The organism is Paenarthrobacter sp. YIM B13468 (assembly GCF_042788025.1).
GTDB classification, from domain to species: Bacteria; Actinomycetota; Actinomycetes; order Actinomycetales; family Micrococcaceae; genus Arthrobacter; species Arthrobacter aromaticivorans.
Window position 1 is genome coordinate 114460 of record NZ_JBHZPI010000008.1, and the last position, 56691, is coordinate 171150.

Sequence of the window (56691 nt, forward strand, 5' to 3'; positions counted from 1 at the left end):
GGGTTTGTCGGATGCAGGAGCGGAACACGCCGCGGTGAGGCCAAGCATGCCCACAGCGGCCACGAAGGCTAGTGACTTTTGGATGGTTCGAAGAGATTTACGCGCCATTGGGTAAGCTTCTTTCATTGTCAGAAAACGGTTCCTGAAACGTATCAAGTGGGTCTATGCTCGTCAATAGTTATGAGCATGAACTATTTCAGTGGACGTGAGACACCCCCAGAAAGGCGCGGAGTGCAGAGCCAAAACGCAATCCCACCAGAGCCGGCATCCCCAAACCCGGCGACAATGACCAACACCGAAAGAATTGACCGTAAAGCCCTCGCTCAGCGGCACAACGTGCATCAGAGCCGCCTTGACCCCAGGAGTCCAGTGACCGTGGGCAACGGCGAGTTCGCCTTCACCATGGACCTCACTGGCCTTCAAACCATGCCGGAGGCCTACCCCGTGGGAGCCCGGGACGATCTGCCCCCCGGAACACTCCTCGGTACCCAGGCCCAGTGGGGGTGGCACTCCACACCCCCCGCCCAACCCTTCGACCTCGCAGGCTCTACAGTCCTCTACGATTCACCCCGAGGGCCTGTGCCCTACGTGGACATGGTGGGTGACATCGTCAACGACCGCGAAACTGACACGTCCTTGGCCGAAACGTGGTTGCGGGCAAACCCGCATCGCCTGGACTTGGGGCGCATCGGCTTCCGCTGGCTGGAGCATGGCACGGCGCGCTCCATCCTTGAGGCTGAGATCACCGACACCGAACAAACACTCGATTTGTGGTCGGGAGTAGTTACCAGCCGCTTCACCTTGGCCGGACACCCCGTCAAGGTCACGACGGCGTGCCATCCCGACCGCGACGAGCTCGGCTTCCGCGTCGAGTCGCCAGCATTAGGGGCCGGCCTGATTGTCGGCATCGGCTTCCCCTACGGCTCCGAGGCGTGGCATGACGCGGCTGACTGGAATAGTCCGGACGCCCACACCACCTCGCTCGGACAACCAACGCCATCCCATCAGCACAGGGGTTCCACCCAGTGGACCGCACTCCGGGAACTGGACGACTCCCGCTATCAGGTGGTGGTTACGGGGCATGACCTTGACGTGGAGCAAACCGGAACACACGACCTCCGCATTGCGCCCCGCCGCGGACAGGCAAACCCCCTCGTTCTCGACTTCTCCGTTGCCTTCGTTTCCGCAGGAGATGGCGGCTGTATCCCGCGAGGCGCCTCCATTCGAGGCCAGGCGGCAACGGCGGTGGGCAGCGCTCCAGAACCAGGCCCCGGCGTCGAGCTTTCACCTGCCCGTAGCGTGGCCGCAGCTTCCGAGGCCTATTGGCCCGAATTCTGGTCCTCCGGAGGGGCGATCGAGCTCGACGCGACCGATGATCCCCGGGCCAAGGAGCTGGAACGCCGTATTGTCCTCTCGCAATACCTGACCGCGGTCAACTGCTCGGGCTCGTTACCGCCCCAGGAAACGGGTCTTGTCTGCAACTCCTGGCGAGGCCGCTTCCATTTGGAAATGCACTGGTGGCACGCCGCCCACTTCGCGCACTGGAACCGTGCGGATCTGCTCCTGCCATCGCTACGGTGGTACTCCACAGCGCTGGAAACCTCCCGTCAAACCGCAAAGGCGCAGAGATTCGACGGCGTCCGCTGGCCCAAGCAGGTCGGACCGGACGGCCGGGAAAGCCCAAGTCCCATCGGGACATTCCTCATATGGCAGCAGCCACACCCCATTCACTTGGCCGAGCTTGTGTACCGGGCAAATCCCAGCCATGAAGTGCTGAAAGAATTTTCGGAGATCGTTTTTGAGTCAGCGGCATTCATGGCCGACTTCGCACATCCCACTTCCCGAGGGTTCGAACTGGGGCCTCCATTGATTCCGGCACAGGAAAGCTACGGCTCCATCCGGGCCAAGGTCACCAATCCCACGTTTGAGTTGGCCTACTGGCAGTGGGCTCTTCGTACGGCGGCTGCGTGGCGGGAACGTCTCGGTCTGGAACCCGTGGAAGCGTGGACTGACGTTGCGGACGCTTTGGTGAAGCCACGTGTGGTAAATGGCGTCTACGCCGCCATCGACGTGGAGCCCTTCACCATCCGCACGGACCACCCTTCGATGCTGTGCGCGCTTGGCGTCCTGCCTCTGACGGACTTGATTGATGCGGACATCATGCGCGCTACCCTGTCGGATGTCCTGACGGACTGGGATTGGGGCAGTACCTGGGGTTGGGACTATCCCGTAATGGCAATGACCGCCGCCCGGCTCGAGGATCCTGAGGCCGCAGTCGATGCCCTGCTGCTGGACGCCGGGAAAAACACCGTCCTGCCTAATGGACACAACCGCCAAACGGACTCGTTGCCGCTCTACTTGCCTGGGAATGGTGGGCTCCTGGCCGCCGTGGCGCTCATGGCAGCTGGCTGGGACAACGGACCGGCCCGCCACGCACCAGGTTTCCCAGCTGACTGGACCGTTGCGTGGGAAGGTCTCGTCCGGGCACCCTAGCCAGACTGATAGCAACCCGGGGTCACTTACGGCCCATAATCCGCAACAGGATGGGCCGTAAGTGACCCCGCGTTGCTTATTCGCGGCGGGGTCCTAGGGCCGCTCCAACCAAGGCGCCCAAGCCGAGGCCAACCAGGATTCCCACAAAGGGAGAGTTGAAGACAAGCTGGCCAACCACCAGCCCTGCAGCGGTTCCCAGGAGGCAAGCGATCCACAGCTGGTTGTTCATGAAACCTCCTGGAAGAAAACAACTCTTACGTCTGGGGCGTCGTGCGGCGTGAACCGAGGATCTTCTTGTGCGGGGTCTCCCCTGCCTGCAGGTCAGCCTCGCGGATAGCGGCCCACGAAGCCGAAACAAGATACACCTGGCTTACCAGGTTGAACCAAATCAGAAGGCCGATGATGATGGCGAACGAGGCGAGGACAGGGTTCTGTCCTGCCCGGGCGAGGAGTTCGGTACTGAATAGCTGAAGCACGGTGGTCCCGGTACCGGCCAGCGCAACACCTTCGATGAATGCCCGGCGCCCCAGCTTGAGGCCACCGGCGATATGGAACAACACGGCCGCCGTCGCGCAGTTCAGCAGGAGGGGGACGACGACCTTGACCACGGCCGCCACAGGCCCCGCAACTGCTTCGTCCAATCGAAGGAGGTCGAAGATCCAGGCAGCGGCCGTGCCAAAGATCAGAGATGCGCCAGCACTGACCACGAGGATCACGCCAAGGAGCAGGAGGGTGCCGGCGTCAACAAGTTTCTGCAGGATGGGGCTGCGCTTGAGCGGATCAGCATCCATCACGCCCCGCAGGCCTTCCCTGACACTGGCAATCCACCCAAGGGACGTGAAGATGGTTACCGCAGCCGCGATGACCGCTGTCCATCCAAGCCCTGAGGGATTGAGCAGCGTTTGCGGATCAACCAGTCCCTCGCCGCCATTTACCTGGAGGAGTCCCGGAGCTGCAGAGGCCACGCTGCGAATGACGGCGTCTTCGAGAACCGGGTTGCCTCCCAGGACGATTCCGGCGATGGCGAAACCCGTGGTGAGGAGACCTGTGACGGAGAAGAACATATTGAAGCCGATGCCGGCACTTAGGAGAGGCCCATGCTGCCGGGTGTAGTTCTGGAAGGAGCGCATGGCCCGGTTAGTGTTCAGCCTTGCGAGCAGGACGGCGAGAAGGGCTCCGGCCCTCTTCGGCAGGCCTTCTCCGGCACGCTTGACATGGCCCCAGTCCTGCCGCTTGTGAAGAAGTTGAAGTTTTAGCTTTGCCAGCTCAGTTGGCAGCGGAGGACTTCCCGCCGGTGGATGTTGATTCCGCCTGCTGCGTTTCGTCAGTGTCGCCGCCAAAGTCGAGCTCTTCCCGTAGCTGCCAAATTCCATTGGTGTCGTGCTCGTAAAGTCCCATGCTAACCACTGGGAAGGTTGCCCGGTAATCTCTCAGGACCGTTTCGGCCTCGTCCAGATTTTCCTTGGCGACATCATGGGCCACTGTGACATGCGGGTGGTACGGGAAGGGAAGCAAACGCTCAAGCGGACCCGTCTGGAGCTTTTCGTGCAGTTGCACGCACTCTTCAAAGCCTTCTTCGACGTTGACGAAAACCACGGGCGAAACGGGTCTGAACGAACCGGTCCCGGAGATGGTGATGGTGAATGGTTCCTGTGAGCGGGCAACCTCGCGCACGTGGTCCCTTGTGGCTTCCCAGTCCTGCGTTGGCGTTGTGGTGATGAGCGTGATGTGGGCAGGGATGACCTCGGCCATGGGATCGCCAAAGGATGCCCGCCAGGCCTGCAGTTCCCGCGCAACCTCCGGCGGGAAGCCGAGGATCACGCCAACGCACATGGTGTCACCGGCACCGCAGTCGGTGCCGGTGACAGCGGGCTGGCGCGATTCGTCCCGACCGACGCCTTGAAGGGTATCGGTCTTGACGTTGAGCTGGCCAGCTGCGCACATGAACTTAGCGGACTCCTTGCTCGCTGCGGTAGGCATCCCCGCGGTACGGCAGGAAGCCTACCTTGGAGTAGACATCGGCGAGCGTCGCCGAGGCGATCTCACGCGCTTTATCCGCACCGTGAGCCAGCAACCGGTCGAGTTCGGCAGGGTCTGCCAGGAGTTCGTTGGCGCGCTCACGAATGGGTGCGAGGTGTCCGGAGACGAGCTCGGCGAGGTCTACCTTCAGGTGCCCATACATCTTGCCTTGGTAATCGGCCACGATCTTCTCCACCGGAGTGCCGCTGATAGCCGAGTAGATGGTGAGCAAGTTGGAGACCCCGGGCTTGGTCTCGCGGTCGTAGCGGATCTCGGTCTCAGTGTCTGTGACGGCGGATTTGATGCGCTTTGCCACCGTCTTGGGGTCGTCCAGCAAGTTGATGAGGCCCGCGGGCGATTCAGCAGACTTGGACATCTTGGCCGTGGGGTTCTGGAGATCGTAGATCTTTGCCGATTCCTTCTGGATGAAGGGCTCGGGCACCTGGAAGGTCTCGCCGAAACGGCTGTTGAAGCGGTTGGCGAGGTCCCGGCTGAGCTCCACGTGCTGGCGCTGGTCTTCGCCCACGGGTACGCCGTGCGGCTGATAGAGCAGGATGTCTGCAGCCTGCAGGATGGGGTAGGTGAACAGGCCGACGCTGGCGTGGTCCGAGCCTTGCTTCTGTGCCTTGTCTTTGAACTGCGTCATGCGGCCGGCTTCACCCATGCCCGTGATGCAGTTCAGTACCCAAGCAAGCTGGGCGTGCTCGGGGACCTGAGATTGCACGAACAGTGTGCACTTCTGCACGTCCACGCCACCGGCAATGTACTGGGCGGCAGTGACCCTGGTGCGGCGGGCGAGCTCGGCAGGATCCTGCGGAACGGTGATGGCGTGCAAATCCGGAATGAAGAAGACAGCATCGTACTCGTCCTGCATACGAACCCAGTTGACCAAAGCGCCAAGATAGTTGCCAAGGTGCAGGGAGTCAGCCGAGGGCTGCATGCCTGAAAGGACGCGCTGCTTGGCGCCAACGGCAAGCTTGGTGGAGGTCACGGAACTCCCGCTGGGCAGTGTGGCGGCTGGGGTGCCGGTTTCAGTCGTGATGGAGCTAGTCATGAGCAATACTTTCGTGAAGCTTAGAGCCGGTAGTCCACTACCAGCGGTGCATGGTCGGAGAAGCGGGTGTCCCACGAAGGCGCCCGGTCCACGACAGCCGAGAACGCGGCTGCTGCAAGTCCGGGAGTAGCCAGGTGGTAGTCGATGCGCCAGCCTGTGTCAGTGTCAAAGGCCTTTCCGCGCTGGGACCACCAGGTGTAGGGGCCGGCGACATTTCCTGCCAGGCCCCTGTGGACATCCCTCCATCCGATTTCTTCACCCAGGAAGCGGTCAAAATAAGCGCGCTCCTCTGGCAGGAAGCCGGCACGCTTGACGTTGCCCTTCCAGTTCTTGATGTCCAGTTCGGTGTGCCCGACGTTGAGGTCGCCAACTACCAGCGCGTGATCGCTGTGCTTGGCGAGCTCGGGGAGACGGGTGGTCATGGCGTCCAGGAAGCGGTACTTGTCCTCCTGCTTGGGCGTGACTGCCTCACCCGAGTGAACGTAAGCGCTGACCACGGACAACGTGGAGTATTCGCCTGCGATGTTCCTGACGGAGAAATCCGCTTCAACCCAGCGGCCCGCGGTGGCGAAGTAGTCATCGCCGATCCCGATCCGGGTGGCCGTGGGCTCCTCGCGGGAAGCAATGGCAACCCCTGCGCGGCCCTTTGCCTCAGCCTCAGCGTGGAGGATGTACCAGCCTTCGCCGATCAGCGTGTTGACGATGGCATCAGGAGCGCGCACTTCCTGCAGGCAGAGGATGTCCACTTCGCGTGGCTCCAGCCATTCCGCCATGCCGTTCTTGTAGGCAGCCCGAAGGCCATTGACGTTGACCGATGCGATGCGAAGGAAGTCCTTCTTCAATGCCGTACTCACCCGGTCTACTCTAGTCGATGATGGTGCCGGCCACGGGCTCGTCCGAGCCACCTGAGGACTTGATCATGTCCCGGGCATTGGTTGCGGTGATCGCGATGGTTTCCAGCGCGCGGTTGATGGTGTCCTGGTTTGCCGCTGCACCCTTGGCACGTTCCTCATCCACAACGCGCACCTGCACCTGGACAATCTTGAAGGAGTGGTCCAGCTTGAGGTCCCGTACCTCATCGGCCTGGCTTCGTTCCGCGACAACGCGGGTGCCGCCGCTGTCAGCCGAGGACGACGACGGCGCGCGGCCGGTTGCCGAGTTGAATGCGGCTTGCGCTTCGCTCAATTTAGCTCCGGCGCGCTTCGCGGCCCTTCGAATGCTGAACACCACGAAGGCGGCGAGCGCGAGCCAACCGAAGGCGACCACCGCAACTACCCAACCCACAAAGTCGTTCTGGTTGGCCGCGAAAATAACGGCCACCACGAAAGCGATGATGACTACGGTCATCCCCAGGCCGCCGATGCGGAAGCCTTTGAAAAGGCTTCTACCGGACGAGGACGTGGACGGGTGCGGGTCGCCGAGAGATTGCATGAGTCAATTGTCGCAAACCCCCGAAGGTGCCTGCGCAGCTTCCACGGACGGCGAACATTTCATCACTTCAGGAACAGCTGTCGCAGCCGTCCGGTGGTCAGCATAATGCCAAGCGCGATCATCACCAGGTAGTAGCCAACGTGGATGGCTGTTGCCGGGCTGAAGGAGCCCACGCTGATCTGCCGCAGCAGTTCAACCCCGTGCCATAGGGGCATGGCTTGGATGAACCACTGGATGACCTGGGGATAGACGCTGAGCGGGTAGAACGTGGCACTGAACAGGAACATGGGCAAGAGGATGAAGTTGATCCAGTCCATTTGCTGGAACGTCTTCATGAAGCTGGTGATGCCCATGCCGAAGCTCGCGAAGCCGAAGGCAATCAGCACTGACGCGGGGATGACCAGGATGGCCCACCAGGTATTGAGAAGGCCCATAACCCCCATCACCGCGGTGAATCCCGTGGCGTAGAGAAGACCCCGCAACAGTGCCAGGAAAATCTCCCCCATGGCCACGTCCAGCGGCCCGAGGGATGTGTAGAGCATGCCTTGGTACAGCTTGGCGAAATTCATCTTGAAGAAGACGTTCCAGGTGGAATCGTAGATTGCACCGTTCATGGCTGAGACTGCCAGGAGTGCGGGCGCTATGTAGGCCGCATAGCTGATGTCTTCGCCGCCAGGTCCCTGGACTGTGCCCACGATCGAGCCCATCCCAACGCCCATGGCCAACAGGAAGAGAACGGGCTCGAAGAACCCTGACAGCAACACCAGCCAGGTGCTGGACTTCGCAGCCATGAGGCCACGGGCTACCACGGCCTTGGCGTTGCGCGAATAGAGCGGACCGAACTTTCGCTCGCGGGCGATATCCGTGGCGCTGTGGCCGCCGGTCAGGATACTCATGAGCCCATCCTCTTCACGAACTGGCGCCGGACCAGTAGCCAGCCAGCCGTAGCGGTCGCCAGGAGGTACACCACATGCGTAATGGTCAGCAAGGGGTTCTCGTCCATGCCATAGGTGACGACCCGCCCCAGCTCAGTTCCGTGCCACACAGGCGATATCCAGCCGATCCAGCGGACAGCCCACGGCAGCGTGTCCAAGGGAAAGAACGTGCCCGAGAACAGAAACAGTGGCATGACGATGAACCGCTGCACCAAAGCAAACTGTCCCTTGTCCTGGGTGATGCTGGCGGCATAGGCCATGAGTGGCAGGCCGAAGGACAACGCCGCCACGGTCGCGACCACTGCGGCCACCCATCCCCACGGACTCGGCGAAGCCCCGAACATGGCCACCACCGCTAAGTAGACCACCGACTGCAGCAGGAACCTGAGCGTGCTTGCCATGATGTGGCCGCTCGCTATTTGCTGCGGTACCAGGGGCGAGGCATGCGGCCCATAGAACACCCGCCGCCATTTGAAGCCGTCCATGATGGGGTAGGAGAATTCGCCGGAAGCCGTCATGACTGCCGCTGACACCAGCAGCGCAGGTGCCACGAATTCGAGGTAGCTGACGCCACCAAACACGGATTCGCTGTTCGCATCAACAAGGCTTGCCAGCCCCACTCCCATGGCGAACAAGTAGGCCACGGGCTGCCCCACGCTGTAGAGCACCACGGACCAGCCGTAATTGCGCATGACCCGGAGCACTTGTTCCGCATAGAAAAAGGAACCCCAACGCCGCGCCCTGGCCGCCGAGACGGCGGGCGGGTGTGCCCGCAACGGCTGCTCCGCCGTCGTGATTGGTTTGGCGGCTCCATCTCCGGGAGGGCCGCTGGTCAACGGATCCCTAGTCAACGAGGCTCCTGCCGGTGAGCCGCAGGAACACGTCCTCCAGGGAGGAACGGCGCACCAGGGACGTGATCGGGCGCAGCCCGCGCGCCGAAACCTGCTCCAGGGCGGCCTCGCCGTCGTGCGCGTAGATGAGCACCCTGTCAGGAAGTGTCTCGAGCCGCTCGCCGATGCCCTGAAGTTCGACGCCGATACGCGAGTTCCGCTCGGACCCGAACCTGAGTTCAAGTACTTCGCGGGAGGAGTGCTCGCGGATCAAGCTGGCCGGCGAACCCTCGGCCATGATCTTGCCCTTGTCCACCACGATCAGGCGGTCGCAGAGCTGCTCTGCCTCGTCCATGTAGTGGGTGGTCAGGATCAGTGTGACGCCGTTTTCCTTGAGCCGGAAAAGGCGGTCCCAGAGGATGTGCCGGGCTTGCGGGTCAAGGCCGGTGGTGGGCTCATCGAGCAGGAGGATGCGGGGTTCGTTGATGAGCGACCGCGCGATGGTGAGCCGCCGTTTCATGCCGCCGGACAGCGCATCCACTTTGGAGTTGGCCTTGTCCGTGAGCTGCGCGAATTCCAGGAGCTCGTCCGCTTTGGGCCGCAAGTAGCTCAGCGGCAGGCCGAAGTAACGGCCATAGACGATCAGGTTCTCGCGGACCTTCAGTTCTTCGTCAAGGTTGTCCTGCTGCGGAACGACCCCCAGGTGTGCCCTGACTTCGGGACCATGTGATTCCGGGTCCAGGCCCATGATGTTCAGCGTTCCTGAAGTGCGCTGCGAGACGCCGCCGATCATTTTCATGGTGGTGGATTTGCCCGCGCCGTTGGGGCCGAGCAGACCAAAGGACTCCCCCGCCGGAACATCGAAGGAGATGTTGTCCACGGCTGTGAGCTCGCCATAGGTCTTGGTGAGGTTCCGCGCGCTGATGACGGTGGGTGGGTTCATGTCGAAGCTGGTTTGCCACGATTCGGAGTGTGTTGCAGAGCCGGTTGCTTCATTGTGCACCCTCAGCAGACTAGTAGCGCCAACGAATATGTGAAAGGGCTCTTGCAGATATTTTTGCAAGAGCCCTCTCGTTTTCGCTTCCGTCCAGGTCAGGACGGTGGCTGCGAGCGCAATACCTCCAACCGCTGCCGGAACTCCGTCTCATCAATTTCGCCCCGTGCATACCGTTCGCGCAGCACGCCCTCAGCACCCTGGGTTGCTGCCCAGTGATGGTTGCGGCGCCAAGCCCGCCGGCCGACGAAAATGAATAGGAAAATCACGAGGATCCAGAACAGCGGGAATAGGAGGAAGAACGGCCAAAACGTACCGTCACCCCAGGGACCGTGCGCGGCGACGGTGGCCGGCAGCTGTGCCAGCGCTCCCCCGCGCGTGGTGGTCTCCCCGACGATTGAAGTCAATGCGGTGAACATGTCAGTGATCCAAACTCTCTCCGCCGTTTCCCGGCGTGAACCGTCTTTCGGCTCTGGTTCGAGTCTGCCCGCGGACGGTCGGCGGGACGTCCGCCGTCGGGAGTCACCTGAAGGCGCTGCCATACTCCCTTGGGAGGCGGTGGTAGCCCGTCAGCTGCTCCAGCCTGGCCTCACCAGCCCTGATTCATACGCGAGCACCACCAGTTGGGAGCGGTCGCGGACCATCAGCTTGGTCATGATGCGCGATACGTGGGTCTTCGCAGTCAGCGGGGTGATGAACAGGCGTTCGGCGATCTCTGCATTGTTTAGGCCCTCGCCCACCAAGGCCAAGACTTCGCGTTCGCGTTCCGTCACCTGTTCGAGGGGAATCACTTTTCCTGCCGCCCGGCTCTGGGACGCCATTTGTGCCATGATCCGCCGGGTGACCGAGGGCGAGAGCAACGCATCGCCGTCGTGGACCACCCGGACGGCGCGGATGAGCTCCGTAGGTTCGGTGTCCTTGACCAGGAAACCAGCTGCGCCCGCGCGGACGGCCTCGGCGATGTACTCGTCGAGCTCGAAGGTTGTCAGGATGATGATGCGTGTGCCGGACAGGGTTGGGTCGGCAAGAATCCTGCGGGTGGCGGTGAGGCCGTCGTCGTCGGGCATCCGGATGTCCATGAGGATGACGTCCGGTTTGTCGCGCGCCGCCAGCCTCACTGCCTCCCTGCCCGTGCCGGCCTCGGACACCACTTCCATGTCCGGTTCAGCGTCCAGGAGGGCACGGAAGCCCGCCCGGATGAGGGTCTGGTCATCGGCGAGGAGGATGCGGATCATGGGTGGTTTCCTTCCGCCTGGTCTGTTGTGGGCAGCAGCGCCTCTACGCGGAGCCCGGGCTGGAGTTCGTGCAGCGTGAGCGTCCCGCCCAAGGCGACCGCCCTCTCGCGCATCCCCGTGAGGCCGTTGCCCGGGAGCGCCCCGCCCATGCCCGCGCCGTCGTCGTCTATCCGGACAGTCAGGGCCTCCTCCGCATGGGAAAGATGTACGACGGCGGATTGGGCACCTGAGTGCCTGCCGACGTTGGTCAGGGCTTCCTGGATGATCCGGTACGCCGCTTCCTGCTGGGCCAGGCCGACGAGATCATGGTTCGACTGGTCCTCGAAGCGCACCTGCAGGCCCCCCAGCTCCGCGATCTTCACAAGTTCGGGGATCCTGGCAAGCGTAGGGCGGGCCGCCGGGGCAAGCGGGACGTCCTCCCGCAACACGCCCAGGAGTTGCCGGACTTCCGTGAGGGATTCCTTGCTGGCTGCCTTGATGGCCTCCAGAGCAGGCCTGAGTTTCGCGGGATCGTCCGAGCCCACGTGCAAGGCTACAGATGCCTGCACGTTGATCATGGACAAGGAATGAGCCACCACATCGTGGATATCGCGGGCGAGCGTGAGCCGGTATTCATCGCGTTCGGCCTTCCGGGCGGCCTCCCGGCGGCGTCGGTATTCCGCGAACCGCTCGCTCCGGCGTCGGAATCCCTGTCCTATCAGCACCAAAATGGCAGCCCATCCCACCCCGGCTGAAGCGCGGAGGGGCCAGTTGGGATCGCCGCTGAGTGCGGCCGCGAACACCACTGCGGCAGCGGCGATTCCGGCCCCCACCCACGCCTGCCAGCGCAAACCCGCCGACGACGTGAGAACTATGGCCACCGCCAGGGAGAGCGGAATGGGACCCCAGGGGTAGCCCAGGCCAACATAGGCCCCCGTGGCCACGAGGGCGACGGGAAGCATAACCGCAGGCGCCCGCCTCCGGAACGCCAGTCCCGCAGGCCCGGCCAGCAGCAACAGGATCGCAAGCGCGTCCAACGGGCGTGGGGCGTCCTGATGGCCCGCGGAGAAAAGCGTCCCCGCCACCTGGATGAGGGCCACCGTGATGACGATGAAGCTCGTGGGTGGGCCTGCAAAACGGCGGCCACCAGGGAAACGGGGTTGCATACACCGAGCCTAGCTTTGGTCCCGGGTGTTCGTCGTCGGGTTAACGGAGCAGGGCGACTACTCCCGAAGGAGTAGACGCCCTGCGTTTTCGACTGCTGGTACGCCTCAGGCGATGCCCGCTGCGCGCTCGGCGCTCTCCACAACGTTGGCGAGCAGCATGGCGCGGGTCATCGGACCCACGCCGCCCGGGTTCGGGGACAGCCAGGCGGCGACGTCGGCAGCTGCCGGGTCCACGTCTCCGGTGACCACAGCCTTGCCGTTACTGTCCTCCACGCGGCTGACACCGACGTCGAGCACTACTGCGCCCGGCTTCAGGTCTCCAGCCTTGATCATGTGCGGCACGCCTGCAGCGGCAATCACGACGTCGGCCTGCTTGAGTTCCGCGGGCAGGTCAACGGTGCCCGTGTGCGCCAGGATGACCGTGGCGTTGACTTCCCTGCGGGTGAGCAGGAGGCCGATCGGGCGGCCAATGGTGACGCCGCGGCCCACTACCAGGACGCGCTTGCCGTTGAGCTCGATGCCGTGCCGGCGCATCAGTTCCACACAGCCCTTGGGTGTGCAGGGAAGCGGGGACTTCATTTCGCCACTGACGTTGGCCACCAGGCGGCCAAGGTTCATGGGGTGCAGGCCATCGGCGTCCTTGTTCGGATCCATGGCTTCCAGGATGACGTCCTGGTCAATGTGCTTGGGCAGCGGCAACTGGACGATGTAGCCCGTGCATTCCGGGTTCTCGTTGAGTTCGCGGACAACCTTCAGGAGGTCTTCCTGGGTGATGTCCTCGGGCAGGTCCCGGCGGATGGACTGGATGCCCACCTCGGCGCAGTCCTTGTGCTTGCCGCCGACGTACCAGGTGCTGCCGGGGTCCGAACCCACCAGGATGGTGCCCAGGCCTGGGACGATGCCCTTTGCTGCGAGGACGGAAACGCGTTCGGTCAGTTCTGCCTTGATGGCTGCGGCGGTGGCCTTGCCGTCAAGGATCTGTGCGGTGGACTGTGTCATTCCATCTGCTCTTTCTGGTGGTGACCTATTCAAAGGTTCATGCAACGGGACCCGCCGCCGATGGTGTGGCGGCGGATCCCGTTGTTTCCGGGCCATGCCCGGGTGGTGCTTATGTGCGCTTTTTGCCGAGGGAGCGGCGGGTTACCACTGCTCGTGCTGCGGGTACAGCGGGAAGTCCGCGGCGAGCTTGTCCACTCGGGCCTGGAGGGACTCGACGTCGGTGGCGGAGCCTGCCTTCAGCGCGGTGGCGATGATCTCGGCAACCTCGGTGAACTCGGTGGCACCGAATCCGCGGGTAGCCAGTGCAGGCGTACCGATGCGGAGGCCGGAGGTGACCATCGGCGGGCGGGGGTCGAACGGAACGGCGTTGCGGTTCACGGTGATGCCCACCGAGTGCAGGAGGTCTTCAGCCTGCTGGCCGTCCAGCTGCGAGTTACGCAGGTCCACGAGGACCAGGTGGACGTCGGTGCCGCCGGTGAGGACCGAAACGCCTGCCTCGGCAACGTCGGACTGGTTGAGACGGTCTGCAATGATCTTGGCGCCCTCAAGCACGCGCTCCTGGCGTTCCTTGAATTCCTCGCTGCCGGCGATCTTGAAGGCAACAGCCTTGGCCGCGATGACGTGCATGAGCGGACCGCCCTGCTGGCCGGGGAAGACGTTGGAGTTGATCTTCTTGCCGTACTGTTCCTTGGCCAGGATCACGCCGGAACGCGGTCCTGCGAGGGTCTTGTGCACGGTGGAGGTGACGACGTCGGAGTGCGGCACGGGGCTCGGGTGCAGGCCTGCTGCAACCAGGCCGGCGAAGTGTGCCATGTCCGTCCAGAGGAGCGCGCCAACCTCGTCCGCGATGGAGCGGAAGGCCGCGAAGTCCAGGTGGCGGGGGTACGCGGACCAGCCGGCGATGATGACCTGCGGCTTCTCCGCGATGGCCTGCTCGCGCAGCTTGTCCATGTCCACGCGGAAGGTGTCTTCTTCCACCTGGTAGGCAGCAACCTGGTAGAGCTTGCCGGAGAAGTTCAGCTTCATGCCGTGGGTCAGGTGGCCACCGTGCGCCAGGGAGAGGCCGAGGATCTTGTCGCCCGGAGTGATCATGGCGGACAGTGCTGCGGCGTTCGCCTGGGCACCGGAGTGCGGCTGTACGTTGGCGTACTCGGCACCGAAGAGTTCCTTGACGCGGTCGATCGCCAGCTGCTCCGCGACGTCGACGTATTCACAGCCGCCGTAGTAGCGGCGGCCCGGGTAACCCTCGGCGTACTTGTTGGTCAGGACGGAGCCCTGTGCTTCCATCACGGCGCGCGGGGCGAAGTTTTCGGAGGCGATCATTTCCAGGGTGCCGCGCTGGCGGCCGAGTTCCTGGTCGAGGACTGCTGCGATCTCGGGATCGAGCTCAGCGAGCGACTGGTTGCTGACAGTCGCGGAAGTGGTGGTAGGCACGGAGATCTCCTGGCTAGGCAACGGGTGGTGCTACAGGTCAGGCTACCGGCAGCAGCATTCCCGCGTCCCCTTGATTACGGAGGCATTGGTCACGTGCGTGCAGCGGTAAGACATGACCCTCGGCCCAGGCGTACGATCCGTGGTCTTCGTGATTGCCGCTCCCTGGTGGTAGTCCACCCAACGCCAGTTGCGACCCGTTAACAGTACAACATGGCGGCACAGGTAGGCTTATCCGTGTGACTGATTCCGCCGCTTTCGTAGTAACACTGTCCTGCCCAGACCGCCCCGGCATCGTCCACGCCGTTGCCGGCGCCTTGCTCGAAGCCGGTTGCAACATCGCCGATTCCCAGCAGTACGGAAGCCCCAGCACAGGCAACTTCTTCATGCGGGTGGAGGCAACCACGACGTCCCCTCAGGACGAACTGGCCGCCGCCTTGCGGCCGGTAGCTGAGTCCTTTGGCATGACGTGGCAGATCAACCCGGTGGGCCAGAAAGTCCGCACCATCATTCTCTGTTCCAAGGATGCGCACTGCCTCAACGACCTCCTGTTCCAGCAGCGCACGGGTACGCTGCCAATCGAGGTTCCGGCGATTGTTTCAAACCACCGCGACCTTGAGGAGCTGGCCCGGTTCTACGGGATCCCGTTCCACCACATTCCCGTGACACCGGAGACCAAGCCGCAGGCCGAGGCCGAGCTGCTCAAGCTCATTGCTGACCACGACGTCGAGCTCACGGTCCTGGCGCGTTACATGCAGGTCCTCTCCAACGAGCTCTGCACGGAGTTGAACGGCAAGGCCATCAACATCCACCACTCGTTCCTGCCGTCCTTTAAGGGTGCCAAGCCGTACCACCAGGCCCACGCCCGCGGTGTGAAGATCATCGGCGCCACGGCCCACTATGTGACCGCCGACCTCGATGAGGGCCCGATCATCGAGCAGGAAGTCATCCGCGTTGACCACGCACGCACGGCTGCCCAGTTCGTGCAGATGGGCCGGGACGTGGAGGGACGCACCCTGGCCCAGGCCGTTCAGTGGCACGCCGAACACCGCGTACTCCTGGACGGCACCCGCACCGTTGTATTCAACTGACTCCCGTCCCAACTGACTGGCAATAGTGGTTGTTCGAAGGGCTCATAGCAACCACTACTGCCAGTCAGTTCGGCGATCTACGCTGGGGGTATGCAAGACCACGAGGCTGACCTCGCCGTTTTCTACGACCGCCAAGCCCCGGTCCCGAACACCCGTGCGCTGACACCGCATCGTGTTGAGTGCCGGGAATGGTTCGTCCGGCTCTTGAAGGACGAGCACCGACACTCCGTGTTCGAGCTGGGCTGCGGGACCGGCGTCGAGGGCCTGGAATTTGTCCGCGCAGGACTGCATTACACCGGCGTGGACCTCTCAGAGGAGAGCATTCACCTGGCGCGGGCGCATGGGCTGGATTGTTCAGTGGCCAGCGGACGCAGCCTGCCTTTTGTTGATGGCGCGTTTGCGGCCGTTTGGACCATGAGCACCCTGCTGCATGTCCCCAACAGCAGGATTCACGACGTCGTCAGCGAACTTGTGCGGGTCAGCGCGGCTGGTGCGCTAATCGCCGTCGGGCTTTGGTCAGGTGAGGACGTGGAAGTTCTAAACCCCGAGGACGTCGAAGAGCCGCGGCGCTTCTTCAGCCGCCGCAGCGACGACACCGTGCGGCGGATCTTCGGAGAGCACGGCGTGATCGAGCATTTCCGGACCTGGCCGGAAGGTACGGGTGTGGAGTCCGGACCCGGCGCCGGGAACTGGACTCAGCACTACCAATTCCTGGTCCTGCGCACCCCCTCGCCCAACTAGGTCGCATTTGTGCGCGTTTTGAGCGCTCATAACGCGCACTGCTGCGACCCAGTTGGGAACTAAGCTGGCTCCATGGCTCCCTCTTACACCTTTGCCGGGGACACTCCGGCCATCCATGAATCTGCGTTCGTTGCGCCCACCGCATCCATCATTGGCAAGGCGACTCTGGCCGAGGACTCCAGCGCCTTCTATGGAGTTTCGGTCCGCGCCGATACGGCTGCCATCAGCGTCGGTTCCGGCTCCAACCTTCAGGACAACGTAGTCCTGCACGCCGACCCGGGATTCCCCTGCACCGTTGGCGAGCGCGTCTCCATTGGGCACAGCGCAGTGGTCCACGGCTGCACTGTGGAGGACGACTGCCTCATCGGAATGAGCGCCACCATCCTCAACGGCGCGGTGATCGGCACGGGCTCGCTCATTGCCGCTGGCGCCGTGGTCCTGGAAGGCACGGTGATTCCGCCACGCTCACTGGTGGCGGGTGTGCCGGCCAAGGTTCGCCGGGAATTGACCGACGACGAATTCGAAGGCGTCAAGCACAACGCCGCCCACTACAAGGACCTCGCGGCCGCGCATAGGGAAATGCACAGGGAGATGCACGGGGCCTAATCAACGAATGCGGGGCCTGGTCTGCATCCCCACCGCCTCCCTCACTTCGCAAGCTCAGCCAGGGAACCCGGGCTGCGTGGGCCCTGCGAATGGTTGGGACGCAGGGCAGGCCCCGCAACGTTGAAAATTAGTCCAGGCTGATCGGGCCGAATTCGTCCAGCAGATCACCCGGACCGGGGTTTTCGGCAGCAGAGGATCCGCCCAAGTGGTTCACCACGCCCCACACGGCGTTCAGGCCCGTGGTCACTGCGCCTTCGGCCCATCCGGCGGTGAAGGACACGTCGTCCCCGGCCAGGAAGATGCCGCGTTGGCTTTCCGGCAACTGATCCTGCTTGAAGTGGGTGAAGAGCCGCTGCTGGTACCGGTAATGGCCCGGCAGGTTGGCTTTGAAGGCACCCATGAAGTTGGGGTCCGCTTCCCAGGACACAGTGATCGGCTGCCCCACAATGTGGCTGGCAATGTCTACGCCCGGATAGATCTGTTCCAGCGAGTGCAACATGAGTTTGACGCGCTCTTCGGCAGTAAGCGCAAGCCACTTCAGCGCGTCGTCGTTCCATGTGTAGGACAAGAGGATCACAGCGGGCTTGTCAGGGCCGTCGTCGAGCAAGTATGTGGCCCGGTTGAGGCGGTCGGTGAGCGTCATGGACAAGACTTCGCGGCCGGTTTCCGGATCGATATCCTTCCAGAACGGCCGGTCCACCATCACGAACGTCTTCGAGGACTGCATGTAGTGCGAGCGCTCGATCGCCGTCCACAGCTCGGCCGGGAACAGCGCTTCCTCGGTGTGGATACGCGTGGACAGCAGCCACGACTGGCAAGTGGTCACCACCGCTTGGTACGTGGCTTCGCGTCCCCAGTTTTCGCGCACTACCAAATCACCGTTCTCGGCGCGGCGGATGTTGTCCACGGCTCCGCGCGGCGAGCCGGAGTGCAGCGACGACAGTGACGTGCCGGCGGGCCAGTGCTTAAGGTCCGACGGCGCGTGGTTCCACAGTGCCTCGGGGAGCCTTTGCGCTCCTCCCGAGATGAGCCGGTGCTGGTCGTCTGCGTCCGTGTAGACGACCCTGAGAATCTCCAGGATGGAGTTGGGGAAATCGGTGTCCCAACCGCCAGTGCCAAAGCCGACCTGGCCGAACGCTTCGCGGTGGGCGAAGCCGGCTTCCTTGAAGGACTTGCTGGCTGCGATGAATCCGTAGAAGGTCAGCTCGTCCAATTCGGGCAGGAGTGCGTTCCAGAGTTCCTTGATCCGCTTGGTATCGCGGGCTTTGATAGCTTCCTGCATTTCGGCGAACGCAGCGCCATCGTTGATTGCGGCTTTCCAGGCATCGGCTACTTCCTGGAAAAATACCGGTAGCTCAGCTGCTGTTGTGGCGTAGTGCTTCTTACCCGCAAGTTCGATCACTGTGCTGGACGTCGCCGGGGCCATCGGGTTGGGGAAGTCCTGCGTTTCCAAGCCAAGAAGGTCCACGTAGTGGTAGAAGGCTTTGCCGGAAACCGGGAAACGCATGCCACCAAGATCGGCTACGACGCCTGGCGCCGACGGGAAGCTCGCCGTGCGAAGACGGCCTCCGATCTGGTCGGCCTCGTAGATGACGGGCTTGAGGCCGAGCTTCATCAGCTCATAGGCGGTGACCAGTCCTGACAGGCCGGCGCCGATGACGGCCACTTCCGTGCCGTAGCGCTCTTCCGGAATGCTTCCGAGTCCGTCCGGGTGCGCCAGGTAATGGTCATAACTGAAGGGGAAGTCCGGGTTCAGCATGGTGATGGGGGCTTCGCCTGCCTTCGCCTCGGAGGCGGCGACGTCGGCTGTGGGAAGTTCGGTAGCGATGGTCATCAGTTTGCGGCTTTCACAGTTTCCGGGCTCACGGCCCTGGTGGTCAGTTCACGGTAGTCCTCATCGCTGAGCGCGGCTACCTTGGAATTCCGGCGTCCGTAGCCGAAGTAGATGGCGATGCCCACCAGCATCCAAACACCGAACGTGATCCAGGTGTCGGCGCCGAGGTTGAGCATCAGGAAGGCACACATGAGGGTGCCCAGGATCGGGGTGATCGGGTACAGCGGAACCCGGAAACTGCGGTCAAGATCCGGGCGGTTGCGCCGGAGATAAATCACGGCGACGTTGACCAGCGCGAAGGCGAAGAGCGTACCGATGCTCGTTGCGTCAGCCAAGGCGCCCAGCGGGACCAAGCCAGCGGTGAGGGCGACGGCGGTTCCGACTATCAGGGTCCCGGCCACTGGCGTTCCGGTGCGGCGGGAGACGCGGCCGAAGACCTTGGGCACCATGCCATCACGGGACATCGAGAGCAGGATGCGGGTCTGGCCGTAAAGGACGGTCAGCACGATACTGGCGATGGCAAGCACCGCACCGGCAGAGAAGACGAGGGCGATCCACGGCTGCCCGGTGATCTCATGCAGGATCTGGACCAGGGCAGCTTCCGTGCCATCGAACCAGCCCCACGGACGGGCACCGATCGCGGCAACGGAGACCAGGACGTAGATGCTGGTGACAATCACCATGGAGAGCAGGATGGCGCGTGGCAGGTCCCGCTTGGGGTTCCTGGCTTCCTCGCCGGCGGTGGAGGCGGCATCGAATCCGATGTAGGAGAAGAACACACTCGAGGCGGCGGCGGAGACGCCTGCTGCACCCATCGGCATGAGGGGCTCGAAGTTCCCGGCGTTGAAAGCGGTGAAAGCGACCGCGCAGAAGAAGATCAGGATGCCCACTTTGATGATGACGATCGCGGTGTTGATCCATGCACTTTCACGGGCGCCCCGGACCAGCAGGATCATGGCAAGAACCACGATCACCATGGCGGGAACATTCACCACCCCGCCATCGCCTGGTGGCTGGCTCATGGCGTCGGGCAGGACCTGTCCAAACGCGGCCAGAGTCTCGTTTACGTACTGGCCGGCGCCCACTGCAACAGCGGCCACGGACACGGCATATTCCAGTACCAGGCACCAACCGCAGATCCACGCCATGCCCTCACCCATGGTGGCGTAAGAGTAGGAGTAGCTGGAACCTGCCACCGGGACGAGCCCGGCCATCTCCGCGTAGGACACTGCCGAGAAGAGGGCAGCCAAACCAGCGATCACGAAGGAGATCCAGATCGCCGGGCCTGCCAGCGGCACGGACTCACCAAGGATCACCAGGATGCCGGTACCCAGCGTTGCGCCGACGCTGATCATGGTCAGCTGAAGGACACCGAAGCTGCGTACCAGCGGCGTGCCGCCTTCGCCGGTTCCGGCCTCGTCGGCCATCTGCCCGATCGGCTTGCGGCGCAGGAGTTGGGCACCGAGGCTCGGCCTGGCCATGCTCGCCGCCGTTGAGTTTTGAGTGTTCACAGGCACAGTCACCCTTGACGTCCCTTCAAAGTAGTTTCGATTTCCCCTCCACAAGACTGGCATATGAGCCACCTCTCACAATGGTGCAAAATGACCTATAGTGTTCAACCATGAGACGTATTGCACAGTACCAAGAGGGCGGCTCGCTCGCCCTCTCCGGTCAGGTCAGAGTGGACCTGTCCGCTATTTCAGACAACATCAGCGCCCTCAAGAACCGGACCAAGGCGCCCTTCTTCATGGCCGTAGTGAAGGGCAACGCCTACGGTCATGGCCTAGTGGAAGTAGCCCGCACGGCTGCCGCTTCCGGGGCTGATTGGCTCGGAACCGCGCAGCTCACAGAAGCCATCGCACTGCGCAAAGCCGGCATCACCGCACCGATCCTTTCGTGGTTGTATCTGGCATCCCAGACGAGCGACACCATCCTGGAAGCACTCGAAAACAACATCGACGTCTCCCTCGGAAGCGTCCACCAACTCCAGGTGCTGGCGGCCATCGCCGAACGCCTTGGCCGTCCCGCCGTCGTACACCTTGAACTGGACAGCGGGCTAAGCCGCGGCGGGGCCCGAAAGGAGGATTGGGCCGAACTTGTAGCTCATGCCCGGCGAGCGGAAGTGGACGGCACGGTGCTGGTCCGCGGCATTTGGACCCACTTGGCGTGGGCCGATGTGCCCGCCCATCCTGGCAACGCCAGCGCTGTTGCGGAGTTCGAAGACGCCGTTCGCGAGGCGCGTGAAGCCGGACTCACGCCTGAACTGAGGCACGTTTCCAGCTCAGCCAACATCCTGGACCGTCCGGAATTCCACTTCGACATGGTCCGGGCCGGACTGGCAATTTACGGCCTCGCTCCCGCAGACCACCTCAACCCGACCGACTTCGGATTGCGGCCGGCCCTCAGCGTCACCGCCCCATTGGTCATGGTCAAGAAGGTCCCGGCAGGCACCGGCGTTAGCTACGAGCACCAAGCCATCACGTATGAACCCCGCTACCTGGGACTCATTCCCCTTGGCTACGCGGACGGCATCCCTAAAGGCATCAGCGGCCGCTCGGTGGTGAACATCGGAGGCCGCAACGTCCCGGTCATCGGCAAGGTCTGCATGGACCAATTCATGGTGGACCTCGGGCCCGACGCGACCGGGATCGACGTCGGCGATACTGCGGTGTTGTTCGGCGACCCGGCCACCGGTGCGGCGAGCGCCGACGATTGGGGCGCTGCGATCGGCAGCCACGGGGATGAAATTATCAACAGGATCGCCCCGCGATTGCCGCGCATATACGCCTCGTCCGAGCGCGCCTCCTTGGACGGCGCCTACGAGTGCCCCGACTACCAGGAGCCGGCCGCCGCCGGGCAGGACAATGTTGCCTGAGCCCGCCACCGCCCGCCTGAGTTTCGTCACGCTGGAACAGTTCCTGGAGCAGCTGCCGCCCGAGTTGAAAATGCTTCACGACGGCGGCAGCGGCGAATCGCTGCTGCGGTGGGTGGAACCGAGCGAACTGGAAGATCCCACCCCGTATCTTCCGGAGGGCGAGTTCCTGCTGACCGCCGGGCTGCCTTTCCTTGGCGAGGGCGGCTCGGCGGCCAGCGTGGACGCCTACGTTCGGCGACTGGTGGGTGCAAAGGTGGCCGCCCTCGGATTTGGCATCAGGCCCTATTTCGACGCCGTCCCGGACGTCCTCCTCGACGCCTGCCGCAGGCACAACCTCACCCTGTTCGAGGTCCCGGAGTCCGTGCCCTTCGCCGCGATTGGCCTGGAGTTCTCCCAGCTCCTGGAATCGGACAACGCCCGCGTATTCCGGCAATTGGCCGAAACCAACCGCCAACTCATGCGGGCAGTCCTCTCCCCCAGGCCGGAGCACGAATTACTTGCAGCCCTCGTCCAGCGTGTGCCCGTGTGGGCGCTGCTGGTCGGGGCGGACGGACGGGTGCGGGCGCGCGGGCACAATGCCGGCGGCAGCACCGGCGTCGAGCATTCCTTGTTGGCGCCGCTGCTGGAACGGTTGCTGACCGGCAGCGGGCCGCGCGTGGAGATGGATGGTTTCGAGCAGCCTGGGTCTGCCTTGGTGTTCGGTCATCCCCTGCGCAGTACCAAGGACGCGAACCTTGGGGCGCTGATTCTTGGTTCGGACGCTCCGCTGACGCCCGCGCAGAACAATGTGGTGCAATCGGCGGTGGGTTTGCTGGAGTTGCTGGTCCGTCAACGAACCAGCGGTTCACTTGCTCCGAGCCAGCTTGCCACGGCATTGCTCCTGCATCCCGATACCTTGTCCACCGGCGCCACCAAGCACGTCAACGGACTCAAAGACCTGCTGGCGCAGAGCCTTTCCTCGACGCGCTCCGGACAGATGCGCGTAGTGCAGGGCATCAAGGCCGAATCCCCTGACTGGCCCGCTGGCGACGGCCCGGTCCGCGAGCTGCTGCAGTGGCGCAGGCTGTTCGATACCAAGCTCGTGGAAATAACCGACTACGGTTTCGCGGCCATCACCCGGTTGAAAGTGGATGACGCGCTGCTTGCCGACGTCGAGAAGCTGGGCTGGAGGCTGGCGATCGGCGAGCCGACCGAACTCACCGGGCTTGCCGCGGCCTACCAGCGGGTGAGCTCGCTGCGGAGCCGCGTATTGTCCAGCGGAAAGAGTGTCCGCGTGGAGGAAGTGCAATGGTCGGTGACTGGTCTGCTTGGACGCGAGGCGGGGTCCATGCTGGCCGAGCGCCTCCTGGCCCCGGTTTTGTCTTTGGAACCTGATCGCCGTGACCCACTGCTGTCCGTACTGCACGGGTGGCTCAGCGAAAACGGAAGCTGGGACGGTTCCGCCAAGCTGCTGGGCCTGCACCGCAACAGCGTCCGGCGGCAAATTGGCGTCCTCGGCGAGCTGCTGGACATGGACCTCAACCAGGCACAGGTCCGGGCGGAACTCTGGATTGCCTTGCAGTATGCGGACGAGCTTGTTGCTGGGCCTGACGCCGGCGCTTAGGCACCCGCCTCCCACTCCCGGTATAGCTCAGGCCGCCGTTCGCGCAGATAATCGACTTCGTCGCGTGCGGTTTTCACCGTCTCCGTGCCCACTTCCGCGAACAGGAGCGCTGCCGACTCCCCCGCCGCCGCGAGCAACGAGCCATCGGGGCCGGCAACCACGCTGCCGCCGAGGAAGTTGTAGATGTCCTCGTGCCCGCTGTGGTTGGCGTACGCAACGTTGAGCTGGCTCTCCACCGCGCGGGCCCTGATGAGCACTTGCGGCACGCTATCGAATCCCATGGACAGAGCCGTTGGGACCAGCAGGAGTTCAGCCCCGCGGGTTGCCGCTGCCCGGACTGCCTCCGGGAACTCGACGTCGTAGCAGATCAGCATCGATGTTCGGACCCCGTTGAAATCCACGACGGCGGGAGGTTCTTGGGCGCCCACGAACGCCTTGCGCTCCTCCGCACCAAAGAGGTGGACCTTGGCGTAATGGAGGAGTTCCTCGCCATTGCCGTCCACGAGTGTGGCGGTGATGTGCCACGCGTTGTCCTCCGAAGCCGGCGCCGGAAGGCTGTACACGAGCCCGATGTTGTGCTGGCGGGCGATGCCGGAAAGGCGTTGGCGGATGCCCGGGAGCGTTGCCGGATCCAATTCGGCGTGAAGCCGCAGCGGTGCGTAGCCCACCGGAAAGAGCTCCGGAGTCAGGAGCAGTCCTGCCCCTGCCTGTGCGGCGCGCCGGGCGGCGTCGTCGATCGTGCGCAGGTTCGCCTCAACGTCCAGGACGGAAGCGTTGGCCTGCAGGACGGATAGCAGCATCATTACCACCTTGGTTGCACCGGGTACCGGACCGGTGAGGGCCGGAAGTCTTCTTGTTTCCAGACTAGGCCCGGGGTCTGACACGTGGAGCGGGGCATTTAGACCCGGACGCGAGCGACACGGGACGCATTGCACGCACACCGCCCCGCAACCTTCCGGGCCACGCCACCCAGCCCCATTTTGCGAGTCCCACTCTGCGCCCCAACCATTCGCAGGGCCCACGCCGCCCGGGTTCCCTGGCTGAGCTTGCGAAGTCAGGGAGGCGGTGGGGATGCAGACCTCAGGCCCACAACGGGAGGACTGAGCGCCTCTTGCGTTGGAGTATGTCGGGGAAGCTTGACTCCTTGTGTTCACTTCTTGACTACAACGCTGCTTTTGGGGCAATCTTCTTGTCATGCCCGCTACGCAGCGCTCAACGAAGAGCCAACCACGAAAACCCGGCTCGCAGTCCGCGCTCCGGCACCTGAACCAGCAACGGATTATCGAGTGCTTGCTGAGTGGGCCGTCAACGCAAGCCGAGCTTTCAAGGCAGACCGGGCTCTCCACCGCCACGGTGTCCAACATCGTGAAAATCATGCAGGACGCAGGCCTCGTTTCCACCGAGCCAACCACCAGCTCCGGACGCCGGGCAACCAACGTGAGGTTGAACAGCAACGGTGCAGTCGCCGTCGGAATCGACTTTGGCCGACGCCACCTGCGGGTGGTTCTGGCATCCCTCGGCTACCACGTCATCGCAGAGGATTTCATCGAACTTCCGCTCGGCCACCACGCAGAGGAAGGGATCGCTGCGGCGGTTCGGCTGCTGGGCCGATTGCTGGCAGAAAATGGCATCGATCCCAGTGCGGTAGTGGGAGCCGGCGCGGGCATCCCGGGCCCCATTGACCGCAGGACAGGGACCGTCGCCCAGGGTGCGATCCTGCCCGAATGGGTGGGAATCGACATCCTTCATAGGCTCGAGGAAGCCCTGAATTGTCCCGTATTTGTTGATAATGACGCCAATCTCGGAGCGTTATCTGAGGTGACCTGGGGACCCCACAGCGGGGTGTCCAACCTGATGTTCCTCAAGATCGGTTCGGGTATTGGTTCGGGCCTGATTCTGAACGGCGTGCCGTACTACGGGAACGTGGGCATCACAGGCGAAATCGGCCATGCAACCATCCACGAGCACGGGCTGATGTGCCGGTGTGGCAACCGCGGCTGCCTGGAAACCATCGCGTCCACCACCACCATGATCGAGCTGCTAGGCAGGGGAAAAGAGACATCGCTGACGCCCCAGGACATCGTCCGGAATTGCCTTGCCGGCGACTCCGCAACCCAACGTGTGGTGGATGATGCGGGCCTTGCCGTGGGGCGAGCACTGGGCAACGTCGCCAATCTGATCAACCCTGAAGTGATCGTCGTCGGCGGCCCCCTGGCAGGCCTCGGCGACCTCCTTCTCAACCCCATTCGCAGGGGCCTTGTTCGCCACGCCGTGCCCGTGGTGGGGGAAACAACGCACCTCGCAATGTCGTCCTTGGGAGCACGTGCCGAAGCGCTTGGCGCAGCAGCCTTGGTGTTCCAACAGGCCGGAATCACGGGTAGATAACGAAATCGTTAGCTGGTTCTTGTGTTCAAGTCTTGACGACAAGACACGTGATCCAGTTTACTTTTTCATCAGACAGCTCCGCCATTTGGGGAGCGACAACGAAGTCATGCATTGGAGGCGTAAGGGCTGATGACAACCCTCGACACGCAAGACGAGCCGATCCTCTTGGAGATGCGCTCGATCACGAAGGAATTCCCTGGTGTGAAGGCCTTGTCGAATGTGAGCCTGCGCGTAAAGGCCGGCGAGATCCACGCAATCTGTGGCGAGAACGGTGCTGGAAAATCCACCCTCATGAAAGTTCTCTCCGGCGTGTACCCCCACGGCAGCTACACCGGCGACATCGTGTACATGGCCGAAACGCAGCAATTCAAGGACATCCGCGCAAGTGAAGCTGCGGGCATCGTCATCATCCACCAGGAATTGGCGTTGATCCCGGAATTGTCCATCATGGAGAACATCTTCCTGGGCAACGAGCCAACCAAATGGGGTGTCATCGACTGGGCCGAAGCCCGGAAGCGCTCCGTAGAGCTGCTGGCCAGGGTAGGTCTCCGTGAGGACCCCGATACCCCCATCAAGGAAATCGGCGTCGGCAAGCAGCAGCTGGTGGAAATCGCCAAGGCGCTGAACAAGTCGGTCCGCCTGCTGATCCTGGACGAGCCCACAGCAGCCCTGAACGAATCGGACTCCCAGCACCTGCTGGACCTGATCCTGGGGCTGAAGGGCAAGGGAATCACCTCGATCATCATTTCCCACAAGCTCAACGAGATCGAACAGATCGCCGACGAGATCACCATCATCCGTGATGGAAAGTCCATTGAAACGCTGAACGTCAAGCGGGATGGCGTTGACGAGGACCGCATCATCAAAGGCATGGTGGGCAGGACCCTCGAGTCCCGCTTCCCCGATCACGAGCCGAAGATCGGTGAGGTCTTCTTCGAAGTGAAGGATTGGACGGTGGGTCACCCGCAGATCCAGGATCGCCTGATCTGCAAGGGCTCCAACTTCTATGTGCGCCGCGGTGAAATCGTGGGCTTCGCAGGACTCATGGGTGCCGGCCGCACGGAACTTGCCCGCTCTCTGTTCGGACACTCCTACGGCCGTTACATCAAGGGACAGGTTTACAAGGACGGCAAGCCGGTCAACCTCCGCAGCGTCCGGGCGGCTATCGACGCCGGCCTGGGCTACGTCACGGAAGACCGGAAGTCCCTCGGCCTGAACCTGCTGGATGACATCAAGACCACCACGGTTGCAGCGAATCTCCGTGCAATCAGCAAGTACACGGTGGTGGACGACCGCAAGGAGTTCTCGGTGGCAGAGGAGTACCGAAAATCCCTGCGCACCAAGACGCCGTCAGTGGAGGAAGGCGTAGCCAAGCTCTCGGGCGGAAACCAGCAGAAAGTGGTGCTGGCCAAATGGATGTTCACCGATCCGGATCTCCTGATTTTGGATGAACCGACGCGAGGAATCGACGTAGGCGCCAAGTATGAGATCTACGGCATCATCCAGAGGCTGGCGAACCAGGGCAAGGGAGTGATTGTCATTTCCTCGGAGCTGCCGGAACTCCTGGGCCTGTCCGACCGCATTTACACCATTTTTGAAGGCGCCATCACCGGTGTCCTGGACAAGAACGAAGCCAGCCAGGAAAGCCTGATGAAACTCATGACCTCCGCCCGCAAGACGGCCTGACCGTTGGCCCAGACTCACCCCTTCCTGACACAAGGACCAAAACAATGAACGCGCTCAAGAAGCTATTTGGTGGCAATACCCGCCAGTTCGGCATGATCTTCGCCCTGGTGGCACTTATCGTCTTCTTCCAGATCTTCACCGAGGGCCGGACACTGACGCCGGGCAACGTGATCAACCTGTTCAACGGCAACTCCTACATCCTGATCCTGGCCATCGGTATGGTCCTGGTCATTATTGCCGGCCACATCGACCTCTCTGTGGGCTCAGTGGCCGCATTTGTGGGTGTTTCCGTGGCTCTCGCCATCCGCGACTGGGGTATCCCCTGGTACATGGGCGTGCTCTTCGGGCTGGTGCTCGGTGCCGTGATCGGGGCCTGGCAAGGATTCTGGACAGCGTATGTGGGCATCCCCGCCTTCATCGTGACGCTGGCAGGCATGCTCCTGTTCCGTGGTTTCAACCAGTTCGTGGGCAAATCCAACACCATCCCCGTCCCCAGCGACTTCCAGTACCTGGGCTCCGGCTACCTGCCTGAAATTGGCCCGAACACTGGCTTCAACAACCTCACGTTGCTGTTGGGAATCCTGGCCGCCGCGTTCGTTGTCATCATGTCCCTGCGGGCCCGGGCTACCAACAAGGCACTTGGCGCCGACGTTCCCGAGCTCTGGGTCGAGGTCACCAAGCTGGTCCTGATCTGCGGTGCCATCCTCTACGCCACGTACCTGTTCGCCACCGGCCGCCCCGGAACCTCCTTCCCTATCCCCGGTTTGATCCTGGCCGTGTTGGTCCTGATCTACGGTTTCATCGCTGACAAGACCGTCCTGGGCCGCCACGTCTACGCCGTGGGTGGCAACCGGCACGCTGCAGAACTGTCCGGTGTGCAGTCCAAGAAGGTCAACTTCATGGTCATGCTCAACATGTCCGTCCTTGCAGGCCTCGCCGGCATGATCTTCGTTGGCCGATCCACCGCATCGGGTCCGTTTGACGGCGTCGGTTGGGAACTGGACGCAATCGCAGCCGTGTTCATCGGTGGCGCCGCCGTTACAGGTGGCGTTGGTACCGTGATCGGCTCGATCGTCGGTGGCCTGGTGATGGCCGTACTGAACAATGGCCTGCAGCTTCTGGGCGTAGGTGCCGACCTTACCCAGATCATCAAGGGCCTGGTGCTCCTCGCCGCTGTCGCCTTCGACGTCTACAACAAGACCCAAGGCAAGCGGTCCATCACCGGCCTGCTACTGAAGAACTTCCAGCGCAACAACGACATCAAGCCGGACGAAACCACGTCCACCAAAGAGGTCATCTCCAAGGAAGCCTGACCGGTTTCCGCCTGACTCGCTCCACCCCACCACACAGAAAGTGAACCAAGATATGCGAATGTTTGGTAAAGCAGGAAAGGCAGCAGCAGTCGCTGCCATCGCGGCACTGGCGCTGACGGCCTGCGGCCGCTCCGACAGCGGCTCAAGCAGCAGCACAGCTGGCGGGGAAGCGTTCCCCAAGGACTCGCTGATCGGCGTCGCCCTTCCACAGAAGACCAGTGAAAACTGGGTCCTCGCGGAGAAGCTGTTCAACGACGGCCTCAGCGGCGCCGGGTTCAAGCCCGACGTCCAGTTCGCCAACGGCGGCGTGTCCGAGCAGCAGAACCAGATCAGCGCCATGGTCACCAAGGGTGCCAAGGTAATCATCGTTGGTGCGATCGACGGCGCGCAGCTGGGTACGCAGCTCAAGCAGGCCAAGGACTCCGGCGCCACGGTCATTGCCTATGACCGTCTGCTCCTGAACACGGAGAACGTGGACTACTACGTGGCGTACGACAACTTCAAGGTCGGTGTGTTGCAGGGCCAGGCCCTGCTGGACGGTTTGAAGGCCAAGAAGCCTTCCGGACCGTACAACATCGAGCTCTTCGCGGGCTCCCCGGATGATGCCAACGCCAAGGTCTTCTTCGACGGCGCCATGAGCGTCCTGAAGCCGAAGATCGACGACGGAACGCTCAAAGTCCTTTCCGGGCAGACCGCCTTCGAGCAGGCTGTAACCCAGGGCTGGAAGGCTGAAAACGCCCAGCGTCGTGCTGACACACTGCTGACCGGCAGCTACGGCACCGCTTCCCTGGACGGCGTCCTCTCCCCGAACGACACCCTGGCCCGTGCAGTGCTGACGTCCGTCAAGGCCGCTGGCAAGCCGCTCCCCGTGGTGACCGGCCAGGACTCCGAGGTTGAGTCCGTCAAGTCGATCATGGCTGGCGAGCAGTACTCCACCATCAACAAGGACACCCGCAAGCTGGTTGAGCATGCCATCACCATGGTGAAGGACCTGCAGGCTGGCAAGCAGCTGGAAATCAATGACAAGGATTCCTACAAGAACGGCGTCAAGACTGTTCCGGCTTACCTGCTCCCGCCGCAGATCGTGACGGCAGCCAACGTCAAGACGGCTTACGTGGACGATCCGGTACTCGGCCCGATCACCAAGTAGCCGAGCACTACTTAACAGCAAAGCCCCGGTCCGCAAAAATTTGCGGGCCGGGGCTTTCGCTTTCCCCAGAACCGTAGGCGCTACTTCCCCTCTTGGACCTTGATCACGCCGGGACCCGAAAAGTTCAGCACCGCATTGCGGACTGCGTCCGGCGATTTCAGCGTCCGGTACCCGTAGTTATCCGAAGGTGACCAGCCGACGTCGGAGGTAAAGTCACGCTGGGCCCATTCAGGTACGTCGGTGCCGGACTCAGCCGCAGCGGCTACCGCCTCCGCCTTGCGTTCCTCAAAGGAGCCTTGGGCGATGGCTTCCAGGTTGACGGGCTCACCGTTAAACCAGGAACCGGTATCACTGAACATATTGCCGTTGTAACTGGTGACTGTAATGGATTCATCGGCGTTCGCCCCGGAGTAGTCAAAGGCGTTGTACTCGGAGAAAATACGGGAATCGTAGCCCGCACCGATGAAGTAGCTGGTGCCGCCCTGCGCTTGACTAATCATGGGATAGTCAGGGTCCTCGCTACTGCCGACGAAGTAGTTGTTCAGGACGTGCACTTGGCCGAAGCGGACTCGGGGACCACGCTGTTGGGTGTTTTCGAAGAGGTTCGAGATGAAGCTGACGCGCAGCTTTCCGCCGTCTTTGTCTACATGCTCGTCGCCGGATCCCAGAAGGCTCGTCTTGTCATGGTCCTTGAGTTGGCTGTTGGAGATGGTGACGAAGTCTGTTCCATCCTTCAAATCCAGCAGGCCGTCGTGGCGGATGACGGGCTCGTTCTTGAAGTCCTTGGGCGCCTCGCTGTCAGGGTAGCGGCCGTCTGTCACCAGGACATGGTCAATCCAGATGTGGTCCGAGGTCACAGCGGACACGCAGTCGAAGCGGGCGTTCCAGGCGCCGTCGCCGTCGTCGGGAGACCACGTGGTGAACCAGTCCACGGGTGATTCGATGCTCAAGTTCCGGATAACGACGTTGCTGGCCACGTTCATGATGATGTTGGCTCCCACCAGCCCGGAGTCGTCATCCAGTCCCAGGAGCGTGGTATTGCTCGGAAGGTTCACCTCGATCTGACGCTTCATGGCGTTGCTACCCTGTTGGCGCAGTTGCCTCATTTGCTTGCAGTACGGGAACGCTTGGTCGCTCCAGGTCTTGCCGTTGTCCAGGAAGCAGCTCATGTACTTCTGGATGTCGTAGCCAGGAGCGTAGTCCTGCTCGCCAAGGATCTTTCCGTCGGGGGCTTCGTTTCCGTTGATGGTCCCCCGGATGTAGATGATTTTGGGTGCCTTGGGGTCGCCGTTATTCAGCGTGGCCGCCTTGAGTTCTGCCAAGGTGCTTACCACGTGAACGTTCTCCGTCGGGGCATCGGAACCTCCGTTGGTCCCCGGGCCGGCCGGGGTGCTTCCAACGGATGCCCAACCCGTGGGAGCTGAATCGTGTATTGAGACTGTGGGCGAACCGTGCAGATCAACCGGATCGGCGCTGCTGGCCGGCGCGCTTGCCAGCGTTGCCGCCAGCGCGATGCCGGCTACTGCTGCCACCGTGGCTGGGCGCCGCCGTGAAGTGCGTTTCGGGAATTGGGAGTGAATGTGGTTCTTCGGGGATGCTGTGGACGTCATTGGCCTGTTTTCCGGCATGCCAAAGAGCACATGCCTGGTAGCGGGAATGGGCGATTCGACTAACTGCTTTTCCTTGCCCTCACTGCGAGAAAGCGCTTTCTCGCGGGGCTGTCCTATTATGCCTGTGCAGCTCGCCACGCTGTCAAGAGGTCGTTCGGAATCCGGACCCGCCGGACGTCCCGGATTTTCACAGCGCACGCATAGCTTCGACAGGCTTCCTGCACAGCAGCGCTCAGCATCGTTGGACCTGCAGCCCGCGAGCCAGCGGTCTGCGGAACTCAGCAGGTCCAAAGGAGAAACGTGAGCGTCCTTGCCCGAAGCGTAGGCAATGCCTTCCGCAACAAAATCAGAACGGCCGCGGTAGTCGCTGTGCTGGCCGTAGCGATCGGCCTGGCGTTGGCCATGCTTGTGGCCAACCAGGCCGTGGGTGCCAAGGTCCAGGAGCTCAATGCTTCCGTGGGCACCACCCTGACGGTGAATCCGGCTGGTGGGCAGGGCTTCGAAGGTGGCGGCGAACCGCTCACCGCTGCTCAAGCGCAGACTGTAGCCTCGGTCACCAACGTGACCTCCGTGGTGGGTACCAAGGCGCTGCGCCTCCAGACGGCGACGGCAGAAACAAGCACCACGCAGCAAGGTGGCGGTTTCGGTCCCGGCGGGCAGCAGGCCAGCGTCACTACCAACCTCACGGCAGCCATCGATGCCGGCACCCTCGGCAACCGGAACGGCTCCACCAGCAACACCGGAGGTACAGGCACTACCCAACGAGTACGCACCCTTCCCATTGCGGCCACAGGCATCGGCGCCGAAGTTGACAGCGCCGGCAAGGCCTTGGACATCACGAGTGGCACCGGACTGGGCGACTACACTACGGCTCAGGCAAAGGCGCTGGTGGGGACGACGCTGGCGCAAAAGAACAACCTCACAGCGGGTTCCACTTTCACCATCCAGGACAAGACGTTCACGGTCGCAGGCATCTTCGACGCCGGAACCGCCTTCGGAAACAACGCCGTCTACGTCACCCTTCCAGAAGCCCAAACGCTGGCAGCGACTCCTGACGAACTCTCCACGATGATCGTCACGGTCAACAGTATGGAAAACGTCGACAGCACCAAAACGGCCGTCCAGTCCGCGTTGGGAACCAGCAAAGCCGACGTCACCCAAGGCCAACGCAACCTCGAAACTGCCGTCAGCTCGCTGGATAGCGTCAAGAACATCTCCCTGGTCGCGTTCATTGCAGCACTCGCTACAGCCGGACTCATCATCCTGCTGATCATGGTCATGTTGGTCCGTGAACGCCGCCGCGAAATTGGCGTGTTGAAGGCCATCGGTGCCAGGAATCGCACCATCGGCCTGCAATTCGTCCTTGAATCGCTGGTACTCGTGGCTTTGGGCAGCGTGGTGGGCGCCGCCATTGCATCGCTCGCCAGCGGCGGTATCGCATCAGCCCTCATCAGTTCAAACACCAGCACGACGGCGGCAGGCAGCACCCAGCGCGGCGGCGGCTTTGGCGGGGGTGGTTTCGCCGGTGGCGGTTTTGCCGGTGGAGGCCAGGGCGGTCCCTTCGGTGGGGCCTCTCAACTGCTCACGTCTGTCTCGGCGAGCGCCTCCCCCGGTGTCATTGCTGCAGGCATCGCCGCGGTCTTCGCGGTCGCCATCATCGGCGCATTGGTCCCGGCCTTGCTGACCGCGCGCATCCGTCCCATCGAAGTACTCCGAGGAGAATAGCCGTGATTGTTGTCAAAGATCTGGTCCGACAGTTCAAGTCCGGGGACCGAACCATCAAGCCGGTCAACGGCGTCAGTTTCGAACTCGACAAGGGTTCGCTGGCTTCCATCGTCGGTAAGAGCGGCAGTGGCAAGAGCACGCTGTTGTCCCTGCTGGGTGCGCTTGATAAGCCAACCAGTGGAGACGTCGTCGTGGATGGCGTCAGTTTGGCGGGGCTTCCGGACAGCAAACTGACCGAGTACCGCCGGCGGGACATCGGTTTCGTGTTCCAACAGTTCAACCTGATCCCGAACCTTAGCGCCGTGGACAACGTCATGCTGCCGATGGAGTTCGCCGGGGTCCGGAAGGCTGCGCGGCTGAAGCGCGCCAAAGAACTGCTGGAACAGGTGCAGCTGGATCCGGAGAAGCAGTCCCGCCGGATCAATCGATTGTCCGGTGGCGAGCAGCAGCGCGTCGCGATCGCACGGGCACTCGCCAACGAACCCAAGCTCATCCTTGCCGACGAGCCCACGGGAAACCTGGACGAGCAAACCGGTGAGCATATCATCGAACTGTTGAGCTCACTGAGCCGCGACCACAACACCACCATCCTGGTTGTCACCCACGACCGCAGCCTGGCGCAAAAAACGGAACGCTGCTTCCGCCTTCAGCAGGGCCGGCTTACGGAGGAGATCAAAACCGGATTGCATCGATGACCTTGACGCGCACCGCCACGAGCGCAGGAATGGCTCCGGCGAGTGCGCCCACAAGGACAGCTGCCCCGAAGCCCAGGAGCGCAGCGTCAATGGGGAACGACGGATACTCAGTCAATCCCGGCGCCACCTTTGACTCGATCCACGGGTTTTTCACCACCGCGACGGCCAGCATGACTCCTGCCAGGCCGGCGACTGCGGTGGCAACCACGGATTCCATCATGACTCCGAAGAAGATCCGGCCGGAAGTCGCGCCGAAGCTGCGGCGGATGCCGATTTCCCGGACCCGGTACCGCACGGTGACCATGGAGATGTTGAGCATTCCCACGGCGCCGAGCAGGAGAACCAGTCCGGCTACGCCGCCCACGATCCATTGCGCGGGACCCAGCGGATCCCCATACGCGGCGAAGTCCATCCGGCTTGCCTGCGCGTAGTACCCGGGAAATTGCCCCTGGAGGTCCGTGGAAATGGCTGCGGCCAGGGAATCGGCCTGTTCCTCCCCCACCCACACTTTGAACTCGGACATCTGGGACTGCATTCCGGTCACCGCGGCTCCGCCGGTGAGGATGAAAGCGGCCGGAGGTTGCTGCGGATAGGCATCAGGTACGACGCCGATAATCACCGCCGTGGCGGGGTGCTCACCCGGGATGGTCACAGTCGGACTGGTGGTCAGGTTGGGCATGCCTGCTTGGTTGTAGAACGCTTCGGAGACCACGACGGCGGGTGCGAGCCTTTGCTCGTCGTCGGCAGCGAACCAGGTTCCTTGGGTGAGTGGGACCCTGTGGATGATGCCGTATCCGATGTCCACGATCGTCACGTCCACATTGGTCACGCCACGCGGAAACTGGAAGCCAGCCTGGGTCCTGCCAACGTGGGTGGACGTGGTGATGCCGAAGCGCTGTTGGATGCCTTCGTAGACCTTCTCCAGTTTCGCAGGATCAGGCGTGGAAGGGCCGTTGACGCTCAGAGACAAGGTGGCAACCCGGCCGCCGTTGCGCTCGGACTGCACCTTGATCCCTTCACGGACCAGGCCGCCGATTCCCACCACCGATGTCAGCGCAGCCACAGACAGGGCGACGCCAAGGAGGGCCAAGAGGATACGGACCTTGTTGATCCTGAGTTCCTGCCACGCTTCGACTAGCGTGGAAATGAAGCCGGTCATGCGCTGACTCCTGCTGATTCGGCAACTGCCAGCGGGCTGAGCACACCGGAGTCGAGGCGGTAGCAGGCTCGTGCCAGCGCTGCCACATTGGTATCGTGCGTGATCGTGACAAGTGCGGCTGCAGTTTCCGTGGCCACGGTGTCGAGCAACGCCATGACAGCCTGCCCGGTTTCCACGTCCAGGGCACCCGTTGGTTCATCGGCAAGGATGAGCCTCGGCCTGCGGACCAGCGCCCGGGCGATCGCCACACGCTGCTGCTCACCACCGGAGAGCATATTTGGCATGGTGTGGGCGCGCTCGGCCAGCCCGACGCGATCCAGCATGTCCATGGCAAGTTCCCGGCGGCGCCAAAACTCCCTGCCGTGGGCGTAAAACAGGGGCGTGATGACGTTGTCCAGGGCGCTGCGGCCAGGGAGCAGGTTGAATTGCTGGAACACGAAGCCCACTGTGGAACCGCGTAAGCGGGCGCGGGCGTTGCTGCTCAACCGGTCCGCCGGTTGGCCAAGGAATTCCAAGTCACCGGAGGTGGGGACATCGAGGAGCCCCAGGAGGTTGAGCAGTGTCGATTTTCCGCACCCTGAACGGCCGACAATGGCTGTGTGGTCACCGCTCTGAACCTCGAGGTCGATGCCTCGGAGGATGTGGAGCTGCTGCTGGTCCGGCAAGATCACTGAACGCGTGACCGAGCGGAGGCTCACGAGAATTTCGTTGGTGCTTGTCGCGTCCATGCTTAACCCGCCGGAATGTAGGTGCCCTGCCCAGGGCCCATCATGGGGTTCGGGGCAGCCGGGGCGCCGGGCACGAACTCTAGGACCTGCTCGCCCTCGGTCAAGCCGGACGTCACTTCAACTACGTTGCCATCATTCAAACCAAGCTGTACGGTGCGCTCCTCCGGAGCAGCCCCGCTCCCTCCTGCGCCCGCAATCCAGACGATGCCGTCCTTCACGCTGCCTTTCACCGAGGTCAGCGGAACTGTCACCACATCAGAGGCCACCCCGGCGCTTACCGTCATGGTCGCGCCAAGTCCGGCAAAGACCTCGTGCCCGGCCGGGATTGCGCAGCTGAGCGTTCCTGTTGGCGTGCTGCCACCATCCTGCGACTGGCCTCCCCCGCCACCCGGGATCGCGACGGCCCCGCCGACACCCATGCCAGCACCTCCGCCAGTGGAGGACAAACCGCCCGAGCTGCTGCCGCCGTCGTCGGACGCGTTGTTCTTGAGCGTCACTTCGGTGCACTGGAACGGCGCCGGACCGCCAACCAAAGCGATCTCGGCCGGGCCGGGCTTGCCGAGCAGGCGGTACTGCTGGGCGGCCGTGACAGAGCCGGCCACAGTGTACGTGCCGGGGTCGATCTTGCCGACGTTTTCCCCCACGCTCACTTGTTGGTCGATCAGCGTGGTCAGGGACTGCAGGGTACCGCTGCTGGGGGCAAGGATGTCGAAGTAGTCATACACGGGCTTCGGCGCCGAGGACATTCCGTCCTTCGATGGCTGCGCGGATGTCACAGCGCGTTCTGCTTTGACCTGGAACAGGGCGTCGCCCCTGGCCACAGTGGCGCCTTGCTCCACGAAGACCTTGATGACCTTGCCAGCCGATGTGCTCCGTATGGCTTCAGCGGCGTCGCTCTGAACGGTGCCCTTGATTTCAACGGTATTGGTGACTGTTGCGCGCGTGGCCGGGACCACCGGGATGTCCACCTGCGCCAACGGTGCTGGCCCGGAATCCGAAGGCTTGAGGCCATCTATGAAAGCGATCTTGACCAAAGCCACAGCAATCACTGCGAAAACCACTAGCCAGGCAACCGGCAAAATGACGCGCCGAAAAATACCCATCCCTGCTCCATTTCGGTAACTCCCCACAGAACCTCTGCGAGGGATGATTACCTCAGCCTAGGCGAGGTTTCTCATTACGATGGACATTCGCGTGACTCGGGAACTCGGTTCCCGACGTTCCCGGACGAACATGTGCTTGTTCCGTCAACCTCACGGACAACGAAAAAAATCGTGAACAAGGGCGGCATCCGCGCTGATGGTCAGTCTCCCGGCGTCCGGAATGGGTGATCGCGACGTGACAAACGTCGTAACCAAAATTGGTGGTATATTCCCCAGATGGCTGCGTGCCATGAGCATCGTGATTCACCACATTTGGGGGAAAATCTTGGTGATGACCACAAAGCAGGTGAAAACCCGCAGAGATCCCGCGAGCAGGCTGTCATTCTTGGGCGCGGTAATCATTGCGACCTTTCTCGGTGCCGTAGTCGTCGTCACCGGCTCTTCAAATTCGAGGGCGATGTCTACAACTGGGAGCGAGATCCTAACGGCAGTGGCCGTTGCGGGATTCCAAGGGTCGATGGTTGCCATCGTGGCAGCAGTCCTTATGTGGTTTCCGACGTATAGACACATTTCAAAGAAGATGCGATTGGCGCTGCAATTTCCGGTAATGATGGTTTGCGGCGCGGCTACTGCCATTCCTGTCGCGATTGCCGACATTGCATTCACTTTGCATCCGGGTTTTACAGGCATATGGGCTGTCTATACCCTTTTTGCCGGTATCTGGAGCGCCTCCCTAGCTTGGGTACTAGTTACTGTCGTTCCTCGTCGGATCGAAAAAACTCCCTATTTATGGTGGACAGGGGTCCTCGTCCTTTCAGTCGGCGCTGTTGTATACGGGATACGGCTGTTTGGGGGTTCTTTCTGGCCCTAGTGGCCAGAATTGTTCCGGGAGCCGTTGCCGGAATGAGAGGATGACAGGCATGACGCTCCCTATCGCCCGGCCGTGGCTGTCCAGCCAGACCAACCAGGATCCCCGGGCTGCCACCGGACGCCGCTTGCGCTGGGGAGTGGTGTCCACGGGCAACATCGCCAGCAGCGTTTCCCAGGATCTTTCCCTTCTGGAGGATGCAGAACTCTACGCGGTGAGCTCCAGGACCCAGGCAGCCGCGGACGCATTCGCGCACACGCTTGGTTTCGCCAAGGCGTACGGGAACGACGGCGGTGTCCCCGGCTACCAGCGGCTGTTCGAGGATCCCGCCGTCGATGTGGTGTATGTGGCCACACCCCACGCACAGCATTTCCAGATCGCCGCGGCCGCCCTGCGCGCCGGTAAGCATGTCCTGTGCGAGAAGGCCCTCACCATCAACGCCCGTGAGGCCACCGAGCTGGTGAAGCTGGCCCGGGAGAACAACGTGTTCTTCATGGAGGCCGTGTGGAGCCGGTTCCTACCGAGCATGCAGCGTGCCTTTTCCATTGCCGCATCGGGGGAAATTGGGCACGCCCAGTGGGTCAGCGCAGACCTCGGCTTCCCTGCACCGTACGATCCCTCCGCCCGCATCTGGGCACTCAATGACGGTGGCGGTGCACTGCTGGACATTACCGTCTACCCGTTGCTCTGGGCCCTGGGAACATTGGGCTTCCCACAGTCCGTTACCGCGATCGGCACCCTAAACGAGGACGGCGTGGACACCCAGAATGCGTTGACGCTCGGTTATGCCAGCGGGGCCCAGGCACAATTGACGTCGTCCCTCACGGCCCACGGACCGCGAACGGCCACCGTGGCGGGCGGACTTGGGTACCTGCAGACGGTGGGCTCGGTCAACAATCCGCGCGAGCTGCTGATCCGGGTTGGCTGGGACGAGCCGCGGCACGAACGCTTCGACGTGGTGGGCGTCGGGTACACCTACGAACTCCGTGAAGTGACACGGTGCATTCAACAGGGGCTACTGGAGAGCCCGGTGATGCCGCTGGAAGACTCCATCAACGTCATGCGCTTGTTCGATGGCGTCCGGTCCCAGTTGGGGATCAGGTACCCGAACGACGCTCGGTGACTGCCGTTTTTGGTGGGCCGACCGCGCGTGGTGGGTGCCGGCGTCGGGAGTTAACCCAGCTGTATTAACGCCCTTGGCGTGCTGGTTGCCTTGCCAGTTTCCGGTCCAGCGAGAACGCACCAGGACCGAGGAACACAAAGGCTACCGAAATGGCGAAATAGATGATCAGCAGCTCGGCAGTTACGCCCGCCTTGTCCGTGAGCAGGGGCTTGCCCGCTTCCGTCACGAACCAGATACCGGCGAACAGAATCGCTGCGAGGAAGCCAGCCACCCTGGTTAGCGCTCCGAGTACCAGGAGCAAGCCCAAACCAAGCTCACCGGCAATGACCAGCCAGGCTACTATCTCGGGCTTCTGCACCCCCATGGCAGCAACCGACGCGGCAAAGGCGGCGTGCCCGGCCATGAGCTTCTGGATGCCGTGCACCATGACCAGTGCGCCGAACACCACACGCAGGACAGTGACGCCGCGGGCAGAGGACTTGGGAGAGGGGTGAAGGAATTTCACGGGTTCCAATCTTCCATGCCTTTGGGACTAGTGCCAACCCAAGTAAGTAGCAGCAAATGCCCTTTTGAGCGCTCAAAAGGGCATCTGCTGCGACCTAGTTGGGCGGGTGGGGGCAGAATGGAACCTGATAGTGGGTCGAGGGTGGATGGAGCTGGCATGCAGGTTGACGTCGTAGTTGTTGGCGGAGGAGCAATGGGATCGGCGGCCGCCTGGCAGCTTTCCCGCAGCGGGAAGTCCGTGATTCTCCTTGAGCAATTCGAGGCCGGTCACCACATCGGCGCCTCGCACGGCGCCACCCGCAACTTCAACACCGCCTACGCCGAAGCCGACTACCTGGACCTCCTCGCCGAGTCCAAGACCCTGTGGGACGAACTCGCTGCGGAAACCGGGGCCCCGCTGCTGGACCTGGTGGGCCTTGCGAACCACGGCAACGTGGAGCGTCTCCGGACCATCCAGGAGGCTCATCAGGAACGTGGCATCGAAAGCTACTTCATCTCCGCAGACGAGGCCATGGACCGGTGGCAAGGAATGAACTTCGTCACCGACGTTCTCTTCGTACCGGGGTCTGGAAGGATCCGTTCGGCCAACGCACTCGAGGCGCTTCGGAAGGCAGCTGAGTCCCGTGGAGCGATCTTCAAATTCTCGACGCCGGTCCGCGACATCCGTGTAGACGGCGCCGAAACCGTGGTGGTGGTGACAGACGAGACTGAATATACCGCCAACCGTGTGGTAGTCACCGCCGGCGCTTGGACGAACAAGGTCCTCGGCGAGCACGCCAAGCTGCCGCCGCTGGTCGTTACCCAGGAGCAGCCCGCCCACTTCACGCCAGTGGACAACACGCTCGTGTGGCCGAGCTTCAACCACACCCCAGATATGGACGATCCCGCGTACGAGTACTGGTATAGCCCCGTCTACGGAATGCTCACACCCGGTGAAGGCGTCAAAGCCGGTTGGCACGGCGTGGGCCCCGTCATGGACCCCGACGAGCGCACGTTCCAGCCGATCCCCGAGCAGCTCGACGCCTTGGTGCGTTACGCGCAGGAGTGGCTTCCCGGCGTCGACCCTTCCACAGCGGTTCCCATCAGCTGCACCTACACCACCACGCCCACTGAGGACTTTGTGCTGGACCGCTTTGGACCATTGGTGGTGGGCGCCGGGTTCTCAGGGCACGGTTTCAAGTTCACGCCAGCTATCGGCCGGGTGTTGAAGGACATCGTCGACGGCGGTGTGGCACCTCAACGGTTCCTGGCCGACCGTTAACGGCAACTGACTCGCAGTTGTGGTTGCCATGAGCTCTCCAAGCAACCACAACTGCGAGCCAGTTGGGAATTAACGAAGCGTCGCGAGGACCTTGTTGAAGGTAGCCGACGGACGCATGATCTCAGCAGCCTTGGCAGCGTCCGGACGGTAGTAGCCGCCCAGATCGACGCCGGGACCCTGGACTGCGTTCAGCTCGCCAACGATGACTTCCTCGTTGGAGGTCAGGGCCTCGGCGATGGCAGCGAAGTCCTTCGCCAGCTCTGCATCCTCAGTCTGCTTGGCCAGTTCCTGTGCCCAGTACATGGACAAGTAGAAGTGGCTTCCGCGGTTGTCCAGCTCGCCAACGCTGCGGCGCGGGGACTTGTTTTCCAGCAGGAACGTACCCGTGGCGCGGTCCAGAGTGTCGGCCAGGACCTGCGCGCGGGCGTTGCCCGTGGTGGTGGCGAGGTGCTCGAAGCTGACAGCCAAAGCGAGGAATTCACCCAGGCTGTCCCAGCGAAGGTGGTTTTCCTTGACCAGCTGCTGCACGTGCTTGGGAGCAGATCCGCCGGCGCCGGTCTCGAAGAGGCCACCACCGTTGATCAACGGAACGACGGAAAGCATTTTGGCGCTGGTGCCGAGCTCAAGGATCGGGAACAGGTCCGTGAGGTAATCGCGGAGGACGTTACCGGTGACGGAGATGGTGTCCTCGCCCTTACGGATGCGTTCCAGGGTGAAGGCCGTTGCCTCCTCCGGGGACATGATCTCGATCTGAAGGCCCTCGGTGTCGTGGTCCTTAAGGTACTCGTTGACCTTGGCGATGAGGTTGGCGTCGTGCGCACGGCCCTTGTCCAGCCAGAAAACGGCCGGGGTCTGGGAAGCGCGGGCGCGGGTAACGGCAAGCTTGACCCAGTCGCGGATCGGGACATCCTTGGTCTGGCATGCGCGCCAGATGTCACCCGGGGATACCTGGTGCTCGACGAGGACGTTGCCCTGGCTGTCCACCAGCTGCATGGTGCCGGCTGCCGGGACTTCGAAGGTTTTGTCGTGGCTTCCGTATTCTTCGGCTGCCTGTGCCATGAGGCCAACGTTGGGAACGGTGCCCATGGTGGTGGGATCGAACGCGCCGTTGGCACGGCAGTCGTCCAGGACAACCTGGTAGACGCCGGCGTAGGAGCTGTCCGGGATGACGGCGAGGGTGTCCGCTTCCTTGCCGTCCGGGCCCCACATGTGGCCGGAGGAACGGATCATGGCCGGCATGGAGGCGTCGACGATGATGTCCGAGGGAACGTGAAGGCTGGTGATCCCCTTGTCCGAGTCCACCATAGCCAGTGCGGGACCGTCTTCCAGGCCCTTTGTGATGGCTGCCTTGACGCCTTCACGGACGTCCTCCGGAAGGTCTTCCAGTCCGCTGAGGATGGCTGCGAGGCCATTGTTGGGGCTGATGCCTGCGGCTGCGAGCTGCTTACCGTAGGTGTCGAACAGCTCGGAGAAGTAAGCCTTGACCACGTGGCCGAAGATGATGGGGTCCGAGACCTTCATCATGGTGGCCTTCAGGTGTGCGGAGAAGAGGATGCCTTCTTCCTTGGCACGGGCAACCTGGGCCTTGAGGAACTCGTCCAGAGCGTCTGCCCGCAGGACGGTAGCGTCCACAACTTCGCCGGCCAGGACGGGGAAGTCCTTCTTGAGGACCTTGGTGGTGCCGTCTTCACGGACCAGCTGGATGCTGAGGGAATCGTCGGCCTTGAGCACAACGGATTTCTCGTTGGAGCGGAAATCGTTCTGACCCATGGTGGCAACGTTGGTCTTGGAATCAGCAGACCAGGCGCCCATGGAGTGCGGGTTCTGACGGGCGTAGTTCTTTACTGAAAGGGGTGCACGGCGGTCGGAGTTGCCTTCACGCAGCACCGGGTTCACGGCGGAGCCCTTGATTTTGTCGTAGCGCGAGCGGATGTCCGTCTCGGTGTCCGAGGAAGGGTTGTCCGGGTAGTCCGGGAGGGCGAAGCCCTGGGACTGGAGTTCGGCGATGGCAGCCTTGAGCTGCGGCACGGAGGCGCTGATGTTGGGCAGCTTGATGATGTTGGCTTCCGGCCGCTTTGCCAGCTCACCAAGTTCAGCCAAGGCGTTGCCCGTGCGCTGCTCTTCAGTCAGGAAATCGCCGAAAACGGCGATGATGCGGCCTGCCAGCGAAATATCGCGGGTCTCGACCTCCACACCTGCGGTCGAGGCATACGCTTCCACAATCGGCAGGAATGAGTAGGTAGCCAGCATCGGCGCTTCGTCTGTGTGGGTATAGATAATCTTGGCCATTGGCGGGGTTCTCCCTGAAAGTCTGCAGATTTCAACATCTCTAAACTTACCCGAGTAGGCCGGATTGGCGGCCCTTCGTGTCCGGGATCACTCCTTCGTTACCGCTCGCCGCGGTGTTGAACGCCCGACGGCGACCTTGCCGCCGAAGCTGCCGACCGGCGTCGTGCATTGCTCCTCGGCGTGTGACAAGAAGTGAAAGTAAAATATCACAAACTATGAAACAACTCTTTACAAACTTGTCACACGCCGGGTAGCTTCGATTCCGTCAGTCGGCGGTCGCCATCACTGGCCGCCCCACTCCCTCGATAGGTTGGAACAACGTGACAAAAGCCAAGACCCTGGCCACAAGCCTGCTGAGTCTGTCCGCTGCCGCAATCCTTGCCCTGGTCGGAACCACCAGCGCAAACGCGGCCCCCGCCAAGGACATCGACTCCAGCGGCGTTGCGGTCAGCAGCCATGTGGCGTCGGACAATGGCGCCGCAGACTATTGGACCCCGGAACGCATGAAGAACGCCAAGTCCGGCGACATCCTCGCCAGCAAGGCACTGGACCGCGGCCGGCTCCTCAACCTCGGAAAAGCCCCCGTCACCGAAGCCCCGGGCGCCCTGAGCAGCGTCGAAGGCCAGCAGGCGTCCACCGACTCCAAGGCCCTCAACCTCAAGACGAACCAGAGCGAAACCCCCGTCAAGCACATCGGCAAGATCTTCTTCACCCTGGGCGGAGCAAACTACGTCTGCTCCGGCAACTCCGTGACGGCAGCCAACAAGAGCACCGTCTCCACAGCCGGCCACTGCGTCAACGAAGGCCCGGGCGCTTACGCCACCAACTTCGTCTTCGTACCTGCCTACCTCAATGGCTCCGCACCCTATGGGAAGTGGACAGCAAGGGCGCTGTACTCCCCCACCCAGTGGGCATCCAACGGCAACATGCAGTACGACACCGCCTTCGCCGTAATGAACACCCTCAACGGCCAGCGGCTCGCGGACGTGGTGGGCTCCTCCGGTGTCCAGTTCAACGCCGCCCGCGGCCTGAGCTACAAGTCCTTCGGCTACCCGGCAGCTCCTCCCTTCAACGGCGAATCACTCAAGAGCTGCTCCGGCACCGCCACCAACGATCCCTATAACCCGCAGTTCGCCACCCAGGGCATCCCGTGCAACATGACCGGTGGTTCCTCAGGCGGTCCGTGGTTCATCGGCAACAGCTCCGGCGGGTACCAGAACTCGATCAACAGCTACGGCTACGGCAGCAACTCCAACACCATGTACGGCCCTTATTGGGGCTCCGTCATTCAGTCGACCTACACCACCGCGGCGGCTTCGTAACGGTTCTGCTTCTGCACGCCCCGGTTAACTACGACGGCGGCCGTCCCCATCCCGGGGCGGCCGCCGTTGCGTTGTACTGCTTTTGCCTTTGTGGGCGGACCCTTCTAGTGGAAGAAGTGGCGAGCTCCGGTGAAGTACATTGTGATGCCGGCAGCGTTGGCTGCAGCGATGACTTCCTCGTCGCGGACGGAACCGCCCGGCTGGACGACAGCCCGAACGCCAGCGTCGATCAGGATCTGCAGGCCATCAGCGAACGGGAAGAACGCATCCGAGGCTGCAACGGCACCGCGGGCGCGCTCTGGTGCGTTGGTCGCGTCGGCGTTCGAAGCGCCGCCGGCACCTTCGACGTCGGACTCCACCTTCACGCCCAGCGTGTTGGCGCGCTCGACGGCAAGGCGGCAGGAGTCCAGGCGGTTGACCTGGCCCATGCCGATGCCCACTGCGGCGCCGTGATCTGCGAGCAGGATGGCGTTGGACTTTGCGGCACGGCAAGCCGTCCAGGCGAAGGCGAGGTCCGCGAGGGTCTTTTCGTCGGCAGCTTCACCGGCGGCGAGGGTCCAGTTGGCGGGGTTGTCGCCGTCGGCGTCCACCTTGTCGCTCATCTGCACCAGCACGCCACCGGAGACCTGGCGCATCTCGGAGGGGTAGCGGCCATAGCCCTCAGGCAGGGCGAGGAGGCGGATGTTCTTCTTCTTGGAGAGGATCTCCACAGCTTCGGGCTCGAAGTCCGGGGCGATAACAACCTCGGTGAAGATGTCCGCAACCGTGCGGGCCATGCCTGCAGTGACGGTGCGGTTCGCGGCGATGACGCCACCGAAAGCGGAGACGGGATCGCACGCGTGGGCCTTGGCGTGGGCGTCGGCAATCGGGTCCGCGGCGTCGGCTGAACCAACGGCTACACCACACGGGTTGGCGTGCTTGATGATCGCGACGGCGGGCTCGGCGAAGTCAAAGGCAGCACGGAGGGCGGCATCGGCGTCGACGAAGTTGTTGTAGCTCATGGCCTTGCCGTGCAGCTGGTCAGCCTGGGCGATGCCAGCCGGGGCAGCCTTGTCCACGTAGAGCGCGGCCTGCTGGTGCGGGTTTTCGCCGTAGCGCAGGACCTCGGAACGCTCCAAGGAAAGTCCGGCGTACGCGGGCCAGTCGATGACGCCGTCGCCGTCTTCATCCAGGAACTGGCTGGCGGTCCAGGTGGCAACAGCGTTGTCGTAGCTGGCCGTGTGCGCGAAGGCCTTGGCGGCCAGGCGGCGACGGGTGTTGAGGTCGAACCCGCCTTCCTGTGCAGCGGCAACCACTGCGCCGTAGAAGTTGGGGTCCGTAACGATGGCGACGGCGGCATGGTTCTTCGCAGCCGAACGCACCATGGCGGGGCCTCCGATGTCGATCTGCTCAACCACGTCGTCCTGTGCTGCGCCGGACTTCACGGTCTCGACGAACGGGTACAGGTTCACCACAACGAGGTCGAAGGTTTCGATCTCCATACCGGCAAGGGTTTCCATGTGCGCCGGGACGCGGCGATCGGCGAGGATGCCGCCATGCACGCGCGGGTGCAGGGTCTTGACGCGGCCGTCCAGCATTTCCGGGGAGCCGGTGACTTCTTCGACTTCCTTGACCGGGATGCCTGCGGCGGCGATCTTCTTGGCGGTGGAGCCGGTGGAAACGATAGCGACGCCGGCTGCGTGCAGGCCTTTCGCGAGCTCCTCCAGTCCCGTCTTGTCGTAAACCGAGATCAGTGCACGGCGGATGGGAACACGGTCAAGCTGCGTCAAGCTCACAAAAGTCTCCGTCTTAGTTCGCGTAGATGTCGCGGGGTGGTGGGATATGGGCAGTTTATCGTGTTTCGTTGGCGGACTGGTTTTGCGTCCTGGTTGCTCCTGCGTTGCGGGGCCCACTCTGCGCCGCAACATAGGGTTGAGCCATGGAAGCCACCGATGTCGTTCTCGCCGCCGATGTAGGGAAGAGCCGTTGCCGGGTGGAACTGCGTAGGGGCACGGAGTTACTGGGCGCAGCGGACCAGCACGGGTTTCCCGGAGTGCACACCGACAACGGGCCCACCATCGCTTTCGAGCTCCTCCTTGAGACGGTCTCGATGCTCCCGCCCGGCCTGCCTGTGAGCACGTTGACGGGGATCGGCGCAGCTGTGGCCGGCGTCGAAGCTTCTGCCGAGAAGTCCCGTGAACTCGCCATCATGTTGTCCCAACGCTTCGGCGTCCCGGCAGCTGTCCTCTCGGACGCCACGGCAGCCCAACTCGGTGCCCTCCAAGGCGCACCGGGCACCACACTGATCGTGGGCACAGGCGCAGTTGCCTTCCGGTTCGACGAAGCCGGAATCCTTCATCGTGCCGACGGCTGGGGACCTTATCTTGGGGATCGTGGCAGCGGGCGTTGGATCGGTCAGCGGGGGCTCCAGGCCGTTTTGGAAGCGCACGACGGCGGCCCTCCCACCTCGCTTTCGGCTGCGGCAGGGGCTCTGGTTGACTCCCCGGAAAAGCTCCCGGGCTGGCTCGCGTCCGTCGAAAACCCGTACAGGGCAATGGCCCGGTTCGCGCCGCTGGTTCTGCACGCAGCGGAGGCGGGTGACGCCGTCGCGAATGTCATTGTGGACGAGGCCTGCCGCATCCTGACCCATACCGTGAAGCTCGCGTCCGGTGGTGACGAGGCCAGCTCACACCGTGTGGCGTTGCTGGGCGGAGTGGTCAGCTCCGGGTTCTTCGCGGAGCTCTTGCGGAAGTCCCTTGCTTCGGCTGGGATTGAGGTGGTGGCCCCGCTGGGCGATGGCTTGGACGGTGCTGCTCTCGCTGCGACGCGCCGCGGGCTCATCCAGGAAAGGTACATCCACCGTGACGGAACAAACTGGACAGACTGACGCGGACAGGCTCGCGGGTCTGCGCACGGAACTCGCCGGGCTGGAGACCGAAGCTGCGGCGGAGAACCTGAGCGAGCTGGACATCATGGGCACGGAGGAACTCGTCGCTGCCATGCTTGCCCACACTGCAGGAGTACACACTGCAGTTGAGGCGGCGAGCCCTGCGATTGTGCAAACAGTCGACGCCGTGGCGGAGCGACTCCAGCGTGGGGGTCGCCTTCTTTATGTGGGGGCTGGAACGGCCGGGCGACTGGGGGTCCTGGACGCAAGTGAGTGCCCGCCGACGTTCGGAACCCCGCCGGGACTCGTCGTCGGACTTATCGCAGGTGGCGTCCAGGCAATCCAGAAGCCCGTGGAGTACGCCGAGGATAACGCGACCGCAGGCGCGCGCGACCTGCACGATATTAACGTGACGGAAGCGGACGCCGTCGTGGGTATTACTGCGTCCGGTCGAACGCCTTACGTGATTGGCGCGTTGGAAGAGGCCCGAAAGAAGGGCGCGTTCACGGCGTCGCTGGCGTGTAATAAGGGCTCGGCCGTCAGCCATCTCGCGGATGTGGCCATCGAGGTTGTGGTGGGTCCGGAGTTCATTGCGGGCTCCACGCGACTGAATTCGGGAACTGCGCAGAAACTAGTCCTCAACATGATCAGCACGCTGGTGATGGTGAAGCTCGGTAAGACGTACGGAAACCTGATGGTTGACCTGCGCGCGACCAACGAAAAACTCCTGGCCCGCTCGCAAAGGACAGTTCAGCACGCGACCGGGGTGGACGCGCATCAAGCCGAAGCCGCATTGGACTCGGTCAACGGCTCCGTAAAAGCGGCCATCCTGGTGCTGCTGACCGGCATCGAACCAGCTCAGGCCAAGAGAGCTCTGGAAGACGCCGGCGGTTTCCTGCGGAGGGCGATCGAAAACCAGAAGTAACCCGAACGACGGTGTTGGCCCGAGCGCATGGCGGTGTTCGCCCAAGCGCATAAAGTTGCATGCAGGAGGGCAGATGAATACATACACAGCCGTGCCCAGCGGCGAACAAGTTGTGCAGGAACTGCCGTGGCGGTGGAAGGTCCAAGGCAGGATCTTCGTGATCGGTGGCCTGGGGTTCATGTTCGATGCGTGGGACGTGACGCTCAACGGCATCCTCATTCCGCTGCTGTCCAAGCATTGGTCCCTTCAGCCGGCTGACGCTGCGTGGATCGGCACGGCCAACCTGATCGGCATGGCCGTAGGCGCGTTCGCGTGGGGAACCATCGCCGACACGATCGGGCGCAAGAAGGCGTTCACGGCAACCCTCCTGATCTTCAGCATCTTCACCGTGCTCGGCGCCTTCGCTCCGGACATCGTATGGTTCTGCATCTTCCGCTTCATGGCCGGGTTCGGTCTGGGCGGCTGCATCCCGGTGGACTATGCGCTGGTGGGTGAGTTCACGCCGCGCAAGCAGCGGGGCAGAGTCCTGACTGCGATGGATGGCTGGTGGCCCGTGGGCGCGGCGCTTTGCGGGTTCATCTCGGCGGGACTTGTTGCTGCCTTCGGCGACTGGCGGCTCACGATGCTGATTATGGTGCTGCCTGCACTCCTCGTTTTCTGGGTCCGGCGCAGTGTTCCGGAGTCTCCGTTGTTCCTGATTCGGTCCGGCCGCCGGCAGGAGGCAGCGGCGGTGATTGATGGTTTGGTGGAGGCAACGGGCGCCTCACCCCGGGCCTACAGCCTGCCGGAACCTCAAGCCGCCCCCAGGCTCTCCCCCGGCAGCGCGTGGGAACAGCTGCGGAGGATCTGGACGTTCAATTGGAAAATCACCACTGCGGCTTGGGCCCTGTTCTTCAGCATCCTGTTGGTCTACTACCTGTCCCTGACATGGATGCCCCGGATCCTCATTGGCGCCGGCTTCGAGGAGTACAAAGCCTTCGTCACCACAGCCGGGATGGCTGCCGTCGGGCTTTTGGGCGTGGTAGCCGCCGCGCTGCTGGTGGAGCGGGTGGGCCGTAAGTGGATCCTCGCCGTCACCGGTCCGCTTTCCGCGCTGACGTTGGTGATCGTCGCGTTTGTAGTGGACGTGCCGCAAGCCGCCGTGTTCTGGCTGTTGGTGTTTGGCTTCGTGGTCCAAGTGGCCATCCCGGTCCTCTACGCCTATGTGTCCGAGCTGTATCCCACTGAGCTTCGTGGCTCGGGCTTCGGCTGGGCATCGACGTTCTCCCGCATTGGCGCAGGCTTCGGGCCTTTGGTGTTCGCATCGTTCTTTTGGCCCGAATTCGGTTTGGCTCAGTCCTTTGCGATGGCCGGCGGGCTGGTCCTGCTCTCGGTTCTGTGGATGGCGTTCTTCGCCCCCGAGACGAAGCAGCGCATCCTCGAGTAAGTGCCCCTTCTTTCCCAACTAGGTCGCACTTAAGCGCGTTTTGAGCCCCCTAAACGCGCACAACTGCGACCTAGTTGGGTGACCAACCGCGCTGCTCGAGCGCCCGCCTCACCTTGGCCACCGCGGTAGTCGCCCCCGGGGACATGTGACGCTTAGAGATCCGGATAAGTATCCACCCAGCGCGGCTGAAATCTTCCTCGCGGGCAATGTCCCTCACAATCTGATCGGCCTCCGAATGGCCCTCCCCTTCGTATTCCACCGCCACCCGCCACTCACGATAGGTCACATCCGATTGACGCACGACGCCGGGACTCAACTCCGTGGTCACGTTGATTTCCGCAGTCGGGAGCCCCGCCCGGTCCAGTGCCAGCCGAAGCCGTGTTTCGGGGGCCGAGTCGGCGCCGACGCACGCCTGTTCCAGTGCAAGACGGGCTTTGCGGATCCCTGGTGTTCCCCAGTGGCGATCCAACATTTCTTCCAGGTCATCCACCGTGCAGTAAGGCGCGCGGCGGCCCTCGAAATCCGGTCTTGGAATGCGCAGCAAGTGATCCGCCACTACCGTGATCTCGTCGATGTCCATCTTCCGCGTGCAGTCCAACCATGTGCGGGCTCTGCTGGTGATGTACAGGCCGTTGAGCGTCGTGATTTCGTCTTCAAAGAACTGGCCCCGATGGCCAATTACGCCTCGGCGACGAGGAATTGCCATGGTGTGAGGGCGCGCGATGTGGATTCTTGGGTCGTTGCTGCCTGGCAAGAAGCCCGGAAACCCCCACAACAAAAAGGCGGTCGCGTGGGATGCAGCCGAGAACGGCGTAACAAGGGTCACCGGACGAACTGTTTCAGCAATTGCGCGCGGAGCATCCGACTGAGGCACCCGAATCGCCCGGCTCGGAGAGATTAGGCTTCGGTGACTCAGCCGCCGTCGGGATACTCCGGCTGCAACGGCTTCCTGCCAGGTGAAAGGTAACGAAGCGAGTGATTCGGGAAGGGGTCGCGGAGTCTTCATGCCCCATGCTGACAAACTTCCCTAGGGGCGTGCTGCGTTATCCACAGGCAGAGCCCGTCGGACGGAATCTAAGTAGCAGCACTGCGCGTTTAGAGGGCTCAAAACGCGCTTAAATGCGACCTAGTTGGGAAGGGAGGCCGCGAGGTCTGCGAGGGTCTGGACCAGCAGGCGGCGCTCCACTACCTTGATGCGCTCGTGAAGGGTTTCCTCGGAGTCGTCTGGGAGAACGGACACGGCTTCCTGGGCAATGATGGGGCCGGTGTCCACGCCGGCGTCGGCCCAATGGACCGTGCAGCCAGTAACCTTCACGCCGTAGGCCATGGCGTCCCGGACACCGTGAGCTCCCGGGAAGGACGGCAGAAGCGCGGGGTGCGTATTAACGTACTTGCCGCCGAAAGCGTCGATGAAGTCGGCGCTCACGATCCTCATGAAGCCGGAGGACACCACCACATCCGGGTTATAGGAAAGCACCTTGTCGCGGAGGGCGGCATCCCATTCGTCGCGGGTTTCGAACGAGTTGAAGTTCACCACGAAGGTCTCAATGCCGGCTTCGTCGGAGCGCTCCACGCCGTATGTATCGGGCCGGTCCGCACCCACAGCAGCGATCTCGACGTCCAGTTCACCCGACTTCACGGCGTCGATGACAGCCTGAAGATTGGAACCAGTACCGGACACGAGGACAACAATGCGCATTGCACTAGCTTATGGGCGGCTCGCGTAGGCTGGAAAACATGAATCCCGACGTCGGTCCCCGGCCGAGCCAGCAACCCCGCACTGCCGCGGAAAAGTCCGCATTCGGCGTGACACAGATCCTGTTCCGCGCTTTCCTTTTGTCGGCCTTGGGATCGTTTTTCGTGTTCTCCCTGAACGTGAACTACGTGTGGTTGAGCGCCATCCTGACCGTTGCTGGTTTGGTGTTGGGGATTGTGGTCCTGGTCCGGTCGGTGAAGTACAAGCATCCCCGGTTGGTGTTGTTTGGCACCATTTCCGGACTCGTGGTCTCGGCGGTCATGTGCCTGCTGATTCTGACGTCGGTGCTCTTCTTCAAACAAGTCACCACGTATCAGGACTGCGCTCGCTCCGCCCTGACGGAATCGGCCAAGACACAGTGCCTCACGCAGCTTGAAGACTCCATGCCGGGCCCGGTCCGCTAAAGCGAGCCAGCCGAACGAAAAGCCGAGCCGCCCAGGCTCAGGCGTGTTCGTCGTCGAACGCTACCTCGTCCAGGTTCGCCTCGCGCAGCTTCTGGCGGCGTTCCAGCCAGGGCCCCACTGCGTAGCCGATCACGACGCCGATGCCCACCTCGGCGGCCAGCCAGACTGCCGTCCAAAGCGGGTGAGGTCCGATTTCCGTGAGTCGGCCGATACCGGCTGAACCACGCGCGACCCATGCCAAGGCACCGCTCAAGACCCCGGCAACAGCTCCAATGAACGCACCCAGGAACAACGTCGAGGCCGCCGCTGTGAACCAGCGGGCCTTGATTTTGATGGAGAGCCATTCGTCAAAGTGATTCTCGCCTTCGCGGAGGAACCACCAGCCTGCCATGATCCCGGCAACCACGGGGAGGGCAAGAGCCATCGGCCCGGCGTCGAGTTGTCCCGACGGAAGCCCACCGAAAACCGGGACGGCAGGCAAAGGCCCGACGGCGGTGCCCAGCGGCCCTGCATGCGAGCCGACACCGAGCGAGAAGCCAGCCCCGGAGGACCACGCCAGAGCAAAGACCACGAGGTTGGGAAGGAATCCGAGCTGCGCGATCGTGAGGACGGCGCCGCCCAAGGCACCGGCTTGGAGCCCTTCGTATACAGCGATGATGTCCGTCCAGTGCCACACGATGTCCACGGCCAACAGCACTGCGGCGAGGCAAACTGCCGCCATGGTGGCAACGAACCCGGCCTTCAAAGCTGAGCCCACATACGATCCCGCCCACCGTGAGTGCTGGCTTGTCTTGGCGATCCATGCGACGGCGTCCACCCCGATGAGCCTGCTCCAGGAGCCGGCCTCGCGTCGGGCGCCGACCACCAGGCCGAGTGCGAAAGAGATCAGAGGGATGGTCATGGCGAACCACAGATTGATGACTACTTCCGGGGTGCGGCACACGAATCCCGTGGCTGTGCCGAACGCGGCGTATACAACGCAGGCGCCCAGGAACGCCTGCCACAACTGGTCCGTGTAGGAAGCGCGTGCAAGTCGTCGTCCCGCCCGCCAGGCAAGCAGGAACGGAATGAGCGTCAGACCCAGGGGAATCAGCGAAAGAAGACCGGTTCCAGGCTGGCCGGCGGTTCCAATGTTGACCTGTGCCAAGGTCAGCGGGACACCGTGGATCAGTAGCCACGCTTGGCCGGCGAGGCGCGCCAGGAAGTCTACGTTCCGGTTCTGGAATCCGTCGGTGGCCCACACCCCAACCAGCGGAAGGATAACAACGATGGCTGAAATGAAGGCTGCCTGTGCCGCTTCCAAACCACCCTGTAGCCAAAGGGGCATCGGGAGGCCACGGTTTCCGGTTTGATCAGCGCGCAGTTTCATCGTGTCCTATCGTGCCACGGTAGGCGGCACTCCCCCGGCAGGCGCCCTGTAATACCGCCAATTCCAGCGCTTTTTGCCCGAACCGGCCGTAAAATAGGAGATGTTCGCAAGGGGTGACTGGAGGAGCGAATGAGTACCTCTGCTTCACATGCACGCGGTGTCCACTTCGGACGGCAAGACATCCAGGTTGTTGGCTTGGGTGTGGGTGCCGTCCTTGCGCTGGTTGGCGTCCTGGGGTTCATTCCGGGCATCACCATGCAGTACTCGGAGCTGCAGTTCTTCGGTCCGGACTCGCACGCGATGCTCTTTGGCGTGTTCCAGGTCTCCATGCTGCTGAACCTCGTACAGCTGGCCATCGGCGCGGCAGGGTGGGCGATGTCCCGCACCGCGCATGGCGCACGTAACTTCCTGATGGGCTTCGGCGCCCTATATATCGTGCTGAGCATCTACGGGCTGAGCGTTGGAGTCGACTCGGCAGCAAACTTCCTTTCCCTGAATAGCGTGGACAACTGGTCTTACATGGTGCTGGGCATCCTGATGATCGCCGCCGGCTGGATGTTCGCCCAGTACTTCACAGACGACAAAAAGGCCCGGAAATAATAGAAGCCGGGAACTAGGAGCGGCCAATGAACAGGTGTCACAACTAATAACAGAAAGTCGTACTAGCAGCTGGTGCAGCCACCTACGGATTCTCTCCAAAGGTTGCACCAGCCTTCTTTGTTAATGCTCGACGGCGGGTGGCTGGGTTAGGCGGGCAGACCCCTCAGCCTGCTTGGACGTCGTGGCACAAATGACGCACAAAAGTGCTGGACTTCCCTGCTGCCGCCCAACGAGACTGTGTACACGAACAGGCACATGGCCTATGGGGGTCAACGGATGAGGCCGGTTCACATCGTCTGAAGGGACAAGGTCACATGAACGACCTCTCGGCATTTTTCCCCTTGATAGCTGGCATTCTTGGCGTGATTGTTGTCATCGGTTTCGTGTGGCTGGCGACCAAGGCAATGTGGAAAGTGGCGGAACCGAACGAGGCCCTGATCATCTCAGGGCTGACCCGCGGCACGCTGGAAAATACCGACGGCATGGACTTCAAGATCGTCACAGGCAAGGGCGCCTTGGTGGTTCCCGGGCTGCAAACAGTCCGGACCCTTGCGCTGACGCTGAATGAAACAGAACTCAAGGTCTCGTGTGTGACGTCGCAGGGTATCCAGGTGATTGTGGACGGCGTGGTGATCTACAAGATCGGCGACGCTCCCCCGTTCATCGCGAACGCTGCGCGGAGGTTCCTTGGACAGCAGCCAAAGATGGAGAGCCAGGTCTACAACGTGTTTGAAGGGCATCTCCGCTCGATCATCGGCAGCATGACTGTTGAGGAAATCATTCGCGAGCGCGACAAGCTCGCCTCACTCGTCCGCAGTGCCAGTGGCGTGGAGATGGAGAAGCTTGGCCTCGTAGTGGACTCCCTGCAGATCAAGGACCTACAAGACCCCACGGGCTACATCCAGAACCTCGCTAAACCGCACATTGCCCAGGTCAAGATGGAGGCCCGGATCGCCGAAGCCACCCGCAACCGTGAGGCGGCTGAGAAGGAAGCGGAAGCTGCTGCACTGATTGCCGATGCCCAAAGCCTGTCCGCCATCAAGCAATCTGCCGCGCAGGCGAATGCTGAACAGGCCCGAGCCAACGCTGCGCAGGCCGGACCGTTGGCCGATGCCACTGCCCGTCAACAAGTGGTGGTCCAGGAAACCGAAGTTGCAAAGCTTGAGGCCGACCGCGAAGAGCAGAAACTGCAGACCACCATCCGCAAGCCTGCCGATGCCAAGGCCTACGCCCAACGCACCGAGGCCGAAGCGAAGAAGGCTGCTGACATCAGTGCCGCCGAGGCCCTGGCGAAACGCATCGAACTGGACGCCCAGGCCAATGCACGCCGTGTTGAACTCGAGGCCCAAGCGAATGCGGGAGCAGCTGCAGCAATGGCCGGTGCAACCCGCGTGACAGGTGAAGCCGAAGCAGCTGCGACGACCGCCCGAGGAAATGCGGCAGCATCGGCAGTTAAGGCTAAGGCGTTGGCTGAGGCCGAAGGTATCAAGGCCCGGGGCGAAGCGCTGGAGACAAATCAAGAAGCTGTCATCAACCAGCAAATCGCCGAGAACATGCCCGCCATCGTTTCGGCCGCGGCAGAGCCTTTCTCGCGCATCGGGCAGCTGACGGTGCTCAACGGTGGCGATGGACTGAACAGCATGGTGGGCGGGATTCTGTCCCAGGTTGGCAGCTTCCTGCCGTCCTTGGCCTCCGCGTTGAAGGGGAACGGAGCTGGTCGACCGACCACCCGACCCGCTCCTGTGAAGTCTCCGCCGGCAAAGGCGTCAGACGCGGCATCAGATGCATAGAGAGGTAAATCGGAGCCTCACCGGCAAGATCGGCAGGGTGACGGGGACAATCGCGCCGGGCACCATTGGCGAAGTCATGCTCCCCTTCCATGGCGGTACCAGCGCGTTTTTTGCCTACCCGTTCGACAAGACCAGCGTCTTTCCTGTGGGCGAGAAGGTGCTGGTGATCTACTTCGAGCCGCCCCAGACCGTCTACGTGGATGAGCTCCCGGATGTGCTGCGGGAATCCTGACTTGGGACTTCGGGCCGGACCGACCCCCCAAAAGGTATGAACCCTAAGGCTGCGGCCCGTAGATGAATTCCTTGGCGTGCTTGACCGCCTTCTTGAAGGCGTCGTTACGCAGCGAGACCTGCTCGGTGGTGCTGCCCTTTCCGGGTTCGACGAAGGTGGTTGGTCCTGGACGGAGGATCCAAATGTCGCCGGCGGGCGGGAGATAGAAGACACCGAAAGACCTATGCTCGGGATCTTCCGTCCAAATAGGGACCACTGCCACGGCCGCACCGGTATCCACGTTGATCCATTGAGCACGCGGCATTGGCTGCTCGTGCACCTCCGGGTCCAGGAACGGCGCGGTTCCCTTTCCCCAGCGATTCTCGAATCGCTCGTAGAACGCGGGCATCAAATGGCTGTCGTACGAGCGCCAGGCACTCATATGTATCTCCTTCTGACTTTGGGCGAGGGGTATCCGGGGGTAGTCCTCGGCAGCGGTTCCCAGCGGACCGGGCCGAAGACGAGGGGCTGTTGATCCTTTTGGCTGCCCGCGGGAGATGCGGGCGACTTATGGATGCGAACTTTGACCGGCTTCCCTGGGGAGCCGCCCGTTGAGGTACCGGTTCGTCGGGCGCTGTCATAGGCGCTCCGCTTCGCCGGATCCGAGAGCACCACGTACGCCTGCATGATCGCGTGCAGCTCCTGGAGGTCGGCCGCCCGGGTGGAGTCGCCGTCGTCGACCTTTTCGCGGGTGTCCGGGTGACGCGTCCGCAGCAATGAGCGGTAGGCATGGGTGATTTCACGGGCTGTCGCGCTGGGAGCCACGTTCAAAATCGAGTAGTAGTCGGGTTGGTTGTTGCTCACGGCCGGTTCCGGTGAAGTGCTGAGGATTTGGCGATGGCCCCCGGCATGGGCCGGGGGCCATCAATCGGGAGGCAACGTCGGGGACCACGTTTCATCTGCACAACAAGTGCTGTGGCGTGGCGCGAAGCCTGCGCCCAACTATTCCGATGTGGTCGGTCTGAAGCTCCCGGTCTGACGCTCCGCTGGGTGGCCACCCCCGGGTGGAGCTCCAGCGGAGCAGCTGTGGCTAGGCGTTGATCTCCT

At 62.7% G+C, this 56691-nt stretch carries 54 protein-coding genes (2 of these 54 cut by a window edge); 22 read left to right on the forward strand and 32 right to left on the reverse strand.

Translation table 11 applies throughout. From position 1 onward, the window contains the following. On the reverse strand, positions 1-108 hold the 5' end (the start) of the coding sequence (locus ACFX4T_RS09835; protein ID WP_377651622.1) for an ABC transporter substrate-binding protein. Its footprint begins 1194 nt before the window's first position; only the first 108 of its 1302 coding nucleotides appear in the window; it begins with the start codon at positions 106-108; its stop codon lies off the left edge, out of view. A gap of 177 nt (positions 109-285) precedes the next feature. On the opposite strand from ACFX4T_RS09835, the gene ACFX4T_RS09840 reads away from it, so the two are divergent. Further along, positions 286-2493: a hypothetical protein gene (locus tag ACFX4T_RS09840; protein WP_377651623.1), complete on the forward strand. Its 2208-nt coding sequence runs from the start codon at positions 286-288 to the stop codon at positions 2491-2493. Positions 2494-2569: 76 nt separating this feature from the next. Here ACFX4T_RS09840 and ACFX4T_RS09845 read toward each other — a convergent pair whose 3' ends face one another. From ACFX4T_RS09845 to glyA, 14 genes are all read right to left on the reverse strand, one after another. Beyond that, complete coding sequence (locus ACFX4T_RS09845; protein WP_216924878.1) at positions 2570-2722, reverse strand: hypothetical protein; 153 nt, start codon at positions 2720-2722, stop codon at positions 2570-2572. Between the two features lie 25 nt (positions 2723-2747). Next, a complete protein-coding gene (locus tag ACFX4T_RS09850; protein WP_377651625.1) occupies positions 2748-3833 on the reverse strand; it encodes a YihY/virulence factor BrkB family protein in 1086 nt (361 codons plus the stop codon). Then, positions 3760-4437, reverse strand: coding sequence for a 2'-5' RNA ligase family protein (locus tag ACFX4T_RS09855; protein ID WP_216924876.1), 678 nt, complete (start codon positions 4435-4437; stop codon positions 3760-3762). Before ACFX4T_RS09855 ends, ACFX4T_RS09850 begins: the two co-directional genes overlap by 74 nt. A 4-nt stretch (positions 4438-4441) precedes the next feature. Beyond that, on the reverse strand, positions 4442-5566 hold the full coding sequence (trpS, locus tag ACFX4T_RS09860; RefSeq protein ID WP_377651627.1) for a tryptophan--tRNA ligase: 1125 nt from the start codon (positions 5564-5566) through the stop codon (positions 4442-4444). A gap of 20 nt (positions 5567-5586) precedes the next feature. Beyond that, a complete protein-coding gene (locus ACFX4T_RS09865) occupies positions 5587-6420 on the reverse strand; it encodes an exodeoxyribonuclease III (protein WP_377651628.1) in 834 nt (277 codons plus the stop codon). A gap of 10 nt (positions 6421-6430) precedes the next feature. Continuing rightward, positions 6431-6997: a hypothetical protein gene (locus ACFX4T_RS09870; protein ID WP_216924873.1), complete on the reverse strand. Its 567-nt coding sequence runs from the start codon at positions 6995-6997 to the stop codon at positions 6431-6433. 62 nt (positions 6998-7059) lie between these two features. Then, entirely contained in the window at positions 7060-7893 is an 834-nt protein-coding gene (locus ACFX4T_RS09875) for an ABC transporter permease (RefSeq protein ID WP_377651629.1), read from the reverse strand. After that, complete coding sequence (locus ACFX4T_RS09880; RefSeq protein WP_377651698.1) at positions 7890-8729, reverse strand: ABC transporter permease; 840 nt, start codon at positions 8727-8729, stop codon at positions 7890-7892. The genes ACFX4T_RS09875 and ACFX4T_RS09880 overlap by 4 nt, the downstream gene beginning before the upstream one ends. 46 nt (positions 8730-8775) lie before the next feature. Continuing rightward, on the reverse strand, positions 8776-9705 hold the full coding sequence (locus ACFX4T_RS09885; protein ID WP_377651699.1) for an ABC transporter ATP-binding protein: 930 nt from the start codon (positions 9703-9705) through the stop codon (positions 8776-8778). 149 nt (positions 9706-9854) lie between these two features. Next, on the reverse strand, positions 9855-10175 hold the full coding sequence (locus ACFX4T_RS09890) for an SHOCT domain-containing protein (RefSeq protein WP_377651630.1): 321 nt from the start codon (positions 10173-10175) through the stop codon (positions 9855-9857). A gap of 150 nt (positions 10176-10325) precedes the next feature. Further along, positions 10326-10991, reverse strand: coding sequence for a response regulator transcription factor (locus tag ACFX4T_RS09895; protein ID WP_216924870.1), 666 nt, complete (start codon positions 10989-10991; stop codon positions 10326-10328). Then, positions 10988-12136 carry a sensor histidine kinase gene (locus tag ACFX4T_RS09900; protein ID WP_216924869.1) on the reverse strand — a complete coding sequence of 383 codons (1149 nt, stop codon included), beginning with the start codon at positions 12134-12136 and terminating at the stop codon, positions 10988-10990. Before ACFX4T_RS09900 ends, ACFX4T_RS09895 begins: the two co-directional genes overlap by 4 nt. A 105-nt stretch (positions 12137-12241) precedes the next feature. Then, entirely contained in the window at positions 12242-13135 is an 894-nt protein-coding gene (locus ACFX4T_RS09905; protein WP_216924868.1) for a bifunctional methylenetetrahydrofolate dehydrogenase/methenyltetrahydrofolate cyclohydrolase, read from the reverse strand. A gap of 141 nt (positions 13136-13276) precedes the next feature. Next, positions 13277-14569: a serine hydroxymethyltransferase gene (gene glyA, locus ACFX4T_RS09910; protein ID WP_223948334.1), complete on the reverse strand. Its 1293-nt coding sequence runs from the start codon at positions 14567-14569 to the stop codon at positions 13277-13279. A gap of 236 nt (positions 14570-14805) precedes the next feature. Here glyA and purU point away from each other — a divergent pair, with 236 nt between their 5' ends. From purU to ACFX4T_RS09925, 3 genes are all read left to right on the forward strand, one after another. Then, complete coding sequence (gene purU / locus ACFX4T_RS09915; protein WP_377651632.1) at positions 14806-15657, forward strand: formyltetrahydrofolate deformylase; 852 nt, start codon at positions 14806-14808, stop codon at positions 15655-15657. A 90-nt stretch (positions 15658-15747) separates the two neighbouring features. Continuing rightward, positions 15748-16398 carry a class I SAM-dependent methyltransferase gene (locus ACFX4T_RS09920; RefSeq protein WP_377651633.1) on the forward strand — a complete coding sequence of 217 codons (651 nt, stop codon included), beginning with the start codon at positions 15748-15750 and terminating at the stop codon, positions 16396-16398. A 72-nt stretch (positions 16399-16470) separates the two neighbouring features. Next, the gene (locus ACFX4T_RS09925; RefSeq protein WP_377651635.1) at positions 16471-17004 is read left to right on the forward strand and encodes a gamma carbonic anhydrase family protein; all 534 of its coding nucleotides are present in this window, start codon (positions 16471-16473) and stop codon (positions 17002-17004) included. 127 nt (positions 17005-17131) lie between these two features. Here the strand turns inward: ACFX4T_RS09925 and ACFX4T_RS09930 are convergent, their stop codons facing one another. Both ACFX4T_RS09930 and ACFX4T_RS09935 read right to left on the reverse strand, forming a co-directional pair. Continuing rightward, positions 17132-18838 carry a flavin monoamine oxidase family protein gene (locus ACFX4T_RS09930; RefSeq protein ID WP_377651637.1) on the reverse strand — a complete coding sequence of 569 codons (1707 nt, stop codon included), beginning with the start codon at positions 18836-18838 and terminating at the stop codon, positions 17132-17134. Continuing rightward, a complete protein-coding gene (locus ACFX4T_RS09935; RefSeq protein ID WP_216924973.1) occupies positions 18838-20319 on the reverse strand; it encodes an amino acid permease in 1482 nt (493 codons plus the stop codon). The genes ACFX4T_RS09930 and ACFX4T_RS09935 overlap by 1 nt, the downstream gene beginning before the upstream one ends. A gap of 140 nt (positions 20320-20459) precedes the next feature. On the opposite strand from ACFX4T_RS09935, the gene alr reads away from it, so the two are divergent. Then, positions 20460-21713: an alanine racemase gene (gene alr, locus ACFX4T_RS09940; protein WP_377651639.1), complete on the forward strand. Its 1254-nt coding sequence runs from the start codon at positions 20460-20462 to the stop codon at positions 21711-21713. Next, the gene (locus tag ACFX4T_RS09945; protein WP_377651641.1) at positions 21703-23316 is read left to right on the forward strand and encodes a PucR family transcriptional regulator; all 1614 of its coding nucleotides are present in this window, start codon (positions 21703-21705) and stop codon (positions 23314-23316) included. Before alr ends, ACFX4T_RS09945 begins: the two co-directional genes overlap by 11 nt. Here the strand turns inward: ACFX4T_RS09945 and ACFX4T_RS09950 are convergent. After that, positions 23313-24119 (reverse strand): carbon-nitrogen hydrolase family protein, encoded by an 807-nt coding sequence (locus tag ACFX4T_RS09950; protein ID WP_377651643.1) that lies wholly within the window; start codon positions 24117-24119, stop codon positions 23313-23315. The genes ACFX4T_RS09945 and ACFX4T_RS09950 overlap by 4 nt on opposite strands. Positions 24120-24510: 391 nt before the next feature. On the opposite strand from ACFX4T_RS09950, the gene ACFX4T_RS09955 reads away from it, so the two are divergent. The 4 genes from ACFX4T_RS09955 (at position 24511) to ACFX4T_RS09970 (ending at position 29850) form a co-directional block, all read left to right on the forward strand. Then, positions 24511-25701: an ROK family transcriptional regulator gene (locus ACFX4T_RS09955; protein WP_216924860.1), complete on the forward strand. Its 1191-nt coding sequence runs from the start codon at positions 24511-24513 to the stop codon at positions 25699-25701. 129 nt (positions 25702-25830) lie between these two features. Then, a complete protein-coding gene (gene mmsA / locus ACFX4T_RS09960; RefSeq protein ID WP_223948327.1) occupies positions 25831-27387 on the forward strand; it encodes a multiple monosaccharide ABC transporter ATP-binding protein in 1557 nt (518 codons plus the stop codon). Between the two features lie 44 nt (positions 27388-27431). Continuing rightward, a complete protein-coding gene (gene mmsB, locus ACFX4T_RS09965; RefSeq protein WP_377651644.1) occupies positions 27432-28700 on the forward strand; it encodes a multiple monosaccharide ABC transporter permease in 1269 nt (422 codons plus the stop codon). A 52-nt stretch (positions 28701-28752) separates the two neighbouring features. Beyond that, on the forward strand, positions 28753-29850 hold the full coding sequence (locus ACFX4T_RS09970) for a substrate-binding domain-containing protein (protein WP_377651645.1): 1098 nt from the start codon (positions 28753-28755) through the stop codon (positions 29848-29850). A gap of 80 nt (positions 29851-29930) precedes the next feature. Here the strand turns inward: ACFX4T_RS09970 and ACFX4T_RS09975 are convergent, their stop codons facing one another. Continuing rightward, positions 29931-31460, reverse strand: a complete 1530-nt coding sequence (locus ACFX4T_RS09975; protein WP_377651647.1) for a polysaccharide lyase family 1 protein — start codon at positions 31458-31460, stop codon at positions 29931-29933. Positions 31461-31760: 300 nt separating this feature from the next. On the opposite strand from ACFX4T_RS09975, the gene ACFX4T_RS09980 reads away from it, so the two are divergent. Together ACFX4T_RS09980 and ACFX4T_RS09985 are read left to right on the forward strand one after the other, a co-directional pair. Continuing rightward, complete coding sequence (locus ACFX4T_RS09980) at positions 31761-33185, forward strand: ABC transporter permease (protein WP_216924855.1); 1425 nt, start codon at positions 31761-31763, stop codon at positions 33183-33185. Between the two features lie 2 nt (positions 33186-33187). Then, positions 33188-33880 carry an ABC transporter ATP-binding protein gene (locus tag ACFX4T_RS09985; RefSeq protein ID WP_216924854.1) on the forward strand — a complete coding sequence of 231 codons (693 nt, stop codon included), beginning with the start codon at positions 33188-33190 and terminating at the stop codon, positions 33878-33880. On the opposite strand, the gene ACFX4T_RS09990 is transcribed toward ACFX4T_RS09985, so the two are convergent. The 4 genes from ACFX4T_RS09990 to ACFX4T_RS10005 form a co-directional block, all read right to left on the reverse strand. Continuing rightward, on the reverse strand, positions 33858-35039 hold the full coding sequence (locus ACFX4T_RS09990; protein WP_377651649.1) for an ABC transporter permease: 1182 nt from the start codon (positions 35037-35039) through the stop codon (positions 33858-33860). The genes ACFX4T_RS09985 and ACFX4T_RS09990 overlap by 23 nt on opposite strands. After that, complete coding sequence (locus ACFX4T_RS09995; RefSeq protein ID WP_377651651.1) at positions 35036-35767, reverse strand: ABC transporter ATP-binding protein; 732 nt, start codon at positions 35765-35767, stop codon at positions 35036-35038. Before ACFX4T_RS09995 ends, ACFX4T_RS09990 begins: the two co-directional genes overlap by 4 nt. 2 nt (positions 35768-35769) lie before the next feature. After that, entirely contained in the window at positions 35770-36870 is a 1101-nt protein-coding gene (locus ACFX4T_RS10000) for a biotin/lipoyl-binding protein (protein WP_377651653.1), read from the reverse strand. Between the two features lie 303 nt (positions 36871-37173). Beyond that, positions 37174-37560 (reverse strand): hypothetical protein, encoded by a 387-nt coding sequence (locus ACFX4T_RS10005; protein WP_377651655.1) that lies wholly within the window; start codon positions 37558-37560, stop codon positions 37174-37176. Between the two features lie 230 nt (positions 37561-37790). Between ACFX4T_RS10005 and ACFX4T_RS10010 the strand changes: the two genes are divergently transcribed. Then, positions 37791-38861 carry a Gfo/Idh/MocA family protein gene (locus ACFX4T_RS10010; RefSeq protein ID WP_377651656.1) on the forward strand — a complete coding sequence of 357 codons (1071 nt, stop codon included), beginning with the start codon at positions 37791-37793 and terminating at the stop codon, positions 38859-38861. A gap of 64 nt (positions 38862-38925) precedes the next feature. Here ACFX4T_RS10010 and ACFX4T_RS10015 read toward each other — a convergent pair whose 3' ends face one another. Then, positions 38926-39366 (reverse strand): DoxX family protein, encoded by a 441-nt coding sequence (locus ACFX4T_RS10015; protein WP_216924848.1) that lies wholly within the window; start codon positions 39364-39366, stop codon positions 38926-38928. 156 nt (positions 39367-39522) lie between these two features. On the opposite strand from ACFX4T_RS10015, the gene ACFX4T_RS10020 reads away from it, so the two are divergent. After that, positions 39523-40626 (forward strand): FAD-dependent oxidoreductase, encoded by a 1104-nt coding sequence (locus ACFX4T_RS10020; RefSeq protein WP_377651657.1) that lies wholly within the window; start codon positions 39523-39525, stop codon positions 40624-40626. A 69-nt stretch (positions 40627-40695) separates the two neighbouring features. Here the strand turns inward: ACFX4T_RS10020 and ACFX4T_RS10025 are convergent, their stop codons facing one another. Next, the gene (locus ACFX4T_RS10025) at positions 40696-42915 is read right to left on the reverse strand and encodes an NADP-dependent isocitrate dehydrogenase (protein ID WP_216924846.1); all 2220 of its coding nucleotides are present in this window, start codon (positions 42913-42915) and stop codon (positions 40696-40698) included. A 320-nt stretch (positions 42916-43235) separates the two neighbouring features. Between ACFX4T_RS10025 and ACFX4T_RS10030 the strand changes: the two genes are divergently transcribed. Beyond that, positions 43236-44237: a trypsin-like serine peptidase gene (locus ACFX4T_RS10030; protein WP_377651658.1), complete on the forward strand. Its 1002-nt coding sequence runs from the start codon at positions 43236-43238 to the stop codon at positions 44235-44237. A 104-nt stretch (positions 44238-44341) separates the two neighbouring features. Here the strand turns inward: ACFX4T_RS10030 and purH are convergent, their stop codons facing one another. After that, positions 44342-46012: a bifunctional phosphoribosylaminoimidazolecarboxamide formyltransferase/IMP cyclohydrolase gene (purH, locus tag ACFX4T_RS10035; RefSeq protein ID WP_216924844.1), complete on the reverse strand. Its 1671-nt coding sequence runs from the start codon at positions 46010-46012 to the stop codon at positions 44342-44344. 143 nt (positions 46013-46155) lie between these two features. Here purH and ACFX4T_RS10040 point away from each other — a divergent pair, with 143 nt between their 5' ends. The 3 genes from ACFX4T_RS10040 (at position 46156) to ACFX4T_RS10050 (ending at position 49454) form a co-directional block, all read left to right on the forward strand. Continuing rightward, positions 46156-47103: an N-acetylglucosamine kinase gene (locus ACFX4T_RS10040; protein WP_377651659.1), complete on the forward strand. Its 948-nt coding sequence runs from the start codon at positions 46156-46158 to the stop codon at positions 47101-47103. Next, entirely contained in the window at positions 47078-48028 is a 951-nt protein-coding gene (murQ, locus tag ACFX4T_RS10045) for an N-acetylmuramic acid 6-phosphate etherase (RefSeq protein ID WP_377651660.1), read from the forward strand. The genes ACFX4T_RS10040 and murQ overlap by 26 nt, the downstream gene beginning before the upstream one ends. 73 nt (positions 48029-48101) lie before the next feature. Next, positions 48102-49454, forward strand: a complete 1353-nt coding sequence (locus ACFX4T_RS10050; protein ID WP_377651661.1) for an MFS transporter — start codon at positions 48102-48104, stop codon at positions 49452-49454. 70 nt (positions 49455-49524) lie between these two features. On the opposite strand, the gene ACFX4T_RS10055 is transcribed toward ACFX4T_RS10050, so the two are convergent. Together ACFX4T_RS10055 and purN are read right to left on the reverse strand one after the other, a co-directional pair. Beyond that, positions 49525-50160: a hypothetical protein gene (locus tag ACFX4T_RS10055; protein ID WP_377651662.1), complete on the reverse strand. Its 636-nt coding sequence runs from the start codon at positions 50158-50160 to the stop codon at positions 49525-49527. Positions 50161-50580: 420 nt separating this feature from the next. Continuing rightward, entirely contained in the window at positions 50581-51153 is a 573-nt protein-coding gene (purN, locus tag ACFX4T_RS10060; protein WP_216924839.1) for a phosphoribosylglycinamide formyltransferase, read from the reverse strand. Positions 51154-51164: 11 nt separating this feature from the next. On the opposite strand from purN, the gene ACFX4T_RS10065 reads away from it, so the two are divergent. Beyond that, on the forward strand, positions 51165-51614 hold the full coding sequence (locus ACFX4T_RS10065; protein ID WP_377651663.1) for a hypothetical protein: 450 nt from the start codon (positions 51165-51167) through the stop codon (positions 51612-51614). Between the two features lie 37 nt (positions 51615-51651). Here the strand turns inward: ACFX4T_RS10065 and ACFX4T_RS10070 are convergent, their stop codons facing one another. Then, a complete protein-coding gene (locus ACFX4T_RS10070; protein WP_377651664.1) occupies positions 51652-52983 on the reverse strand; it encodes a DUF6350 family protein in 1332 nt (443 codons plus the stop codon). A 129-nt stretch (positions 52984-53112) separates the two neighbouring features. Here ACFX4T_RS10070 and ACFX4T_RS10075 point away from each other — a divergent pair, with 129 nt between their 5' ends. The 3 genes from ACFX4T_RS10075 to ACFX4T_RS10085 all read left to right on the forward strand — a co-directional run bounded on the left by ACFX4T_RS10075 (position 53113) and on the right by ACFX4T_RS10085 (position 55605). Continuing rightward, positions 53113-53583, forward strand: a complete 471-nt coding sequence (locus ACFX4T_RS10075) for a DUF4383 domain-containing protein (RefSeq protein ID WP_377651666.1) — start codon at positions 53113-53115, stop codon at positions 53581-53583. Positions 53584-53897: 314 nt separating this feature from the next. After that, a complete protein-coding gene (locus ACFX4T_RS10080; protein WP_377651668.1) occupies positions 53898-55373 on the forward strand; it encodes a flotillin family protein in 1476 nt (491 codons plus the stop codon). Beyond that, the gene (locus ACFX4T_RS10085; RefSeq protein WP_216924834.1) at positions 55366-55605 is read left to right on the forward strand and encodes a hypothetical protein; all 240 of its coding nucleotides are present in this window, start codon (positions 55366-55368) and stop codon (positions 55603-55605) included. The genes ACFX4T_RS10080 and ACFX4T_RS10085 overlap by 8 nt, the downstream gene beginning before the upstream one ends. 43 nt (positions 55606-55648) lie before the next feature. On the opposite strand, the gene ACFX4T_RS10090 is transcribed toward ACFX4T_RS10085, so the two are convergent. From ACFX4T_RS10090 to ACFX4T_RS10100, 3 genes are all read right to left on the reverse strand, one after another. Continuing rightward, the gene (locus ACFX4T_RS10090; RefSeq protein WP_377651669.1) at positions 55649-56026 is read right to left on the reverse strand and encodes a hypothetical protein; all 378 of its coding nucleotides are present in this window, start codon (positions 56024-56026) and stop codon (positions 55649-55651) included. Further along, positions 56023-56448, reverse strand: a complete 426-nt coding sequence (locus tag ACFX4T_RS10095) for a J domain-containing protein (protein ID WP_377651670.1) — start codon at positions 56446-56448, stop codon at positions 56023-56025. Before ACFX4T_RS10095 ends, ACFX4T_RS10090 begins: the two co-directional genes overlap by 4 nt. A gap of 226 nt (positions 56449-56674) precedes the next feature. Further along, a protein-coding gene (locus tag ACFX4T_RS10100) for an Hsp20/alpha crystallin family protein (protein WP_223948302.1) crosses the window boundary here: on the reverse strand, positions 56675-56691 show its end. It continues 406 nt past the right edge of the window; only the last 17 of its 423 coding nucleotides appear in the window; its start codon lies beyond the right edge, outside the window; it ends in the stop codon at positions 56675-56677.

Coding starts and splice junctions, on each gene's coding strand:
- ACFX4T_RS09840 (WP_377651623.1), top strand. CDS start 286: ATGACCAACACCGAAAGAATTGACCGTAAAGCCCTCGCTCAGCGGCAC.
- ACFX4T_RS09845 (WP_216924878.1), bottom strand. CDS start 2,722: ATGAACAACCAGCTGTGGATCGCTTGCCTCCTGGGAACCGCTGCAGGG.
- ACFX4T_RS09855 (WP_216924876.1), bottom strand. CDS start 4,437: ATGTGCGCAGCTGGCCAGCTCAACGTCAAGACCGATACCCTTCAAGGC.
- trpS (WP_377651627.1), bottom strand. CDS start 5,566: ATGACTAGCTCCATCACGACTGAAACCGGCACCCCAGCCGCCACACTG.
- ACFX4T_RS09870 (WP_216924873.1), bottom strand. CDS start 6,997: ATGCAATCTCTCGGCGACCCGCACCCGTCCACGTCCTCGTCCGGTAGA.
- ACFX4T_RS09875 (WP_377651629.1), bottom strand. CDS start 7,893: ATGAGTATCCTGACCGGCGGCCACAGCGCCACGGATATCGCCCGCGAG.
- ACFX4T_RS09885 (WP_377651699.1), bottom strand. CDS start 9,705: ATGAACCCACCCACCGTCATCAGCGCGCGGAACCTCACCAAGACCTAT.
- ACFX4T_RS09890 (WP_377651630.1), bottom strand. CDS start 10,175: ATGTTCACCGCATTGACTTCAATCGTCGGGGAGACCACCACGCGCGGG.
- ACFX4T_RS09895 (WP_216924870.1), bottom strand. CDS start 10,991: ATGATCCGCATCCTCCTCGCCGATGACCAGACCCTCATCCGGGCGGGC.
- ACFX4T_RS09900 (WP_216924869.1), bottom strand. CDS start 12,136: ATGCAACCCCGTTTCCCTGGTGGCCGCCGTTTTGCAGGCCCACCCACG.
- ACFX4T_RS09905 (WP_216924868.1), bottom strand. CDS start 13,135: ATGACACAGTCCACCGCACAGATCCTTGACGGCAAGGCCACCGCCGCA.
- ACFX4T_RS09920 (WP_377651633.1), top strand. CDS start 15,748: ATGCAAGACCACGAGGCTGACCTCGCCGTTTTCTACGACCGCCAAGCC.
- ACFX4T_RS09925 (WP_377651635.1), top strand. CDS start 16,471: ATGGCTCCCTCTTACACCTTTGCCGGGGACACTCCGGCCATCCATGAA.
- ACFX4T_RS09930 (WP_377651637.1), bottom strand. CDS start 18,838: ATGACCATCGCTACCGAACTTCCCACAGCCGACGTCGCCGCCTCCGAG.
- ACFX4T_RS09935 (WP_216924973.1), bottom strand. CDS start 20,319: ATGGCCAGGCCGAGCCTCGGTGCCCAACTCCTGCGCCGCAAGCCGATC.
- alr (WP_377651639.1), top strand. CDS start 20,460: ATGAGACGTATTGCACAGTACCAAGAGGGCGGCTCGCTCGCCCTCTCC.
- ACFX4T_RS09945 (WP_377651641.1), top strand. CDS start 21,703: ATGTTGCCTGAGCCCGCCACCGCCCGCCTGAGTTTCGTCACGCTGGAA.
- ACFX4T_RS09950 (WP_377651643.1), bottom strand. CDS start 24,119: ATGATGCTGCTATCCGTCCTGCAGGCCAACGCTTCCGTCCTGGACGTT.
- ACFX4T_RS09955 (WP_216924860.1), top strand. CDS start 24,511: ATGCCCGCTACGCAGCGCTCAACGAAGAGCCAACCACGAAAACCCGGC.
- mmsA (WP_223948327.1), top strand. CDS start 25,831: ATGACAACCCTCGACACGCAAGACGAGCCGATCCTCTTGGAGATGCGC.
- mmsB (WP_377651644.1), top strand. CDS start 27,432: ATGAACGCGCTCAAGAAGCTATTTGGTGGCAATACCCGCCAGTTCGGC.
- ACFX4T_RS09970 (WP_377651645.1), top strand. CDS start 28,753: ATGCGAATGTTTGGTAAAGCAGGAAAGGCAGCAGCAGTCGCTGCCATC.
- ACFX4T_RS09975 (WP_377651647.1), bottom strand. CDS start 31,460: ATGACGTCCACAGCATCCCCGAAGAACCACATTCACTCCCAATTCCCG.
- ACFX4T_RS09990 (WP_377651649.1), bottom strand. CDS start 35,039: ATGACCGGCTTCATTTCCACGCTAGTCGAAGCGTGGCAGGAACTCAGG.
- ACFX4T_RS09995 (WP_377651651.1), bottom strand. CDS start 35,767: ATGGACGCGACAAGCACCAACGAAATTCTCGTGAGCCTCCGCTCGGTC.
- ACFX4T_RS10000 (WP_377651653.1), bottom strand. CDS start 36,870: ATGGGTATTTTTCGGCGCGTCATTTTGCCGGTTGCCTGGCTAGTGGTT.
- ACFX4T_RS10005 (WP_377651655.1), bottom strand. CDS start 37,560: ATGCCTGTAAAACCCGGATGCAAAGTGAATGCAATGTCGGCAATCGCG.
- ACFX4T_RS10010 (WP_377651656.1), top strand. CDS start 37,791: ATGACGCTCCCTATCGCCCGGCCGTGGCTGTCCAGCCAGACCAACCAG.
- ACFX4T_RS10020 (WP_377651657.1), top strand. CDS start 39,523: ATGCAGGTTGACGTCGTAGTTGTTGGCGGAGGAGCAATGGGATCGGCG.
- ACFX4T_RS10025 (WP_216924846.1), bottom strand. CDS start 42,915: ATGGCCAAGATTATCTATACCCACACAGACGAAGCGCCGATGCTGGCT.
- ACFX4T_RS10040 (WP_377651659.1), top strand. CDS start 46,156: ATGGAAGCCACCGATGTCGTTCTCGCCGCCGATGTAGGGAAGAGCCGT.
- ACFX4T_RS10050 (WP_377651661.1), top strand. CDS start 48,102: ATGAATACATACACAGCCGTGCCCAGCGGCGAACAAGTTGTGCAGGAA.
- ACFX4T_RS10055 (WP_377651662.1), bottom strand. CDS start 50,160: ATGGCAATTCCTCGTCGCCGAGGCGTAATTGGCCATCGGGGCCAGTTC.
- purN (WP_216924839.1), bottom strand. CDS start 51,153: ATGCGCATTGTTGTCCTCGTGTCCGGTACTGGTTCCAATCTTCAGGCT.
- ACFX4T_RS10065 (WP_377651663.1), top strand. CDS start 51,165: ATGGGCGGCTCGCGTAGGCTGGAAAACATGAATCCCGACGTCGGTCCC.
- ACFX4T_RS10070 (WP_377651664.1), bottom strand. CDS start 52,983: ATGAAACTGCGCGCTGATCAAACCGGAAACCGTGGCCTCCCGATGCCC.
- ACFX4T_RS10075 (WP_377651666.1), top strand. CDS start 53,113: ATGAGTACCTCTGCTTCACATGCACGCGGTGTCCACTTCGGACGGCAA.
- ACFX4T_RS10080 (WP_377651668.1), top strand. CDS start 53,898: ATGAACGACCTCTCGGCATTTTTCCCCTTGATAGCTGGCATTCTTGGC.
- ACFX4T_RS10085 (WP_216924834.1), top strand. CDS start 55,366: ATGCATAGAGAGGTAAATCGGAGCCTCACCGGCAAGATCGGCAGGGTG.
- ACFX4T_RS10090 (WP_377651669.1), bottom strand. CDS start 56,026: ATGAGTGCCTGGCGCTCGTACGACAGCCATTTGATGCCCGCGTTCTAC.